54 protein-coding genes and 1 pseudogene (1 of these 55 cut by a window edge) are annotated in these 56,976 nt (G+C 59.5%); 28 read left to right on the forward strand and 27 right to left on the reverse strand.

The window, feature by feature from the left end; genetic code table 11:
- The 7 genes from K290_RS0100260 to K290_RS0100290 all read left to right on the forward strand — a co-directional run.
- Positions 1-239 carry the final stretch of a helix-turn-helix domain-containing protein gene (locus tag K290_RS0100260; RefSeq protein ID WP_037134587.1) on the forward strand. It extends 787 nt beyond the left edge of the window, so the window shows 239 of its 1,026 coding nt (coding positions 788-1,026); its start codon lies off the left edge, out of view; its stop codon occupies positions 237-239.
- Positions 240-490: 251 nt separating this feature from the next.
- Positions 491-1,375 (forward strand): AraC family transcriptional regulator, encoded by an 885-nt coding sequence (locus K290_RS0100265; protein WP_028750013.1) that lies wholly within the window; start codon positions 491-493, stop codon positions 1,373-1,375.
- A gap of 212 nt (positions 1,376-1,587) precedes the next feature.
- A complete protein-coding gene (locus tag K290_RS0100270; protein WP_028750014.1) occupies positions 1,588-2,673 on the forward strand; it encodes an ABC transporter substrate-binding protein in 1,086 nt (361 codons plus the stop codon).
- 92 nt (positions 2,674-2,765) lie between these two features.
- A complete protein-coding gene (locus tag K290_RS0100275) occupies positions 2,766-3,587 on the forward strand; it encodes an ATP-binding cassette domain-containing protein (protein WP_028750015.1) in 822 nt (273 codons plus the stop codon).
- The gene (locus K290_RS0100280) at positions 3,584-4,834 is read left to right on the forward strand and encodes a sugar ABC transporter permease (RefSeq protein WP_028750016.1); all 1,251 of its coding nucleotides are present in this window, start codon (positions 3,584-3,586) and stop codon (positions 4,832-4,834) included. The genes K290_RS0100275 and K290_RS0100280 overlap by 4 nt, the downstream gene beginning before the upstream one ends.
- Before the next feature lie 24 nt (positions 4,835-4,858).
- On the forward strand, positions 4,859-5,587 hold the full coding sequence (locus K290_RS0100285) for an SDR family oxidoreductase (protein WP_028750017.1): 729 nt from the start codon (positions 4,859-4,861) through the stop codon (positions 5,585-5,587).
- Positions 5,588-5,589: 2 nt separating this feature from the next.
- Positions 5,590-7,224, forward strand: coding sequence for an FGGY-family carbohydrate kinase (locus K290_RS0100290; RefSeq protein WP_028750018.1), 1,635 nt, complete (start codon positions 5,590-5,592; stop codon positions 7,222-7,224).
- Between the two features lie 17 nt (positions 7,225-7,241).
- Here the strand turns inward: K290_RS0100290 and K290_RS0100295 are convergent, their stop codons facing one another.
- The 9 genes from K290_RS0100295 to K290_RS0100335 all read right to left on the reverse strand — a co-directional run bounded on the left by K290_RS0100295 (position 7,242) and on the right by K290_RS0100335 (position 16,594).
- Entirely contained in the window at positions 7,242-8,174 is a 933-nt protein-coding gene (locus K290_RS0100295; RefSeq protein WP_028750019.1) for a dihydrodipicolinate synthase family protein, read from the reverse strand.
- A gap of 10 nt (positions 8,175-8,184) precedes the next feature.
- Complete coding sequence (locus K290_RS0100300; protein WP_028750020.1) at positions 8,185-9,138, reverse strand: ABC transporter ATP-binding protein; 954 nt, start codon at positions 9,136-9,138, stop codon at positions 8,185-8,187.
- Complete coding sequence (locus K290_RS0100305) at positions 9,139-10,155, reverse strand: ABC transporter ATP-binding protein (protein ID WP_028750021.1); 1,017 nt, start codon at positions 10,153-10,155, stop codon at positions 9,139-9,141.
- 8 nt (positions 10,156-10,163) lie between these two features.
- Positions 10,164-11,081, reverse strand: a complete 918-nt coding sequence (locus tag K290_RS0100310; protein ID WP_028750022.1) for a dihydrodipicolinate synthase family protein — start codon at positions 11,079-11,081, stop codon at positions 10,164-10,166.
- A gap of 18 nt (positions 11,082-11,099) precedes the next feature.
- Entirely contained in the window at positions 11,100-11,978 is an 879-nt protein-coding gene (locus tag K290_RS0100315) for an ABC transporter permease (RefSeq protein WP_028750023.1), read from the reverse strand.
- 2 nt (positions 11,979-11,980) lie between these two features.
- Complete coding sequence (locus K290_RS0100320; protein WP_028750024.1) at positions 11,981-12,940, reverse strand: ABC transporter permease; 960 nt, start codon at positions 12,938-12,940, stop codon at positions 11,981-11,983.
- Between the two features lie 61 nt (positions 12,941-13,001).
- Positions 13,002-14,585, reverse strand: coding sequence for an ABC transporter substrate-binding protein (locus K290_RS0100325; RefSeq protein ID WP_028750025.1), 1,584 nt, complete (start codon positions 14,583-14,585; stop codon positions 13,002-13,004).
- Complete coding sequence (locus K290_RS0100330; RefSeq protein WP_028750026.1) at positions 14,569-15,312, reverse strand: FadR/GntR family transcriptional regulator; 744 nt, start codon at positions 15,310-15,312, stop codon at positions 14,569-14,571. Before K290_RS0100330 ends, K290_RS0100325 begins: the two co-directional genes overlap by 17 nt.
- 277 nt (positions 15,313-15,589) lie before the next feature.
- Positions 15,590-16,594 (reverse strand): LacI family DNA-binding transcriptional regulator, encoded by a 1,005-nt coding sequence (locus tag K290_RS0100335; RefSeq protein ID WP_028750027.1) that lies wholly within the window; start codon positions 16,592-16,594, stop codon positions 15,590-15,592.
- 218 nt (positions 16,595-16,812) lie between these two features.
- Between K290_RS0100335 and K290_RS0100340 the strand changes: the two genes are divergently transcribed.
- From K290_RS0100340 to K290_RS0100380, 9 genes are all read left to right on the forward strand, one after another.
- A complete protein-coding gene (locus K290_RS0100340; protein ID WP_028750028.1) occupies positions 16,813-17,952 on the forward strand; it encodes a sugar ABC transporter substrate-binding protein in 1,140 nt (379 codons plus the stop codon).
- 80 nt (positions 17,953-18,032) lie between these two features.
- A complete protein-coding gene (locus K290_RS0100345) occupies positions 18,033-19,571 on the forward strand; it encodes a sugar ABC transporter ATP-binding protein (protein ID WP_028750029.1) in 1,539 nt (512 codons plus the stop codon).
- Positions 19,568-20,563 (forward strand): ABC transporter permease, encoded by a 996-nt coding sequence (locus K290_RS0100350; protein WP_028750030.1) that lies wholly within the window; start codon positions 19,568-19,570, stop codon positions 20,561-20,563. Before K290_RS0100345 ends, K290_RS0100350 begins: the two co-directional genes overlap by 4 nt.
- The gene (locus K290_RS0100355) at positions 20,560-21,543 is read left to right on the forward strand and encodes an ABC transporter permease (protein ID WP_028750031.1); all 984 of its coding nucleotides are present in this window, start codon (positions 20,560-20,562) and stop codon (positions 21,541-21,543) included. The genes K290_RS0100350 and K290_RS0100355 overlap by 4 nt, the downstream gene beginning before the upstream one ends.
- Before the next feature lie 101 nt (positions 21,544-21,644).
- Entirely contained in the window at positions 21,645-22,421 is a 777-nt protein-coding gene (gene cobF / locus K290_RS0100360) for a precorrin-6A synthase (deacetylating) (RefSeq protein WP_028750032.1), read from the forward strand.
- 50 nt (positions 22,422-22,471) lie between these two features.
- Positions 22,472-23,908: a precorrin-3B synthase gene (cobG, locus tag K290_RS0100365; RefSeq protein WP_245276440.1), complete on the forward strand. Its 1,437-nt coding sequence runs from the start codon at positions 22,472-22,474 to the stop codon at positions 23,906-23,908.
- A gap of 2 nt (positions 23,909-23,910) precedes the next feature.
- Positions 23,911-24,543, forward strand: a complete 633-nt coding sequence (locus K290_RS0100370; RefSeq protein ID WP_028750034.1) for a precorrin-8X methylmutase — start codon at positions 23,911-23,913, stop codon at positions 24,541-24,543.
- Positions 24,540-25,277: a precorrin-2 C(20)-methyltransferase gene (locus K290_RS0100375; protein ID WP_028750035.1), complete on the forward strand. Its 738-nt coding sequence runs from the start codon at positions 24,540-24,542 to the stop codon at positions 25,275-25,277. Before K290_RS0100370 ends, K290_RS0100375 begins: the two co-directional genes overlap by 4 nt.
- Positions 25,274-26,038 (forward strand): precorrin-3B C(17)-methyltransferase, encoded by a 765-nt coding sequence (locus K290_RS0100380; RefSeq protein ID WP_028750036.1) that lies wholly within the window; start codon positions 25,274-25,276, stop codon positions 26,036-26,038. Before K290_RS0100375 ends, K290_RS0100380 begins: the two co-directional genes overlap by 4 nt.
- Here the strand turns inward: K290_RS0100380 and K290_RS0100385 are convergent.
- Positions 26,002-26,772 carry a cobalt-precorrin-6A reductase gene (locus K290_RS0100385; protein ID WP_028750037.1) on the reverse strand — a complete coding sequence of 257 codons (771 nt, stop codon included), beginning with the start codon at positions 26,770-26,772 and terminating at the stop codon, positions 26,002-26,004. The two genes, K290_RS0100380 and K290_RS0100385, sit on opposite strands and share 37 nt — an antisense overlap.
- On the opposite strand from K290_RS0100385, the gene cbiE reads away from it, so the two are divergent.
- Complete coding sequence (cbiE, locus tag K290_RS0100390; RefSeq protein WP_081670150.1) at positions 26,756-28,003, forward strand: precorrin-6y C5,15-methyltransferase (decarboxylating) subunit CbiE; 1,248 nt, start codon at positions 26,756-26,758, stop codon at positions 28,001-28,003. The two genes, K290_RS0100385 and cbiE, sit on opposite strands and share 17 nt — an antisense overlap.
- Positions 28,004-28,019: 16 nt before the next feature.
- A complete protein-coding gene (cobM, locus tag K290_RS0100395) occupies positions 28,020-28,778 on the forward strand; it encodes a precorrin-4 C(11)-methyltransferase (protein ID WP_028750039.1) in 759 nt (252 codons plus the stop codon).
- 87 nt (positions 28,779-28,865) lie between these two features.
- On the opposite strand, the pseudogene K290_RS33560 reads toward cobM, so the two are convergent.
- The 4 genes and pseudogenes from K290_RS33560 to K290_RS0100420 form a co-directional block, all read right to left on the reverse strand.
- Positions 28,866-29,252: pseudogene (locus tag K290_RS33560) on the reverse strand (type II toxin-antitoxin system VapC family toxin).
- Entirely contained in the window at positions 29,252-29,506 is a 255-nt protein-coding gene (locus K290_RS0100405) for a type II toxin-antitoxin system VapB family antitoxin (RefSeq protein ID WP_028750040.1), read from the reverse strand. The pseudogene K290_RS33560 and the gene K290_RS0100405 overlap by 1 nt, the downstream one beginning before the upstream one ends.
- 61 nt (positions 29,507-29,567) lie before the next feature.
- The gene (locus K290_RS0100410) at positions 29,568-30,380 is read right to left on the reverse strand and encodes a TIM barrel protein (protein WP_028750041.1); all 813 of its coding nucleotides are present in this window, start codon (positions 30,378-30,380) and stop codon (positions 29,568-29,570) included.
- Between the two features lie 266 nt (positions 30,381-30,646).
- The gene (locus K290_RS0100420; protein ID WP_028750042.1) at positions 30,647-31,675 is read right to left on the reverse strand and encodes a LacI family DNA-binding transcriptional regulator; all 1,029 of its coding nucleotides are present in this window, start codon (positions 31,673-31,675) and stop codon (positions 30,647-30,649) included.
- Between the two features lie 156 nt (positions 31,676-31,831).
- Between K290_RS0100420 and K290_RS0100430 the strand changes: the two genes are divergently transcribed.
- The 4 genes from K290_RS0100430 (at position 31,832) to K290_RS0100445 (ending at position 34,976) form a co-directional block, all read left to right on the forward strand.
- Entirely contained in the window at positions 31,832-32,917 is a 1,086-nt protein-coding gene (locus K290_RS0100430) for a fatty acid desaturase family protein (protein ID WP_028750043.1), read from the forward strand.
- Between the two features lie 49 nt (positions 32,918-32,966).
- On the forward strand, positions 32,967-33,281 hold the full coding sequence (locus tag K290_RS0100435; protein ID WP_028750044.1) for a MocE family 2Fe-2S type ferredoxin: 315 nt from the start codon (positions 32,967-32,969) through the stop codon (positions 33,279-33,281).
- Positions 33,282-33,405: 124 nt separating this feature from the next.
- Positions 33,406-33,966, forward strand: coding sequence for an NADPH-dependent FMN reductase (locus K290_RS0100440; protein ID WP_028750045.1), 561 nt, complete (start codon positions 33,406-33,408; stop codon positions 33,964-33,966).
- A 122-nt stretch (positions 33,967-34,088) separates the two neighbouring features.
- Positions 34,089-34,976 carry a DMT family transporter gene (locus K290_RS0100445; protein ID WP_051263896.1) on the forward strand — a complete coding sequence of 296 codons (888 nt, stop codon included), beginning with the start codon at positions 34,089-34,091 and terminating at the stop codon, positions 34,974-34,976.
- A gap of 5 nt (positions 34,977-34,981) precedes the next feature.
- Here K290_RS0100445 and K290_RS0100450 read toward each other — a convergent pair whose 3' ends face one another.
- The 8 genes from K290_RS0100450 to K290_RS38215 form a co-directional block, all read right to left on the reverse strand.
- Entirely contained in the window at positions 34,982-37,318 is a 2,337-nt protein-coding gene (locus tag K290_RS0100450; RefSeq protein WP_028750047.1) for a polysaccharide biosynthesis tyrosine autokinase, read from the reverse strand.
- An 84-nt stretch (positions 37,319-37,402) separates the two neighbouring features.
- Positions 37,403-38,308: a UTP--glucose-1-phosphate uridylyltransferase gene (locus tag K290_RS0100455; RefSeq protein WP_028750048.1), complete on the reverse strand. Its 906-nt coding sequence runs from the start codon at positions 38,306-38,308 to the stop codon at positions 37,403-37,405.
- 4 nt (positions 38,309-38,312) lie between these two features.
- Positions 38,313-39,380 (reverse strand): glycosyltransferase family 2 protein, encoded by a 1,068-nt coding sequence (locus K290_RS0100460; RefSeq protein ID WP_028750049.1) that lies wholly within the window; start codon positions 39,378-39,380, stop codon positions 38,313-38,315.
- Positions 39,377-40,318 (reverse strand): glycosyltransferase family 2 protein, encoded by a 942-nt coding sequence (locus tag K290_RS0100465; RefSeq protein ID WP_028750050.1) that lies wholly within the window; start codon positions 40,316-40,318, stop codon positions 39,377-39,379. Before K290_RS0100465 ends, K290_RS0100460 begins: the two co-directional genes overlap by 4 nt.
- Entirely contained in the window at positions 40,315-41,313 is a 999-nt protein-coding gene (locus K290_RS0100470) for a glycosyltransferase family 2 protein (RefSeq protein WP_028750051.1), read from the reverse strand. The genes K290_RS0100465 and K290_RS0100470 overlap by 4 nt, the downstream gene beginning before the upstream one ends.
- On the reverse strand, positions 41,310-42,515 hold the full coding sequence (locus K290_RS0100475) for a glycosyltransferase family protein (RefSeq protein ID WP_028750052.1): 1,206 nt from the start codon (positions 42,513-42,515) through the stop codon (positions 41,310-41,312). The genes K290_RS0100470 and K290_RS0100475 overlap by 4 nt, the downstream gene beginning before the upstream one ends.
- A 107-nt stretch (positions 42,516-42,622) precedes the next feature.
- Positions 42,623-43,426 (reverse strand): endo-1,3-1,4-beta-glycanase ExoK, encoded by an 804-nt coding sequence (exoK, locus tag K290_RS0100480; protein ID WP_028750053.1) that lies wholly within the window; start codon positions 43,424-43,426, stop codon positions 42,623-42,625.
- A 20-nt stretch (positions 43,427-43,446) separates the two neighbouring features.
- A complete protein-coding gene (locus tag K290_RS38215) occupies positions 43,447-43,701 on the reverse strand; it encodes a hypothetical protein (RefSeq protein ID WP_245276441.1) in 255 nt (84 codons plus the stop codon).
- A 792-nt stretch (positions 43,702-44,493) separates the two neighbouring features.
- Here K290_RS38215 and K290_RS0100490 point away from each other — a divergent pair.
- Positions 44,494-45,453, forward strand: coding sequence for a glycosyltransferase family 2 protein (locus K290_RS0100490; RefSeq protein WP_028750055.1), 960 nt, complete (start codon positions 44,494-44,496; stop codon positions 45,451-45,453).
- 90 nt (positions 45,454-45,543) lie between these two features.
- Positions 45,544-46,488 carry a polysaccharide pyruvyl transferase family protein gene (locus tag K290_RS0100495; protein WP_028750056.1) on the forward strand — a complete coding sequence of 315 codons (945 nt, stop codon included), beginning with the start codon at positions 45,544-45,546 and terminating at the stop codon, positions 46,486-46,488.
- A 12-nt stretch (positions 46,489-46,500) separates the two neighbouring features.
- Here K290_RS0100495 and K290_RS0100500 read toward each other — a convergent pair whose 3' ends face one another.
- Positions 46,501-47,511, reverse strand: coding sequence for a glycosyltransferase family 2 protein (locus tag K290_RS0100500; protein ID WP_028750057.1), 1,011 nt, complete (start codon positions 47,509-47,511; stop codon positions 46,501-46,503).
- An 89-nt stretch (positions 47,512-47,600) separates the two neighbouring features.
- Positions 47,601-47,891, reverse strand: a complete 291-nt coding sequence (locus K290_RS0100505) for an exopolysaccharide production repressor protein (protein ID WP_028750058.1) — start codon at positions 47,889-47,891, stop codon at positions 47,601-47,603.
- A 748-nt stretch (positions 47,892-48,639) separates the two neighbouring features.
- On the opposite strand from K290_RS0100505, the gene K290_RS0100510 reads away from it, so the two are divergent.
- From K290_RS0100510 to K290_RS0100525, 4 genes are all read left to right on the forward strand, one after another.
- Positions 48,640-49,320, forward strand: coding sequence for a sugar transferase (locus tag K290_RS0100510; protein WP_028750059.1), 681 nt, complete (start codon positions 48,640-48,642; stop codon positions 49,318-49,320).
- Positions 49,321-49,402: 82 nt separating this feature from the next.
- A complete protein-coding gene (locus K290_RS0100515) occupies positions 49,403-50,677 on the forward strand; it encodes a polysaccharide biosynthesis/export family protein (RefSeq protein ID WP_028750060.1) in 1,275 nt (424 codons plus the stop codon).
- A 9-nt stretch (positions 50,678-50,686) separates the two neighbouring features.
- A complete protein-coding gene (locus tag K290_RS0100520) occupies positions 50,687-51,979 on the forward strand; it encodes an O-antigen ligase family protein (protein ID WP_028750061.1) in 1,293 nt (430 codons plus the stop codon).
- The gene (locus K290_RS0100525; RefSeq protein ID WP_028750062.1) at positions 51,976-52,977 is read left to right on the forward strand and encodes an acyltransferase family protein; all 1,002 of its coding nucleotides are present in this window, start codon (positions 51,976-51,978) and stop codon (positions 52,975-52,977) included. The genes K290_RS0100520 and K290_RS0100525 overlap by 4 nt, the downstream gene beginning before the upstream one ends.
- Before the next feature lie 232 nt (positions 52,978-53,209).
- On the opposite strand, the gene K290_RS0100530 is transcribed toward K290_RS0100525, so the two are convergent.
- The 3 genes from K290_RS0100530 to K290_RS0100540 form a co-directional block, all read right to left on the reverse strand.
- A complete protein-coding gene (locus K290_RS0100530) occupies positions 53,210-54,181 on the reverse strand; it encodes an ABC transporter permease (RefSeq protein WP_028750063.1) in 972 nt (323 codons plus the stop codon).
- Between the two features lie 34 nt (positions 54,182-54,215).
- Positions 54,216-55,766: a sugar ABC transporter ATP-binding protein gene (locus tag K290_RS0100535; protein WP_028750064.1), complete on the reverse strand. Its 1,551-nt coding sequence runs from the start codon at positions 55,764-55,766 to the stop codon at positions 54,216-54,218.
- Positions 55,767-55,880: 114 nt separating this feature from the next.
- Positions 55,881-56,870 (reverse strand): ABC transporter substrate-binding protein, encoded by a 990-nt coding sequence (locus K290_RS0100540; protein ID WP_028750065.1) that lies wholly within the window; start codon positions 56,868-56,870, stop codon positions 55,881-55,883.
- Positions 56,871-56,976 lie beyond the last annotated feature (106 nt).

Below are 56,976 nucleotides of genomic sequence, written 5' to 3' on the forward strand. Positions count from 1 at the left end.
GGCGCATCTCGACTGCCATCAACCGGATCACGGCCAAGAACGTTTCGCAATATGTCAATGATTACCGCATCGCCGAGGCTTGCCGCCTGCTCGCCGAAACGGACCGATCGGTAACCGAGATCATGCTGGAGGCCGGCTTCCAGACCAAATCGAATTTCAATCGCGAGTTCCGCCGTGTCACAGACATGACGCCTGTCGCCTGGCGCGAGAAGTGCGCTTTTTCTGTAAGTCCCGCTTAGCACCCAAGCCTTGTCTGGGGAGACAAAAGCCATAGATCAGCAACTATCCATTGCGAATGGCTGCCTCTGCTCCTGTGCGATCGGACAACAAATCGGCACAGAATTGTCAAAAAAGTATCAGTCCGGCGTTCATGGCGTAGTAGCGGGGATGAAGGTCGGCGCGTAAAGTCGGATCGTTGGAAAAGTACAATGGCCTCTGGGAGGAGGTGCCGGTCGGGAAACACTCGACGGCGGGCAGGCAGGAGGACGACATGAATCCAGATTTGGAAGTGGTCGCGATCGGCAGTGCCGAGTCCTTCAAGGCATGGGAACATGGCTATCCCTACCGCACCGTCCGCTGGCATTTCCATCCCGAATATGAAATCCACCATGTTGTCGCGACGACCGGACAATATTTCGTCGGCGATTTCATTGGCGAATTCGAACCGGGAAACCTTGTGCTCACAGGCCCGAACCTGCCGCACAACTGGGTGAGCGACGTGCCGCCGGGTACCTGTCTGCCGCTGCGCTGTCGGGTCCTTCAGTTCTCCGAGTCCTTTTTTGCCGACGCAAACAGAGTTTTTCCCGAGCTTTCCGGATGCATCGACATCCTTGAGATGAGCCGCCGCGGCGTGCTGTTCACGCCGGAAACGGCAGCGCTCGTCGGGCCGATCCTCGGTGAACTCGTCGAAGCCAAGGGAATTCGCCGCATCGAGCTTTTCATGAATGTGCTGAATGCATTGAGCAGCGCTGAGAATGCCTGCACTCTCTCCAGTACACGTTATCATCCCGATCCTTCAGGATTCATGTCGGCCGGGGTCAACCAGGCATTGGCCTACATCAACACGCATCTGACGGAGCCTTTCAGCGAAGCCGACCTTGCAGAATTGACCGGCCAGAGCCCGAGTGCGTTTTCGCGCAGCTTCCGCCGGCATACCGGCATGGCGCTCGTCCAGTATGTCAATCGGCTGCGGATCAACTTCGCCTGCCATCTGCTGATGAGCAAAGCCGAATTGTCGATAACCGACATCTGCTTTGCTGCCGGCTTCAACAATATCTCGAACTTCAATCGTCGTTTTCTGGATCAGAAGGGCATGGCGCCCTCCCGCTTCAGAACATTGCTGGCACAGAACGTAAGAGCGGTGGAGGCCGCCTAAAAAAGGAGGACCGGGAGGAGAGACCAGACAATCGGGGCAAGATGGAGCGGGCATGAGAATTGCCCGCACGGGAACACTTGTCCGCATGTCAGCCTCAACAAGCATCGCCGCAGGGTCTGCTTTAAAGGCTGCACTACGGAACAGGCGTCGAGCTCAGCACATGAGCTTGAGGCATTATCAAAACAACGATCATTTGGAGCGGAGGAATTCCAATGACCCAATTCGCATTGAAACTGGCAGGCGCTGCAACACTCGCCATCGGCCTTCTCGCTGGCACATCCGCATTCGCACAGTCCGCGAAAGTGACGGACGCGACGGTTGCTTTCCTGATGCCCGACCAGAGCTCGACGCGCTATGAAGAGCATGACTATCCGGGTTTCCAGGCGGAGATGAAGAAGCTTTGCGCCGGCTGCAAGGTGATCTATCAGAACGCAAATGGTGACGCTTCGCGTCAGCAGCAGCAGTTCAACTCCGCGATTTCTCAAGGCGCGAAGGCAATCGTGCTCGATCCGGTCGACTCCACGGCAGCGGCGTCGCTCGTCAAGATGGCGCAGAGTCAAGGCGTAAAGGTCATCGCCTATGACCGTCCGATCCCGTCGGCGGTGGCAGACTACTATGTATCCTTCAACAACGAGGAAATCGGCAAGATGATCGCCAAGTCGCTGGTCGATCATCTGAAGGCGAAAAACGTAAAGGCTGGTGACGGTGGCCTTCTGGAAATCAACGGTTCGCCGACCGATGCGGCAGCCGGCCTGATCAAGAAGGGCATTCATGCCGGTCTCGCCGACGGCGGTTATCCGGTGCTTGCCGAATTCGACACGCCGGAATGGGCACCGCCGAAGGCACAGCAATGGGCAAGCGGCCAGATCACCCGCTTCGGCAAGAAGATCCTGGGCGTTGTTGCCGCCAATGACGGCACCGGCGGCGCAGCCGTTGCAGCCTTTAAGGCGGCCGGTATCGATCCGGTGCCGCCCGTTACCGGCAACGATGCGACGATCGCCGGCCTGCAGCTCATCATTGCCGGCGACCAGTACAATACGATCTCCAAGCCGAGCGAGATCGTTGCTGCGGCAGCGGCAAATGTCGCGATCCAGTTGCTGTCGGGCGAAGCGCCGAAGGCTGATACGAAGCTCTTCGATACGCCGACGCAACTCTTCGTGCCGGCGCTCGTTACCTCGGAGAATCTGAAGGCCGAGATCATCGACAAGCAGGTCAACGGCAAGCCGATCCAGACGGCAGACCAGCTCTGCGGCGATCGCTATGCGGAAGGCTGCAAGAAGCTCGGCATCACGAAGTGACTACCTCCTCCCGCCAGTTGCCCCGGCCGCTCGAGGGCGGCCGGGGAACCGGGAACTTATCCTCCCCATTCATTTAGAAAGGCTCGCGACATATGACTGATGCTTCCGACCAAACAGCCGCCACAGGCGAGTTGGTGCTCAGCCTGCGCGGCGTCTCCAAACATTTCGGCGCGGTGTCGGCGCTGACCGACATCGATCTCGACGTGCATGCGGGCGAAGTCGTCGCTCTCGTCGGAGACAACGGCGCCGGCAAGTCGACGCTCGTCAAGATTCTCGCCGGCGTTCACCAGCCGAGCGCAGGCACGATCACCTTTCGCGGCTCGAAGGTGACGCTGAGCGATCCGAGCACCGCCCTGCATCTGGGCATCGCCACGGTTTTCCAGGATCTGGCGCTGTGTGAAAACCTGGATGTCGTCGCCAATATCTTTCTCGGGCGGGAACTCAGCCCCCTGAAACTTGACGAGACCGCGATGGAGGTCCGCGCCTGGACGCTGCTGAATGAGCTTTCGGCCCGCATTCCAAGTGTCCGCATTCCCATTGCATCGCTCTCCGGCGGGCAGCGACAGACGGTGGCGATCGCGCGGTCGCTGCTTCTTGAGCCGAAACTCATCCTGCTCGATGAACCTACGGCGGCTCTCGGCGTCGCTCAGACGGCCGAAGTTCTGAACCTCATCGAGCGCGTCCGCGACCGCGGGCTCGGGGTCGTCATGATCAGCCACAATATGGAAGACGTCCGGGCCGTGGCGGATCGCATCGTCGTGTTGCGGCTCGGCCGGAATAACGGAATTTTCTATCCCGATGCGTCCAATCAGGACTTGGTCAGTGCCATTACCGGCGCCAGCGAAAATGCAGTTTCGCGCCGCGCCGGGCGCCGTCAGGCGCAGCAGCAAATAGGGCAGGAGGGTCAGATATGACCAGCGACATCAAACAAGCGGGAACGCTCCTCGACCGCAGCGATATTCGCGTCAAGCACGATGCCGGTCTTAGCGGCACGATCCGTTCGTCGATCGACAAGGTGCGCTCGGGCGATCTCGGCTCGCTGCCGGTGGTCGTTGGCCTGATCATCATCTGGACCGTCTTCGGCACCCTCAACCCGACGTTTCTTTCGAGCAACAACCTTGCAAACCTCCTGTTCGACGCATCGACGGTCGGCGTCATTTCGCTCGGAATCGTCTGCGTGCTGATGGTCGGCGAAATCGATCTTTCCGTTGGCTCGATCAGCGGCTTTGCCTCTGCCATGGTCGGCATGCTCTGGGTCAACGAGGGCTGGCCGGTCGCCGTTGCGGTTATCGCCGCACTCCTCGTCGGCGGATTGATCGGATCGCTTTACGCATTGCTTTTCAACCGGCTGGGAATGCCGAGCTTCGTTTCGACGCTGGCAGGCCTACTGGCGGTGCTCGGCATGCAGCTTTATCTGCTTGGCGCCACAGGCTCGATCAACCTGCCCTACGGGTCGGCTATCGTGAATTTCGGCCAGCTCATGGTCATCCCGCGGCCGCTCTCCTATGTCTTTGCACTGCTCCCCGGCATCGTCATGCTGGTTTCGGGCTATCGCGCGGCTCTCCGCCGCCGCGAGGCCAATCTCTCCTCGCGGTCTATCGGCGGCCTCGTGGCGCGCGCCGTTGCGATCACCGTCGCGCTCGAATTCGTCGCCTTTTATCTCAACCAGGATCGCGGCATCCCGTGGATGTTCGCGCTCTTCGTCGCACTGGCCATCGTGATGAACTATGCGCTGACGCGGACCCAATGGGGCCGCTCGATGGCAGCGGTCGGCGGCAACCGTGAAGCGGCGCGCCGTGCGGGCATCAACGTTCGGCGCATCTACACGAGCGCCTTTGTTCTCTGTGCAATGTTTGCAGCACTCGGCGGCGTGCTCGCGGCGGCGCGTCTCGCATCGGCGAGCCAACAGGCTGGCACGGGCGATGTCAATCTGAATGCGATCGCCGCCGCCGTCATCGGTGGAACGAGCCTCTTCGGTGGCCGCGGCAGCGCGTATTCGGCGCTGCTCGGCATCATCGTCATCCAGTCGATCGCGAGCGGGCTGACGATGCTCGATCTGTCCTCGGCCCTTCGCTACATGATCACCGGCGCAGTCCTCGCCATTGCCGTCATCGTCGACTCCCTGGCACGCCGGTCGCGAGTTTCGCATGGCCGGGCCTGATACAACGACCAAGTAAGGAATGATATGAGACAGGAACTTTTTGGAAAGGTTGCAGCGATTACCGGGGCCGCCTCGGGGATCGGTCTTGAATGCGCCAAATCACTATTGCAGGAGGGCGTCAGCGTCGCCCTCGTCGACAGAGCCGAGGAATCTCTAAGGAACCTGTGTTCCGAACTTGGTCCGAAGGCTTTTCCGCTGGTTATCGATTTGACCGATCCCGCCAGCGTCGCGACGATGATGCCGCAGATACTGGAAAGATTCGGAAAGCTCGACATCTTTCACGCCAATGCCGGCTCTTACATCGGCGGTGAGGTCGTCGACGGGGATCCAGACGCCTGGGACCGGATGCTGAACCTGAACATCAATGCGGCGTTTAGATCGGTCCGGGCGGTGTTGCCCCACATGGTGGAGAGGAAGACCGGCGATATCATCGTCACCAGTTCCATCGCCGGCCTGGTTCCAGTCGTTTGGGAGCCGATCTACACGGCTTCCAAGCATGCGGTGCAGGCTTTCGTCCACACGGTGCGACGGCAGGTCTCAAAACATGGCATTCGCGTTGGCGCGGTTGCGCCAGGCCCGGTGGTGACGGCGCTAATCAGCGACTGGCCGAAAGCAAAGCTTGACGAAACGATCGCGGCGGGCGGATTGATGGAGGCGACGGAGGTGGCGGAAGCGGTGTTGTTCATGCTGTCCAGACCGCGCAATGTCACGATCCGTGATCTCGTCATCCTGCCGAACAGCACGGACCTCTGAAGATGACGCAATATTTCATCGGTGTCGACGTCGGTACAGGCAGCGCCCGGGCGGGTGTCTTCACTGAGAATGGCAATCTGCTGGCTTCGGCAAAACGCCCCATCAGGATCTGGCACGAGGCCGGCAGCATCGTCGAGCAATCCAGCGAACAGATTTGGAAAGCGGTTTGCGGCAGCGTCAAGGAAGCCATCGCGTCGGCCGGAATCACGGCCACGTCCATCGCTGGAGTGGGTTTCGACGCGACCTGTTCTCTCGTCGTCGTCAAAGCTGACGGTGCGCCGGTGGCCGTCGGTCCGTGCGGAGATCCGGATCGCAATATCATCGTCTGGATGGATCATCGCGCTGCCGGCGAGGCGGCTGAAATCAACAGCGGCAATCACGGAGTTCTGCGTTACGTCGGAGGCAGTATTTCGCCCGAGATGGAAACGCCGAAGCTTCTGTGGCTGAAGCGCAACCTGCCGCGATCCTTTGGCGCTGCCGATCACTTCTTCGACCTTGCGGATTATCTGACCTGGCGTGCGACCGGCTCACTGAGCCGGTCGGTCTGCACGGTCACCTGCAAGTGGACATATCTTGCCCATGAGAAACGCTGGGATGCGGCGTATTTCAAGGCTGTCGGCCTGGAAGAGCTGGCGGCGGAAGGCTTTTCGAGAATCGGCACGGACATCGTCGAGCCGGGTACGGCACTGGCGAACGGCCTGACCGAGGCGGCCGCCCTCGATCTGGGATTGCCGATCGGAACCTCGGTCGGAGCGGCGCTGATCGATGCCCACGCAGGTGGCGTCGGCACGCTCGGAGGGGATGGTGCGGATAGTGGATCGAAAGTGCAAAGCAGGCTTGCCTATGTCTTCGGCACATCGGCCTGCTCGATGGCCTCGAGCGACAATCCCATTTTTGTCGGGGGTGTGTGGGGACCATATTACTCGGCAATGATACCGGGGCTGTGGCTGACGGAAGGCGGTCAGTCGGCCGCTGGAGCCGCGATCGATCATCTGGTTACGATGCATCCCGCATCTGCCGAAGCCCGCGCGAAAGCAGAGATGGAGGGTGTCTCTCTCGTCGCATGGCTTGACCGTAAGGCCACTGAATTGTCTCCCGACTTGACGCGCGCGGTCGAGCTTGCAAGGTCGATCCATGTTGTTCCGGAATTTCTCGGAAACAGGTCACCGCATGCCGATCCTGATGCCCGCGCAGTCATCGCCGGCATCGGACTTGAGATCGAGATCGCCGATCTGATTTCGCTCTATATCGCGGGTCTCTGCGGTATCGGCTATGGCCTCAGGCAGTTATTGGAAACGTTGTCACGAGACGGCATCGAGATCGGCACGATCGTTGCGAGCGGCGGGGCTGCACAAAGCAATCTCGTGCGGCAGCTATTGGCCGATGCAACGAATGCCCCGGTCGCGATCGCCAATACCGATGAGCCGGTATTGTTGGGCGCGGCGATGCTCGGGGCCGTTGCGGCAGGACGATATCATTCACTACTGGAAGCGATGAAGGCAATGTCGAGCCTCTCGGCAACCTTCTCTCCCGCCGGTGGCACTATCGGATCGCTGCATGAGCGGCGTTACCGCGCTTTCGAGCTGCTGCAGTCCGCTGACCGGGAAATCCGTCGGTTCGCGGCCGTGGGTGGGTGAGGGAGCACTGGGCCCGATTAAGCAAAAAGTTCGCTGAGTTCCGTTCGCGCGATGTCCCGGAGCCGGACCGCCTCGCTCATGTCGATCGAGCGGTAAGGCCAGCGCAGGCGGGTGCCGACAGGTCCCCAGTTGCCGATGGCGCAGAGGAGTTTGTCGAGCGCGGCGTTCGAGTAACCAAACCGCTGGCGATACGGAACGATGTGCGTTTCCATGAATTCGCAAATCCGGCGCTCCAAAGCGAGTGCGGCATCAATATCTTCCCGCATCGATGCGGTCCACATCTGCGCGCCTCGGGGGCTCAGACAGCAGACGTTGGAAAAGGATCCCGCCGCAACGTCCTCCTTAATGCCGGTTGCAAAATGATGACCTGGAACAAAGATTGAGAGCGCCGAAAGATGCTGGCGTGCTTCCGCATACCATTGCTTGTTGCCGTCAGCCACCTTCGCACCGATCACGCCTGGCGCCGCCGCGCAAATTCTGCCCAGTTCTTCCGGCGTCAGGACACGTTTGGCGTGCGGCGGATTGTAGAGGATCAGCGGGATGCCGTTTGCGGCATCGACGGTCCGTTTCAGAAAATCGATCGCTTCCTCGTCCGTCACAGGCCACCAGTCGGGCAGGATGACCTGGATTGCCAACGGTTTTAAGAGCGCCGAACGGCGAACCCGCTCCAGCATGATGCGGGCATCCGGTTGGCATGCGCCGATGACGAAGTTTATGCCGGCCGCTGCGCACTGTTCGGCCAACATCGATTGAATGCGGTCGAACTCGTCTTCCGTTTGGCTATGAAATTCCCCCGCCGTGCCGTTCGAATAGATGCCGTGGACACCGGCCGCGATCAGGATGTCGATCTCCTCGCCAAGCTTTGCGAATTCGATATCGTCGTCCGCCCCGATCGGCAGGAGAAGAGTTGCCCAATTGCCGGCGATGGCATGCCGCTTATTTGCTGTCACTTTACGTCTCTCAGTTCAGATCATCGCGAATGCAGGCTTTGAAGCGGCCCGGTTCGATCTCTCTCAGCTCCGGAACCGCCTTCCCGCAGGCGTCCAATGCATGCGGACAGCGCGTTCGGAAGACGCAGCCGCTCGGCGGATTGGCCGGGCTCGGTATGTCGCCTCTGAGAATCTGGCGGTCGCTCCGAACATTGGGATCGATCGACGGAATCGCCGACAGCAGCGCACGCGTATAGGGGTGCTGCGGCGTCGCGTAGAGATCGGCACTCGGCGCGATTTCCATGATGCGGCCGAGATAGAGCACGATCACCCGATCGCAGATATATTCGACGACGGCCAGATCGTGCGAAATGAAGAGCATGGTCAGGCCGAGGCGCATCTGCAAGTCGCGCAGCAGATTGATGATCTGCGCCTGGATCGAGACGTCGAGTGCGGAGACAGGCTCGTCGGCCACGACGAATTCGGGCGACAAGGTCAAGGCGCGGGCGATGCCGATACGCTGGCGTTGGCCGCCCGAAAATTCGTGTGCATAGCGGTTGATCGCGTCGGCGGGCAGATCGACCTGGGCGAGGGCGGAACGCGCCCGCTCCAGCCTCTCCTTGCCGGTTCCGATACGCTGGATCTTCAGCCCTTCCGTCAGGATCTCGCCGATCGTCATGCGCGGCGAGAGGCTGGCGAAGGGATCCTGAAAAATATACTGCATCCGCGGTCGGGTTCGTCTGAGAGCAGAGGCGGAAAGCGTTGTTAGTTCCACGCCATCGAAGCGGACGCTGCCTGCCGAGGGCTCCACGAGGCGCAAGACCGAGCGTCCGATTGTGGTTTTTCCGCTGCCGGATTCCCCGACAAGTCCGACGACCTCGCCCTTGCCTATATCGAAAGAGATGCCCTGAAGAATGTTCAGCTTGGCACCTCGAGACGTATAGTGTTTCTCAAGATCGCGAACGGACAGCAATGGCGCGCTCATCTATATCTCCCGCCATCTTATGCAGCGGCTGCGGTGCTGCGGATTGACCTCTTCGAGCGCCGGAACGGCTGCGCGGCAGGCATCGATCGCGAATTTGCAGCGCGGGGAAAATGCGCAACCTGCCGGCATGTTCATCAGGCTCGGGACCACGCCTGGGATGGCGGCGAGCTTTTCGCCGGCCTGTTTCATGCGCGCGGCATCGCCGAGACGCGGCATGGAGGCGAGGAGGCCCATCGTATAGGGGTGGTGCGGATTGCTGAAGACCTCGCAGACCGGTCCCTCTTCGACGATGCGCCCCGCATACATAACCGCAACGCGATGGGCGATCTCGGCAACGACGCCGAGATTATGCGTGATAAACAGCATGGCCATGCCGCGCTCGCGCTGCAGCCTGAGGAACAGATCGAGAATTTGCGCCTGGATTGTCACATCGAGGGCCGTTGTCGGTTCATCGGCAATCAGCAATGTCGGATCGCAGGCGAGAGCCATGGCGATCGTTGCCCTCTGGCGCATGCCGCCCGACAGCTCATGCGGATATTGGCCGGCGCGCTGCTTCGCATCCGGAATGCCGACGCTTTCGAGGAGCCGGACCGCCGCATTCGCCGCCGCTTTCCGATCCGCTCCGCGATGGATGCGGATCGGTTCCGATATCTGGTCGCCGATCGTGAAGACGGGATTGAGGCTCGACATCGGCTCCTGAAACACCATGCCGATATCATCGCCCCTGATCCGGCGCATCTCTTCGTCATCGAGAGAGACCAGATTGCGGACGGCTCCGTTCTTGCTCTTCAGGCGGATGCTGCCCGCGGCGATCTTCCCGATGTTGTGGGTGAGCAAACGCATGACGGAAAGGCTGGTCACCGACTTGCCGGAGCCGGATTCGCCGACGAGCGCCAGGGTCTCGCCGCCGGCAACGGTCAGATCGATATCATTGACGGCCGTGATCTCGCTGCCGCGAACGCGGAAGATCGTTCGCAGGCCCCTGATGTCGAGAATGGGATCGGCGGTCAGCTCCATTACGCGCCTCAGTTCAGCAGGCCGGTTGCGCGCAGGATGTCATCGATCCGCACCGTTTCGGCCTCGTTCAGCGCCGCGCGCGGCCGCGGCATGACGGCGGTATCGATGATCCCGAGGCTGCGCATGGCGGCCTTGAACGCGCCGATGCCCGATGCGCCGCCGCTGACGCGGCCCTGGGCGACCCAAACAATTTCGAAGAGCCGGCAAAGGCGCTCCTGCTCCTTTTTCGCCGCCGCCCAATCGCCGCGCTGGGCCGCATCCCAGAGGCGCACGTAGCCGTGCGGATCGACGTTGGCGATGCCCGGAACAACGCCGTGCGCGCCCATCAGCAAGGCATTGTCGACGACGATCTCAGAGCCGGTCATCAGAAAGACGTCCTTACGTTCTGCTAGATCGAGCAGCGCATAGCGGAAATTGCCGTCATCGCCGCTCGAATCCTTCAGGCCGATGATGGTGCCTTCCTTGGCGAGCGTCACGACGGTCTGCCGGTGAAGCTTCACATGAACGCAGACGGGAATGTCGTAGGCGACTACCGGAACGTCCACCGCATCTTTGATATAGCGGAAATGATCGATGATCTCGGATTGGCTGGTAACCGTGTAAAAGGGTGCCGTTACAACCACCGCGTCGGCGCCCGCGGCTCTCGCGACTTTCGAATGCGCGATAACGCGATCGGTCGTCGGATCGATAGCGCCGACGATCAGCGGTACGCGGCCGTTTACCACCTTGGCCGAATGTTCGATGATCTCGCGCCGCGTCTTGTCGTCATGAAAGACCACCTCGCTCGTCGAGCCGAGCACGAACACGCCATGGCAGCCGGCATCGATCAGATGTTCGAGAACACGGGTGTACGACGGATAGTCGACAGTGAGATCCGGATTGAGCGGGGTTATGACGGGGGGAACGACACCCTTGAATTTGGTCATTTTGCTTTCTTTCGATTGTCAGTTCAGTTCGGCACGAGGGTCGAAGGCATCTCTGAGGCCATCGCCGATGAAGTTGATTGCAAGCACGGCAAGGATCAGCGCTCCGCCGGGGAAGAGCCATTGCCAGGGATATTGTTCGAGAACGGCGGTCGAGCGGGCGGCATTGAGCATGTTGCCCCAGCTTGCCGCAGGCGGGGCAATACCGAGACCGAGGAAGGACAGGCCGGCCTCCAGCAGGATGGCATTGGCGATCTGCAGCGTCGCGTAGACCACGAGAATGTCGATCGCGTTCGGCAGGCCGTGGCGAAACAGCAGATGCCCGATGCCGGCGCCCATGCCGCGCGAGGCCATGACGAAGTCACGCTCGCGCAGTTCGAGAAGCCGAGAACGAACCATACGGGCAAGAAGCGGCCAGGAGAGCAGGGAGATGACAAGCACCGTCGGCCAGATGCCAGTGCCGGCGATCGATGCGAGCACCAGCAGGAAGATGACGGGCGGCAGAGTCATCACCAGATCGACGAAGCGCATCGAGACGGCATCGGCCCATCGCCCTGCCAGCGCGGAGATGGCGCCGAAAAGGAAGCCGATGATCGCCGAGAGGACAGTTGATGCGGCAGCGACGAGCAGCGAAATCCGCCCGCCTTCCAGAACACGGGCGAAGACGTCGCGGCCGACGCCGTCGGTTCCGAACCAGTGCGTAGCCGTCGGGCCGCTGTTCATGGCGAGCAGATCGATATCGTTCGGCTGGAACGTCCACCACAGCGGATAGGACAAGATCAGCAACAGCATCGGTACGGCGACGCAAATGCCGGCGACGGCGGCGCGGTTGAGCAGAAAGCGTTCGAATGCGCGGGCAAGCGGCCCAGGGCTGCGGCGGGAGGTGGAGCGAGAAAACATCGTCAACCTACCTTGATGCGCGGATCGACCACCGCATAGGTGATGTCGGTCAGGAGATTAACGACGATGACGCAGATGCCGATGATGAGCGTCGCCCCCATGATCACCGGGTAGTCGCGCGTCTCCACGGCATTGACGAGAAGCAGACCCATGCCCGGCCAGTTGAAGACGCTCTCGATGAAGATGGCGCCGCCGATCGCAAGCCCGATGGTCGAACCGACGAGGGTGACGATGGGAAGGAGGGCATTGCGAAGCGCATGCTTGGTGACGACCCAGAACTCCTTCACGCCTTTGGCGCGGGCCGTACGCACATAATCCTGGTTGAGAACCTCGAGCAGAGAAGCGCGCATATATCGCGTGATCAATGCCGCCTGGGCGATGGACAACAGCGCGGCGGGCAGGATCAGGTGATGAATGAGATCACCGATCGAAAATTCCTCGCCCGGCGTCAGCATGCCGCCGGAGGGCATCCAATGCAGGCGAACGGAGAAGATATAGAGTCCGATAAGGGCGCTGAGGAATGCGGGGCTGGAAATTCCGGCGAGCGCGAACACCGAGAAGGATAGATCGGCGAGCGAATTGCGGCGAACGGCGCTGAAAACGCCGACGGCGATGCCGGCAATAATGGCAATCACCAGCGCCGAACCCATGAGGAGCAAGGTCGGTCCGATCCGCGACAGTACGAGACCGAGAACCGGCTGGTCGAGACGCTTAATCGAATAGCCGAGATTGCCCGTGAGCGCGTTCTCCAGCCATCCGAAATATTGCAGCGGCAAGGGCTGGTCGAGGCCCAAGCTCCTGCGCAGATTGGCAAGGTCGGCCGGCGACATGGGGACGTTCGGATCGATATAGGCATCGATCGGATCGCCGGGCGTCAGGCGCAAGAGCAGGAAGATCAGCATGCTCAGGGCGATGAGCATGCCTATCCCTATCATCAGGCGTCGAAGGCTGTATCGAAGCATCGCAAATCCGTCCTGTCAGGGTGGCCGAAGCCACCCTCAAGGCTTCCTGGAAGCGAACGCCTTATTCGGCGATCGACCATTTCTGCGGGTCGGCCTGATAAGGCCCGCCGCCTGGCGCCGGCGTCCAGACGAAATCCTTCATCTTGGACGAGACGATGCCGTAGCGCTTTGCCACCCAGAGCGTTGCCCAGGGCAGTTCCGTATTCATGACCTTGCAGACGTCCTGGTAGCGGCCGTCGCGCTTGGAGCTGTCTGTCTCGGCAAGTGCGGCGTTGAGCGCCGCGCTCAGATCCGGCATGCGCGCCCGAACGACGTTCGCTCCGGCCGGCGGGATCTGGCTTTCATTCAGCCCGACATTGATGCTTCCGGCATCGGGTCCGTTCTGAAGCCCAGCATAGACCATCTGGAACTGTGCGACATCCGGCTTCGAATTGAGCACGATGCTGTTATAGGTCGGCGCATCGACTGCGCGCGGCACGACGTTGATGCCCACCTGGGCGAGCATGGCTTGGACGGCAGCCAGAACGTTGGTCGCAAGCGGCGTCGTGTAATAGGTCAGCAGCGTGATCGGCTTGCTGCCGTTGATCTGGTCCCATCCCGCTTCCGTCAGCAACTGCTTGGCCTTTGCAGGGTCGTAAGCGTAGTCGTCCATGCCCTTCGGTATCAATTGCTCGGCGACATAGGCGCAATTGGCAGGCTTGGCCGCGCCGCCATAAAGGCTCTTGATGATGGCATCGCGATTGAGTGCGTACATCACCGCCTTGCGGACGCGCACATCCTTCCAGATCGGGGATTCCTGGTTGAAGCCGAGATAGTTGACGACGAAGGAATCGCCTTCGATAACCTTGAAGTTCTTGTCGTCCTTGAAGGTCGGCACGTCGTTGGAGTCGACATAGGTGAACTGGATTTCGCCGGATCTCAGAGCCGCGATCGCCGCAGCCGGATTGGCAAAATAGCGGTTGATGACGCGTTCGAGCGCAGGCTTGCCGCCGCGATATTCGGTGTTGGCCGCGAGCTCGACATATTGATCGGACACGTATTTCGTGAACTTGAACGGTCCCGTGCCGATCGGCGTGGTCGACCACCATGTGCTCTTCGCCAACTGATCGGCCGGTATCGAGGACAGGGCATGCTCCGGCAGCATCATGACCTTGGTCATGGTGTCGAGAAGGCTGCCGGTCGGCGCGCTGAGCTTGATGATGACCGTGTGCTCGTCCGGTGTCTCGACGGATGCGATGCTCTGCAGCCTGGCGGCGAGCACCGAGCCGGTCTTGGCGTTCATTGCAAGGCCGATGGTGAATTTGGCGTCCTTGGCCGCAAATGCCTGGCCATCATGCCATTTGGCATCCGCCAGTTTGAACGTGTAGGTCTTCTGATCCGGGCTCACCTCGTAGGAGCTCGCGAGCTCGCCGACGACTTTCTGCAGCTTCTCGTCATAGATGACGAGCGGTTCGTAGTAGATGCTGAGCCAGGTAAATCCGGCGGTTGCAGCAAGCGGATTGAAATTGCCCTGGAAGCCGCCCGGGCCGACATCGAAGCCACCGGAAAGGGTCGCCGCCTGCGTCTGGCCGACAAAGGCCGGAATTGCGGTCGTCGACAGCATGGCGGCAAGCGCGATGACGGATAAGCTAAACGGTCCTCTCATGTGTTCCTCCCACATTTGAACTTGTTTTGTTATTGGCAATCACCCGGGCAATGCCGTCGTAGTGGCGATCCAGGCGCCTGCGCGCCTCCTCCAGATCTTTTGCTTCCACCGCATCCACGATCGCGGCGTGATCACGCCAGGTCGCCATCGGGTCGAGGTTCTCCAGGTTGACGAAATCGGACGCCTTGTAGAAAGCGAGCCAGAAGACATCGATCAGTCGCACCAGTGTTTCATTGTGTTGGCAGCGAAAGAGCAGCCGGTGAAAGAGCTGATCGTCTTCGGCGAAGGTTTCTCCGCGCTCGGCATGGACGCGCATCCTGTTGACCGTGCCGCGCAGTTCGGCGATGTCATCCTCGCCGATCATCTCTATCGTCTTGCCGATCAATCCCACTTCCAGCGTCCGGCGGATCTCAAGGACCTCCTCGATCTGCCGCAGCGCGCCGCCGAGCCCATAGGCAAGATTGTCGAGCAGCGGCTCGAAGGAAAAAGCCTTCACGAAAATGCCGACTCCGCGCCTCGTCTCCAGCACGCCAAGCGATTCCAGCGCCTTTATCCCCTCGCGCAGGGAATTCCGGCTGACGCCGAGCTGTGTCGCCAGCTCTCCCTCCGCGCGCAGAAGCGTGCCAGGCGCCAGACCGTTTTCATCGATATAGGCCCGCAAACTCTCCTGAACCGAAACGTGCAGCAGGGGAGCGCGGTTCAGGGGCTTCATCGATTTCAAGGCCATCTCCGGCGTCTTTCCAACATGTCAATCAAGGCGAAAGCTAACATATCCACTTGTAGGATATATGTCAAATAAACAGACCGATTGATACAGTGAGAACCTTCGCCGTCGGCTAGATCAACGCCCTGGGGCGAACTCTTTTTGGGTCTGACAATGACAATAAACAGGGGCGCCGATAACCCGGTGGGCCGCGTCCTTCGGCTGAGGCGATAGTCTTCTGCTATGCCGCTTGGATTTCCGGATCGATGACTGCTGCGCTGTCCGTGGCGCAAAATGATCTTCAGGCGCTGGTGCTCTCGCGGGCCAAAAGTTCAAACCCAAGATCCGTCTGCTCAGTATTAGGCTTGGCGGCGGCTTCCAGCGCCGCAAGAACCTTCTCCGCGGCCAGTTTTCCGGTTTCGTAGCGGCGTGTTGCGATGGAGGAGAGCGACGGGGAAACGCAAGCCGCAAATTCGAGATCGTGAAAACCGATGATCGATATGTCGTCGGGCACGCGTAGGCCCCGCTTTCGGCATTCCTGCATCGCGCCGAGAGCGAGATTGTCATCGGTGCAGAATATGGCTTCGGGAACATTGCCGCGTTCATGTGCCGTGGCAAAGAGTTCCGATCCGAGTGCCACCGAACTGTGCCGCGGCTTCTGAGCGATGATTTCCAAGCTTGGCATGTCGGCTTCTCGCATCGCTTTGTGATAGCCGTCGAAGCGCGACTGGGCGCGATGGTCGAGATTGCCGGTAAGGAACGCAATCCGACGAAAGCCGCGCGCGATGAGATGGCGGGTTGCCGTGTAACCGGCATGTTCCTGGGACATGCCGATGTTGAGATTTATCGGCTCCTCGGAAAGTTCGAAGGTTTCGACGACCGGCAGGTTTGCCTGAATAAGAAGCTGCCTGGAAAGCGCCGTGTGGTGAATGCCGGCGATGATGATCGCTTCGACCCTTTGCCCCAGCAGCGCTTTGATCGCATTTTCTTCCTCGTTTTCGGAATAGCGGCTGTTGACGACCAATACCTGAAAACCGGCGTCGATCAGAACCTCGTGCAGCGCAAAAAGATATTCGGCAAAGATCACGTTATAGAGGGTCGGGACGATCACGCCGATCGTGTGGGTACGCGACGAGGCAAGCCTGCTCGCTGCGACATTCGGTACATAACCGAGTTCGTTTACCGCCGCATGGACGCGCAGGCGCAATCCCTCCGACACCGCCCCGGGCTTCCTTAGAACGCGGGATACGGTGATGGGGCTGACGCCAGCTAGGTTTGCCACATCATCCAAGGTTATTCGGCGCATCAAGTATCGTTCACATGTTGTTGAATTCGAATTCTCCAGAATAAGAATATCTATAAATACTTCATAGTTGACAGCGCTAGCAATTAGAATTTGACAGCGCTGTCAACCATGTTACGCTTCCAAAAGTTCGGGAAAGGATGGGATGGAGCCTTTCCGGAATCAATCATGCCGATCAAAAAAGAAGGGGCGATGCAATTCGCCCGAGGAGGAGGACTTCTATGCTGAAAGCTATCAAAGTAAGATCCGCTCGGATCGCCGTGTTTTCCGTACCGTTCATTGCGCTGCTGAGTGGCGTAGCCTATGCAGAACCAAAAGTCGTATCCGGCCCTGCGGGCGATCCGAAATGCATGACACCCTGGGCAGCCGATACGCAGTTTCTGCAATTCCCGAAAAAAGAAGGTCCCTATCGGATCGCGCTTGCCAACGGCTATATCGCCAATACCTGGCGCATTCAGATGGTGCAGACGGCCAAGGCCTATGCCGCGCAACCCGATGTTGCATCTAAGCTGAAGGAATTCAAAGTCGTGTCGACGGGAGAAGATGTTCCCGCACAGATATCGGCAATCAACAATTTCATCGATGCCGGCTATGATGCGATCGTCGTGGATGCACAGAACCCGACCGCATTCGGCCCCGTCATCAAACGCGCCAAGCAGGCCGGTGTCATCCTGGTTGCTTTCGACAACACCCTCGATACCAAGGACGCCATCAACGTCAATGTCGACCAAAAGGGTCTCGGTGTCATCTGGGCCGATTGGCTTGTGAAACACATGCCCAATGGCGGCAAGGTTCTCGAGGTGCGAGGGGTAGCCGGTACCTCCGTCGATACCGATCGGCACAACGGCATCAAGGAGACGCTGGATGCGTCCGGCAAGAAGTTCAATGTAACGGAAGTTGTCGGCAAATGGGACGACGGCGTTGCGCAGAAGGCGACTGCCGACGCGATCGCGACCAACGGTCCCTTCGACGGTATCACCGCGCAGGGTGGCGATACCGGTGTAGTACAAGCGATGATGGATGCCAAGCATCCCTTCGTGCCTTTCGGCGGCGAGACGGAAAATGGCTTTCGCAAGCTTTGCGCAGCGCATTCGGGTGACGGCCTGAAATGTGCGTCCGCGGGTACCGGACCCGCCCAAGTCGCAGTTGCTATCAAAACCGCGATCGCCGCTCTGGAAGGTCAGGTCATACCGCAGGCCGTAAAGCTCCCGACAGCTCTCGTCGAAGATCCGAATTTCAAGGAAGGCCAGGATTATTATCCCAAGCAGTCCGATAATTTCTTCGTCGGCAACTCCTTCCCAACCTGCGGCATCAATTTCACCGCTCAGGAGATCATGGGTCAGACTAAGGAAAATCAATAATTGCCTTTGATTCCGACGCTTGACTGCGGACCATCGTGTCCGCAGTCTCGTTCTTGCGGCACCCGATGGGAGGTTGGGGCGTGAGTTTATCCGAACCGTTTTTCCGGATGGAAGGCATATCCAAGCGCTATGGCGGTGTCGTTGCGCTGAAAGAAGCCAATATCGCCATTCGACCGGGAGCCATACACGCCGTTCTCGGTGAGAATGGCGCAGGCAAATCGACCCTCATCAAGATCATGGCAGGTGTCGTCGCCGCGGATGAAGGCCGTATGGTGTTCGACGGCAAAGAAGTGTCCTTCGCCACGCCTGCCGCGGCCAATAATGCGGGTATCGTCTGCGTGTTCCAGGAATTGTCGCTCGTTCCGGATCTGTCCGTGGCCGACAATGTCGTCATCAGCAATCCGCCATTGCGGTTCGGCATGATTGATCGTCGCAGGCAGAGGCAGATTGCTGAAGAGGCACTGGCACGTGCCGGCGCTTCCGATATCCACCCGTCTTCTCTCGTCAAGGATCTGCCGCTCTCCCGCCGCCAGATGGTCGAGATTGCCAAGGCGCTTGCTCGTAAGCCGCGGATCATGATCCTCGACGAAGCAACGTCGGCGTTGACCCAACCCGATGTCGAAAAGGTGTTCAGCGTGCTGAAGCGGCTGCGCTCCGAGGGCATGGCGCTTATCTACATTTCGCATCGTATGCACGAGATTGCCCAACTGGCGGATGAGTGCACCGTCTTTCGCAACGGGCGCAGCATCGAATCCTATCCGGCCGGTACAAAGAGCGACCAGCAGGTGATCGAGCTGATGATCGGGCGTGAATATACGAGCGTCTTTCCGCCTAAACACGCAGCCGAGAATGGGCTTGCTCCAATCCTCTCGTGCCGGAATCTTTCCTGGGGCGATCGGCTCTCCGCTATAAGCTTCGATGTCCGGCCCGGCGAAATCGTCGGGCTCGGCGGACTGGATGGACAGGGGCAGCGGGAGCTGCTGCTGGCGCTGTTCGGTGTGCTGCGCGACGTCCGGGGCGATGTGCAGATTTCTGGCCGAAGCGTGACAATGAAAAGTCCAAAACAGGCAAAATCCGCGGAAACATCGATCGCGCTTATCCCGGAGGATCGCAAGACTGAAGGGCTGATGCTGCCCATGACTGTGCGTGAGAATCTGTCGATTGCAGCGCTCGACAGCGTGTCCAGCAGGGGTGTGATCGACCGCGCCGCCGAGGCCGGCCGGATTGACGAACTCCTCAAGCTACTGGCGATCAAGGCCGCGACGATCGACATGCCGGTCGGAGCGCTTTCCGGCGGCAATCAGCAGAAGGTTGTCATTGCCAAGTGGCTGATGAACCGGCCGAAGATCGTTTTGCTGAACGACCCGACGCGAGGCATCGATGTCGGTACCAAGCAGGAGATCTACGTCTTGCTCCGCAAGCTCGCGGAAGCCGGCGTCGCGCTCATCTTCTATTCCACCGACTATGACGAACTGATCGGCTGCTGCGATCGGGTGCTGGTGATGTACGACGGCAGCATCGTCCGGGTGCTGGATGGCACTGATATCAATGAACGCGAATTGATTGGCAGTGCGCTCAACATTGGTGCACATCTGACGGAACAGAAGGTCGGCCAATGAAAGAGATACCACACGGCGAATGGCGCTTCTGGTATGCGCAACACAAGGGGACGCTGCTCGCCGCGGCGCTCTTCCTCGTTATGTTCGTGATCTATGTCTCGAACCACCCGGCCGGATTTACCCCCAATGTCGTGCAGACCGCATCGAACAAGGCGGCGTTGCTTGCCTTCGTGGCGATGGCGCAATGTTTTGTGGTTATCACGGCCGGCATCGACCTTTCTGTCGGCATGATCCTCATTCTCTGCAATTGCCTCGCCTCATGGCTTGTCGTCGGAACGCCATTTGAGACCGCTTTGGGCGTTGCTGCCGTTCTTTTGACGGGGCTCGCCTGTGGCATGCTGAACGGCCTGGTGATCATCTTCGGACGATTGCAGCCGATCGTGACAACGATCGCGACAAGCGCCATCTTCTTTGGATTGGCGCTGGTATTGCGTCCGACGCCGGGCGGTGCGGTGAATGAGACGTTGGCGGATGCCTTTACCTCAAAGCTGTTCGGTGTGATTCCCGCAAGCCTAGTCGTGCTTGCGGCCACCCTCCTGATCGTCTGGATCCCGTTCAGCCGGTCGATCTGGGGCCGTGCCGCCTATGCGGCAGGATCGGCGGAGAACGCCGCCTACATGTCCGGCATGCCGATCAAGCGTGCGAAGTTCGCAGCCTATGCACTGGCGGGATTGATGTCGGCGATCGGCGGGCTCTACCTGACCTTCTTTTCCTATACCGGCGAAGCGGCGTTTGCGAGCGGCAATGCATACACGCTTTATTCGATTGCTGCTGTGGTGCTTGGCGGCGTTTCACTGGCCGGTGGAAAAGGTGGCGCGGTCGGTGCCGTCTTCGGCGCACTGGCTTTCCGAACGATCGGCGATCTGCTGTTCGTCTTTGATCTCGATCCTCTCTGGCAACCCCTGTTCCAGGGCGTGGTACTCATGCTGGCGATCAGCATCGGCTGCATGGGTCTGGCGCGGGTTCGCAACCGTCTGGAGTGGTTTCAATGAGCGAGGATGCATCCCTCATGCAGCGATCTCGCATACCCGCGCGTTTGCGCCGCGTCGACCCGGCGGTGGCAATCGCCTTCGGTTGCATCCTGCTGCTGTTGCTCGGCGGCTCCATTTACTCGTCGAATTTCCTGTCGCCGGACTATCTGTTGCAACAGTTGAAGGTCGCATCGTTTCTCGGGGTCATCGCAACCGGCATGATGATGGTCATTCTTATCGGGCAGATCGACCTCTCCGTTCCCTGGGTGGTCGCCGCCGGAGCGATGATGGCTTGCGCAGCAACGGCCTATGGCAGTGTCGGATCTTTTTTCGCCATTCCGTTCGGGATTCTGTGCGGCGCGGTGATCGGCGGGGTCAACGGCATTGCGGTTGCCTATCTGCGCATTCCGTCGATGATCATCACGCTTGCGACGAATGCGGTCGTGCAGGGGCTGATGGTCGTCTATACCGGCGGTTTCGCGCCTCAGGATGCGGCATCGCCGGCGATGCGTTTTCTCGCGACCGGCTATGTGATACCTCCGATTCCAAATGGGGTGCTTGTCTGGCTGGTCGTCGGCCTTCTCGCCGTTTTCCTGCTTGTGAGAACGACGTTCGGCCGTTCGCTATATGCGATCGGAAACCGGGAGAGAGCCGCCTACATGTCGGGGATCGACACGCGCCGCATCACTTTGCTGGCATTCGTGATGTCCGGCGGGCTCAGCGCCCTGGGCGGAGTACTTCTGGCCGGCTACGCCTCCAAGGCGTCGCAATCGATGGGGGATGCTTATCTCTTGCCGTCGATTGCGGCTGTCGTCCTCGGGGGTACGCACGTGCTCGGCGGCAAGGGATCGTATCTCGGAACCGTCGCCGGCGTGATCCTGATTACCCTTCTACAATCCATCCTCTCCGTCATGCAAATCGAAGAAGCCGGACGGCAGCTCATCTATGGTGTCGTCATTATCTGCATGCTGCTGCTCTATGGGCGCCAAAAGCTGAGTTAGAAATGGATGACTGCAAGCCTACCGCGGCCAACTTGCTTGCCTACCACACTTGAAATGCCCTTCCGCTTCCGGCAAACAGCCGGAAGAACGAGGGCGAGGAAATGCGACACATCTATCTTGTCGGCATCGGGACGGGTAATCCCGAGCACTTGACTGTGCAGGCGATCAATACGCTGAACAAAGCGGACGTCATTTTCATTCCCAGCAAAGGTGTGGCCAAAGCCGAGCTTGCCGATGTGCGGAAAGACATCTGCCAGCGATACGTTACGAACAAGGCCATCCGCTTTGTCGACTATGCCGTGCCGGTGCGCCAGACGGCAGATCGCAGCTACGTCCAAAGCGTCGATGACTGGCACGCCGAGATTTCGTCGACCTACGAACGGCTGTTTCAGGAACATATCAGCGAAGACGGAAGCGCTGCCTTCCTCGTCTGGGGCGATCCCAGCCTCTATGACAGCACGATACGCATCATCGAGCGGGTCAAGGCGCGGGATCGCGTTGCCCTCGGCTATAGCGTCGTCCCCGGAATCACCAGCATCCAGGCCTTGACGGCGAGCCATCGCATTCCGCTCAATCTTGTCGGAAAGCCCGTGCAGATCACCACGGGCCGCCGACTGGCCGAGAGTTTTCCGGGTATGGTCGAGACGGCCGTCGTCATGCTCGACGGCGAACAGGCTTTCAGCAAGATCGATGATCCCGATGCGTATATTTATTGGGGCGCCTATCTAGGCACCGAGGATGAGATCACCATCGCCGGTCGGCTTGCCGATGTGTCGGACCGTATTATGGCGACCCGGGCGGAAGCGCGGGCGAGGCACGGCTGGATCATGGACATCTATCTTCTGCGCAAAGGCTCGGATTTCGACGATCAGGCATGAGGTATTCCGCCGCCAAATTGTTTGCCCGCTGATGAGGATTATGTAAGGACATGTCCTTCGGGAAGGTTAGTCTTATGGCGATGGCCGACAGGCAGATAATCGAAGAGCACGATATTTCCTTGCGCGGGGATGTCGATGCGGCTGCCTGCGTTTCGAACGTACCATCGATGGCGCGCGGCGCCTGTCCGTCCCTTAGCGCCCCGATGATCACCGGCGACGGACTGCTCGTGCGGCTGCATCCGACGACGCCGGGCCTGACGATTGGGCAATTCCGGTCACTTGCCCAAGCGGCCGAGAGGCATGGCAACGGACTGATCGAAATCACGGCACGCGGCAATCTCCAACTGCGCGGCATGACGGCGCAAAGCATGCCCGGCCTCGCGGCGGATACCGCTGATGCCGGTATAATTCCTGAAACAGGCGTCACGATCGAGGTTCCGCCGCTCAGCGGATTGGACCCGGCGGAGATCACTGATGCCCGCAACTTAGCTGCTCTGCTTCGCCAACAGATCGCAGCGCTCGATCCGCAGCTGGAGCTGGCACCCAAGCTGACCATTGTCATCGACGGCGGCGGGCGGCTAAACCTCGATGCGATTACCGCGGATATTCGCTTGAAGGCGGCAAGAACCGCCGGCAATTTAACGACCTGGGTTCTCGCAATCGGCGGTACCGCACAAACGGCAAAGGTTCTAGCTTCCTTGTCTGCCGAACAATCCATATCGGCTGTCATCGAGCTGCTGAAAGCGCTGGCTGTTTTCGGACCACGTGCACGCGGCCGTGATCTCGATGTGGGCAGCCTGCGAACCCATTATCAGTCGCCGGACGTCAGCGCACTCGATATAGCTGACCAGTACGTTTCGCCGATCGGCATCCACCCTCTCGGCGGCGATCGTCTCTCGCTCGGCCTGCGCCCGTCTTTCGGGCAAATTCATGCGAGAGACATTCTCAATTTCCTCGCTATCGCCGAAGATGCCGGAGCACACGAAATCCGCAGCGCGCCGGAGCATGCGATGCTGGTGCTGGGTCTCGGTTTCGAGGCGGCAAAGGCCGTTCAGTCGGCCGCAGCCGATTACGGTTTTCGGACGCGTGCGGATGACCCGTCAAATCACGTGGACGTCTGCGCCGGGGCAGGGGCTTGCGCTTCCGCTTTCTACGCGACGAAAGCCGCAGCCGCTGATCTTCTCGATCTGGCTCCCGAGCTGCTCGATGGCTCGCTCACGATCCATCTCTCCGGCTGTCGTAAAGGCTGCGCCCATCCGGCCAATAGCGCCATCACCATCGTCGGTGCGCCAATGGGCTATGGGGTTGTCGTAAATGGGTCCGCATCGAGCGAGCCTGTGGCCTACATCGGAAAAGAAGAGCTAAAATTCGCCCTGGCTGAGATCAACAGCCTAGTGCGGAACAACAAAGTTGCTGGCGAATCGACGAAGGAGTGTCTTACACGGCTCGGCACCGACGCGATCGTGACAGCGCTACGACAGGGGTAGGAATGCCTGACTATGACTATATCCGCGAGGGGAACGCGATTTACGAGCGCTCCTTCGCCATCATCCGCAGCGAGGCCGATCTGTCGCGCTTTTCCGATGCCGAGGCCGATGTAGCCGTACGCATGATCCATGCCTGCGGCCTCATCGAAGCATCAGAGCATTTCGTCTTCTCTCCCGATTTCGTCGCGGCCGCCCGCGCGGCGCTTATGAACGGCGCGCCGATCTTCTGCGATGCCGAAATGGTCGCCCACGGCGTTACGCGCGCGCGCCTGCCGGCGGCCAACGAGGTGATTTGCACGCTGCATGATCCGCGCACCGCAGAACTGGCGAAAACGACCGGCAACACCCGCTCGGCAGCCGCGATGCATCTCTGGGGCGATCGTCTGGCGGGCGCTGTCGTTGCCATCGGCAATGCGCCGACGGCATTGTTCCATCTCCTCGAAATGCTGCGCGACGGCGCGCCCAAACCTGCCGCCATCATCGGCATGCCCGTCGGATTCGTGGGCGCCGCCGAATCCAAGGACGCGTTGGCGGAACATTCCTATGGCGTTCCTTATGCCATCGTTCGTGGCCGTCTTGGCGGCAGCGCCATCACCGCCGCGGCGATCAACGCACTGGCGAGGTCGGGCCTATGAGCGCGCAATCTACCGGCCGGCTGATCGGCGTCGGCACCGGGCCTGGCGATCCGGAACTGCTGACCATCAAGGCAGTCAAGGCACTGGAGAAGGCCGAAGTCGTCGCCTATTTCGCCAAGCAGGGCAAAAACGGCAATGGTCGCGGCGTCGTTGGGGATGTGCTCAGAACCGACGTGACGCTGTTGCCGCTCTACTATCCCGTGACGACGGAGATCGACAAGAACGAGGCGGATTACAAGCGCCAGATTACCGATTTCTATGATGCCTCCGCAGAGATGGTCGCCGCCTATCTGAAGGATGGCAAGACGGTCGCCGTGCTCAGCGAAGGCGATCCGCTGTTCTACGGATCCTATATGCATCTGCACGTGCGGCTTGCCGATCGTTACCCGACGGAGGTCATTCCGGGGGTCACGGCCATGTCCGGCTGCTGGTCGTTGGCCGGCCTGCCGATGGTGCAGGGAGACGATGTTCTTTCCGTACTCCCGGGCACCATGGCGGAAGCCGAACTTGCCCGCCGCCTCGGCGACACCGAGGCGGCCGTGATCATGAAGGTCGGCCGCAATTTGCCTAAAATTCGGCGCGCTCTCGAAGCTGCTGGCCGCCTTGACGAGGCGATCTATGTGGAGCGCGGCACAATGGCGAACGGCGCGATGACGCCACTCGCGGAGAGAGGGGACGCCGAAGCGCCCTATTTTTCGCTGATCCTCGTTCCCGGCTGGAAAGACAAGCCATGAGCGGTCGTCTCTATGTCATCGGCACCGGTCCCGGCAATCCGGCGCAGATGACCCCGGAAGCGCTGGCTGCCGTGGCCGACGCGACCGAATTTTTCGGCTATGGCCCCTATCTCGATCGCCTGTCGCTGCGGCCGGATCAGATCCGCCAGGCCTCCGACAACCGCGAAGAGCTGGATCGCGCTAAGACGGCGCTGGAGCGTGCTGTCGCCGGCGTCAATGTCTGCGTCGTCTCCGGCGGCGATCCCGGCGTTTTTGCGATGGCGGCGGCAGTGTGCGAGGCGATCGACAATGGACCGAGCGAATGGCGTGATGTCGATCTCGTCGTCGCGCCGGGTATCACCGCCATGCTTGCTGTCGCGGCTCGCATCGGCGCGCCCTTAGGACATGATTTCTGCGCCATCTCGCTGTCGGACAATCTAAAGCCTTGGGATGTCATAGAAAACAGGCTGCGTTTGGTTGCGGAAGCGGGGCTTGTGATCGCCCTCTATAATCCCATCAGCAAGGCGCGCCCCTGGCAGCTTGGCAAGGCTTTCGAAATCCTGCGCGATGTCCTGCCCGCCGAGGTTCCCGTTATTTTCGGCCGTGCTGCGGGCCGGCCGGATGAGCGCATGGCAGTCGCAAGGCTCGCCGAAGCGGAAGCGTCGAGCGCCGATATGGCGACCTGCGTCATCATCGGTTCGGCCGAGACGCGCGTCATTGCTCGGGAAACAAAACCCGATTTGGTCTATACGCCACGCTTCATCAAGGACGCGGCAAGATGATCGATCCGACGCAGCGCATCCCCCATAATCTCGACCACCGGCATATCGGCGGCGGGTGCGCGCTCGATCATGATCACTTCGATGCCGAGTTGCCGCGCCGCTTCGATCTTTGCGTAGGTCGCACTGCCGCCGCTGTTCTTCGTCACAATCACGTCGATACGATATTGCCGCAGCATGGCCAATTCGTCTTCCAGCCGGAACGGACCTTTGGCATGGATATAGGTGACGCTGGGCACCGTCAGCGGCGGCTCCACCGGGTCGACGCTGCGTACCCAATAATGGTGGATGGGCGCCGCATTGGCCTGATGCGCTTCCTGTCGGCCGATCGCCAGAAAAACGTGGCAAGGCGAGGGGCCGAGCGCCGCAATGGCTTGCGAAACACTTCGTACCGAGCGCCAGCGATCGCCCTCGGCAGGCAGCCAGGCTTGCCGGCGAAGTGCGAAGGCGGAAATGCCGCTCAGGGCCGCGGCCTCCGCGGCATTGGCGGAAATGCGGGCGGCGAAGGGATGGGTGGCGTCGATCAGCAGATCGATCGCCTCGTCCGTCAAATAGCGTGCAAGGCCCTCTGCGCCGCCGAATCCGCCGCTACGCACCGGAACCGGCTGCGCGGCCGGATCGGCGGTTCTGCCCGCCAGCGACAGCACGACGTCGAGATCGGCGCGCGACGCCAGCGCCGCCGCCAATTGACGGGATTCCGTCGTACCACCCAAGATCAGAATGCGGGTTTTGCCCATGTCTGAGATGCCTTCCGCTCAACGCTGGCTCACTCTTATCGGCATCGGCGAAGACGGTCCAGCGGGGCTTGGCGACGATGCCAAACGGTTGATTGGCGCGGCGCCTGTCGTCTTCGGCGGCACGCGGCATATCGAGCTGATGCAGGCTCTGATCAAGGGCGAAGCGCATAGCTGGCCGAGCCCCTTCGAAAAATCCATCGAAGCCGTGCTGGCTCGCCGGGGCATGCCGACCGTCGTCCTGGCGTCCGGCGATCCTTTCTACTATGGGGTGGGTGCAACGCTTTCGCGGCATATTCCTGCATCCGAGATGACTGTGATTCCGGCTCCCTCTTCCTTCAGTCTTGCCGCATCACGCCTTGGCTGGCCGCTGCAGGACGTGACCGTTCTTTCTCTGCATGGCCGGCCGCTGGATCTTGTTCGCCCGCATCTTCACCCAGGCCGGAAAATTTTGGCCCTTACTTCGGATGCCCAGGGTCCCGCCGGTCTGGCGCGCCTGTTGCAGGAGACGGGGTTCGGACGATCGACACTGACCGTTCTCGAAGCGCTGGGCGGGCCACATGAACGAGTTTCGGCACAGCAGGCCGCCGATTTCGCGCTCTCCGGTATCAATGATCTGAATGTTTGCGGCATTGGTGTCGCCACGGCGACGGATGCGCGTATTCTGCCGCTCAGCGCCGGGCTGGACGACAGCCTGTTCGAGCACGACGGCCAGATCACCAAGCGGGAAATCCGGGCCTTGACCCTGTCGGCGCTGGCGCCACGTCATGGTGAATTGCTGTGGGATATTGGCGCCGGCTCCGGCTCCATCGGCGTCGAATGGATGCTGGCCCACCCTTCGATGCGGGCCATCGCCATCGAATCCTCCAGCGAGCGCGCTGCCCGCATCCGCCGCAATGCGGCAAATTTCGGTGTTCCAGGGCTCACCGTCGTCGAAGGACAGGCGCCGCAAGCACTTGCCGGTCTGCCGGCACCGGACGCGATCTTTGTCGGCGGCGGTGGTAGCGATGCGGGGGTCATGGACGCGGCCATTGCCGGACTGAAGACAGGCGGACGATTGGTCGCCAATGCGGTGACGACCGAAATGGAGGCTGTTCTGCTTGCCGAACATGCCCGGCGTGGCGGCTCGCTGATCCGTATCGATATTGCCCGTGCGGCACCCGTCGGCACAATGACCGGCTGGCGGCCGGCGATGCCGGTGACGCAATGGTCTTGGGTCAAACCATCAGAATGAAAAACGAGGTAGCGGAATGACGGTGCATTTCATCGGAGCGGGGCCGGGGGCTGCGGACCTGATTACCGTGCGTGGCAGGGACCTGATCGGCAAATGTCCGGTCTGCCTCTATGCTGGCTCGATCGTCTCGCCGGAACTCCTGCAATATTGCCCGCCCGGCGCCCGAATCATCGATACCGCGCCGATGTCGCTTGATGAGATCGAGGCCGCATATTTAAAGGCCGCCGCATCCGGCGAGGATGTCGCCCGCTTGCATTCCGGCGACCTCTCCGTCTGGAGCGCCGTCGCCGAGCAGATTCGCCGCCTGGAAAAACATGGCATCCCTTATACGCTGACCCCCGGCGTTCCTTCCTTTGCAGCGGCGGCGTCCGCCCTCGGGCGCGAGCTGACAATACCTGCAGTCGCGCAAAGCCTTGTGCTTACCCGCGTCTCCGGCCGCGCCTCGCCGATGCCGAATAATGAAAGCCTGGAAAAGTTCGGCGCCACGGGCGCCACGCTCGCCATCCATCTTGCGATCCATGCGCTCGGACAAGTGGTCGAGGAATTGACGCCGCTTTATGGTGCGGATTGCCCGGTCGCAATCGTCGTCAAGGCCTCCTGGCCGGATGAGCGCATTCTCCAGGCTACGCTCGGCACGATCGAGGCAAAGGTGGCGGCCGAGCCGATCGAGCGCACAGCATTGATCTTCGTCGGCCCGTCGCTCGCCGCCAGCGATTTCCGCGAAAGCTCGCTCTACGATCCCGCTTATCAGCGCCGCTTCCGGGGTAGGGAATAATAGCGCGCGCCTACAAATATGAAGGGCGAGATATTCCTGCCGCGTGACCACGACGGAGCATATGTCCGCGAACAAGACGCTCATCGCTTAGGCGGCAAGAATGTCCGTCTGAGAGAAATCGTTACCTTTAAATAGCAGGGGCTCGCTACGGATGGCTGCGAGCGCATAGGAAAAGCAGTCGCCAAAATTTAGAGCAGCCGGATGGCGTCCGTTGCCATAGCGGCGCCACGCGCGTCTTGCGGTGTCGGCGAGTTCGGCATCGACCGGTATAATATCGGCATCGATCTGAACGAGAAACATATCCAGTCGTTACCGGCAGCATCGCCAAGCCCGTGCTTCAATGACCATTGAAGCCTCAAATACATTGGCGGCCGATACCAGTCTTACTGGATCGGCCGCAATTCGATTGATGAATTCATCTGCCTCCGCTTCGTTAAGCAAAATGGCAAGGATCGCGGACGTATCGATCACCATCAACGCGGCAGCCCGTTCTCATCATAGCCGAGAATTTCGTCGGCGCCGCGATTGTCTAAAACGGGGAGAGCCTGAATACGGGCCTGAATCGCCTCGATATTCCGCAGCAGATTCTCTTTTCGCTTGCGGCTACCAATACGCTGCAGGCGTTCCTCCAGCGCATGTCGCATCGCTGTCGCAACATTCTCGCCAGTCTTTTCAGCGAGTTCATGAGCGAGCTTTTCCGTCACGGGGTCTTTGATGCTGAGAGCCATTGCGGATACCTATGCATCTGATCATAGGATTTCTACCGAATATGGCTCTCTCTTTCAATTCTCAAACTTTGCTTCTCAGAAAGTTCATGCTTTCCTTCAACGCCTCCACAGGTTTCTTCAGCGCATGCACCTCCGGTGCAAAGGGCTCGAAGGAGAAGGGGCCGGCATAACCCGCTGACAGCAGCGCCCGCATCTGTCCGGCATTGTCGAGACGGTCGTTGGCATCGACCAGAACGCGATGCGGATCGCGCATATCGGAAACCGACACCGCGGCATCGCTGACACCGGAGATATGGACCAAGCCCGTGAGATCAGGGAAAGTCGCTGCCTCGCCGGCGAGATGATGATGGAAGGTGTCGTGAACAAGCCGGAAGGTCGTTTGCGCTCCGAGCTTTTCGATCGCAGCGGCTGCTTCGGTCTTCGACCGTAACGAGCAGATCTCGAAGCCAAGAGGTTCCACGAGGCCAATAATCCCGGCGGCATCCAGCATCGGCTTCAGCGCCGTCAAGGCCGTTACGAGGTTTTGCTTGCGCACCTCAGGCTCGCGGCCGCTGCCGTCATTGACGGGGACGAGCACCAGCGCTTTTGCACCGCAATCTCGCGCATAGCCGATAAGTTCTGCCGCCTCCTTGGCACGCGCCTCGTTCCACTCGTTGAAACGCTGCAGCGCGTTGATCGAAATGATCGTCAGCCCATAACGCGCCGCGAGTTCCTTGACCGCCGTTGCCGGCGTGCCGTCCAGGATCGCATTGCCGGCCAAATCGTTGCGGATTTCGACACTATCGATGCCGAGGCTTTTCGCTGCGGCAAAGAATGATTCCAGGCTCAGGGCCGGGGTGCACATGTGATTGAGCGCGAAACGAATGGAACTCATGGCAGGGCATTCCTCCTCTTGGCGGCCGGACCAACAGAATGCCGACCGGCCGTGCATATTTGCGAATGACTAGCGAGAATCACGCAGCCATTCCACAGGCAAGCGCCGGCTTCTTCCCTCATCCATGATAGAAATATCGCCCATGGTGATGGGATTCCATCATCGCTAAAGCTCGTCGCCATCTTTCAGATTCGCTCCGACGCTTTCGCTCCTTGTTTGTGCATGTCGTTTTCGCAAAACCGCCACACGCTTTCGCGCGACATGCATTAAATGTTCTCCGAAACAAAAATGTCGAAGGGTAGGAAGGATTGCCCCGGCATTGCCGCTTCGCCGCGTTCGATGGCATCGATCATCAAGCCGAGCAGCTCCTTGCAGAGCGAAGGAAGAGGGGTGCCGATGACCATGGTGACGACATCGTCGGCGAGTGCGGCCTTCGATTCCGGTGTCAGTTCATTGACGACGACGGTCAGCTTGCCGGCAAGCCCTTCTTCGCGAATGGCGGAAATCGCCCCTTCCATGCCGCCGCCACAGACATAAAAGCCGATAAGGTCGGGATGTTTTTGTAAAAGGTTGAGCGTCGCCTCGTGGGTGATTTCGGCCGTGTCGAGATTGATCAGCGTATCCAGCACCTCGAAATCAGGGGCGTTCTCGCGAAAATAGGAGCGAAAGCCGATCTCGCGCAGTTCATGACCGTGAAAGCGATGGCTTCCGACGAAACAGGCGACCTTGCCTTGACGGTGGGCGGATCTGGCGATCGTCCAGGCAGCGGTGCGCCCGACCTTGCGGTTATCGACGCCGACATAGGTTTCCCGCACGCTCGTCGCGAAATCTGACAACAGCGAAAAGACCGGTATGCCTTTTTCCTTCAGCTCCTCCACCGCTGCCGTCACCGCGGGATAATCGGGCGCGACCAGAGCGATCGCCTGGTTCCGCGCCGCCATGGCTTTCAGTTTCTCGACGATCGCCGTCGGTGTCGACGCTGCGACGAAATCGATCTGCGGATGGACGCGCGCGTTTGCGACCGTCTGCGCTGCTGCGCCGATCTCCCGAGCAAACGACTGATAGAAGGGTTGGGCGGGCTTCTGCAGCAGGAATCCCAATCGGTATTGCGGCAGATCTTCGAAGACACGCTGCCGCAGCAGACCCACCGCATGATAGCCGATCGATTGCGCTGCTTCGTAGACACGCTTCGCCGTCTCCTCCCGGACGCGATGACGTCCGTTCAGCACGCGATCAATGGTTGCGACGCTGACGCCGGAGGCTTTGGCGAGATCGGAGATGGTGGGACGGCGCATGGTGGGTCCTGAGGTATTCCATCATCAATGAGATGGGGGATTGATGGAATATGATAGATTCCATCATCGCCGCATTGAGGCAAGCGAAAACTCGACCTATCCTCTTGCTCATCAGATGCGGCGCGCCCTTGCGCATCGCGGGAGGCAGGAACAGCAATGACCGAGACCATCAAGCGCGATTATAGCCTGCTCGGCCCGAGCGGCCGGCAGGCGGTCGAAACCGGGCTGGCGGCGGCGGAGTGGTATCATACCGACATTCCCCGCAAGGAGATGAAGGCGCTGATGCAGCGCTCCGACAAGGCTGCCATCCGCGACACGGTCATCTGGCTCGGCAGCATGGCGGTCCTTGCCGGCTTCGGCATTGCCTTCTGGGGCTCCTGGCTTTGCGTCCCCTTCTTCCTGGCGTATGGCGTGCTTTACGGCTCGGCCTCCGACAGCCGCTGGCATGAATGCGGCCACGGCACGGCGTTTAAGACCCGCTGGATGAACGATGCAGTCTACCAGATCGCCTGCTTCATGATCATGCGCAATCCGGTGACCTGGCGCTGGAGCCATACCCGCCACCACACCGACACCGTCATCGTCGGCCGCGATCCGGAGATCGCCGTCATGCGGCCGCCGGATCTGTTGCGGCTGGTCCTGAACTTCTTCGGTATCATCGATGTCTTTTATGCGCTGCTCGACATGATCCGCAATGCGTTCGGCATCGTCAGCGCCGCTGAAAAGACCTTCATTCCCGAACAGGAACAGCCGAAGGCGATCCGCATCGCCCGCATCTGGCTGGCGATCTATGTCGCCGCCATCGCGACAGCCTTTGCCATGGGCTCGCTCCTGCCGCTGGTGCTGATCGGCCTGCCGCGGCTCTACGGCGCCTGGCATCATGTTTTGACCGGCCTTTTGCAGCATGGGGGGCTCGCCGACAATGTCATCGACCACCGGCTGAACAGCCGCACGGTGCTGATGAACCCGGTGAGCCGCTTCATCTATTGGAACATGAACTACCATGTCGAGCACCACATGTTCCCGATGGTGCCCTATCATGCGCTGCCGAAGCTGCATGCGATGATCAAACATGATCTGCCGCAGGCGAACCCCTCGATCTGGTCGGGCTACCGCGAAATGATCCCGGCCTTCCTGCGGCAGTTGCGCCACGAGGATTATTTTCTGAAGCGCGACTTGCCGAAGACGGCGAGGCCCTATCGCGAGGAATTCCACGCGACGCTGGCCGAGGCAGCACAATGACCGGCAAGCAAGAACAGCAGCCAGGAACGACACATACAGGGAGGCAGGAATGAGCGGCAACTGGATCAAGGTCTGTGCGGCGGATGCGATCGACGAGGAGGATGTCATGCGCTTCGACCATGGCGGCAGAACCTTTGCGATCTATCGCAGTCCGGACGACGACTATTTTGCCACCGATGGTCTCTGCACCCACGAGCAGGTCCATCTCGCCGACGGGCTGGTGATGGACAACATCATCGAATGTCCCAAGCACAACGGCCGCTTCGACTACCGCACCGGCGAAGCCAAGGGCGCCCCCGTCTGCATCAATCTCAAAACCTATCCGGTCAAGCTCGAAAACGGCACCGTGTTTATCGCGGTGTGAGGGGCGGCGATATTCGTCTTGCCAAAATGCTTCCTGCCGAGTGAACAGCGCTCAGACGATCATCAGCCCTTGACGGATCGCACCGAACCATAAATTTCTCCCCATCCAGCTTAAGGGGAACGCGATGAAAATTCTGGGCATATCGGGTAGCCTTCGCAAGGGTTCTTTCAACACGGCACTGCTGCACGCCGCCGTCGAGCTGGCGCCGCCAGGTGTCGAAATCGTCGCCAGGACGGTCCATGGCATTCCGCTTTACGACGGCGATCTCGAAGCGGCCGAAGGCGTTCCGGAGAAAGTGAGCGAGCTTAAGGAGCTTGCCGCAGCTTCCGATGGCTTGATCCTGTTCACGCCGGAATACAACAACTCGCTTCCCGGCGTCTTCAAGAACGCGATCGACTGGATGAGCCGGCCGTCCAGCGATATTCTCCGTATCTTTCGGGCAAAACCCGTCGCCGTTCTCGGCGCCTCACCCGGCAATTTCGGCACGATCCTCAGCCAGAATGCTTGGCTGCCCGTATTGCGCACACTTGGCGCCGATCCCTGGTTCGGCGGGCGGCTGATGGTTTCGCGCGCCGGCAGCGTTTTCGATGCGGAAGGCAAAGTCGTCGATGAGAAAGTCAAGCAGAACCTTGCTGCTTTCATCGAGGGTTTCGCCGCATTCGTGGAAAGCACGCAAAAGAGCTGATCGACACATTTCGTGTAGTGAGGCATGCACGGAACTATGATTGAAAGATCGCACAGCCTATCGTAATCGGCAGTGCCGCGTCGGCGCTTCCGGGCCGCATGCCATCTTTCCTTCGAGCCGAAATGAAATCCAATACCGCCGGTTATGTCTTCACGCTATTGGCGATCAGCATATTCGCCATACAGGACGGGATCTCCAAACATCTGGTCAGTGCCTATCCGCCGCTCTTCGTGGCGATGATCCGTTATTGGGCCTTCATGCTGTTTGCCGTCGCAATGGCATCCCGCTCTCCGGGCGGATTGCGTGCCGCCATCCGCACCAAACGGCCGCGGCTGCAGGTCGCGCGTGGACTGCTGCTCGCCTCGCAGATCGTCGTCGCCATTTCATCCTTCGTCATTGTCGGCCTTGCCCGTTCGCAGGCAATCTTCTCATCCGGGCCTTTGATGGTGGCATTGCTGTCCGTACCGATCCTTGGCGAAAAGGTGGGGTGGCGCCGCTGGCTGGCAATCTGCATCGGCTTTCTCGGCGTTCTGCTGATCCTGAAGCCGGAAAGCGGCTTTTTCGACGTTCGTTTCCTGGTGCCGCTTGCCGGTGCCCTGTTGTTTTCGTTTTATGTCGTCATCACCCGCTATGTCAGCCGCGACGATTCCGCCATGACGAGCTTCTTTTACACCGGCGTCGTCGGTGCTGTTGCCATGAGCTGTATCGGACCATTCTTCTGGACGCCGGTTGCGCCGTATGACTGGGCTTTCCTGGGCGTGCTCTGCCTTACCGGCATGTCGAGCCACTATTTCCTCATTCGCGCCTATGATCTTCTCGACGCGGTGGTGATTCAGCCGCTCACCTATCTGCAGCTCGTCTTCTCGGCGATCATCGGCGTATCGATCTTCGGCGAGACCCTCAATGCCAATATGGTCATTGGTGCCGTCATCGTCGTGGCTGCGGGCATCTTCACGATTTGGCGCGAACACGTCCTGGCACGCACTGGTGCCAGGACGTCGAAAACATAGGGAACTTAAGCGTCGATCTCCGCCTTCGGCCGTTCCTCGGTGTAGTAGCTGGTGTATTTCTGCCGATAGCGCTCCGTGCCGCCGAAGTCGCTGTAGCGCGAGAGTTCCGACATGTCGGTCTTGTTGAGGATGACGCCGAGAACGCGCGAATTGATCTGCGGCTCCTGTTCCAAGAGGTCCCTGACGAGATTGGTCGGCGTCGCGCCCCATTCTGCAACAAACAGAAACGCATCCACCTGCGGCGCGAATGCCTTGGCATCGATGACCGGTGCCAGCGGCGCAAGATCGACGACGATGTAATCGAACATCTTCCGCGCGCTTTCCATCAGGTTCAGCATGCCCTGCGAAGACAAAAGCTCGCTGGTGTGCAGCAGATGATCGCGCAGCACCACCGGCAGAATGGCAAGTTTCGTGCGCGGATCGACCCTGACGGCGCTTGCCCAAGGAACTTCGCCGAGAGCCGCCTCGATGAGGCCCGTCTGGAGCGGCGATTTCAGCATCCGGCTCAAACCCGGATTGCGCAAGTCGGCGTCGATCAGCAGCGTGCGCTTGCCGCTGCTTGCGAGCAGGGCTGCAAAATTGGCTGCGGTTGTCGACTTGCCTTCGCCAGGAAGCGCCGAGATGACACCGATCACCCGGTCGGCGCGTCCCTGCAGCATGACATCGCTGGCAAGCTTGGCATTACGTAGGGTTTCGGCGAATATCGAGCGCGGCGCCTCGACCGAGACACGCATGATCCGCTCGAAAGCCACGCCGTTTTCGGCTTCTTCGGCCATTGCTGGCCCTGCCTTTTGTCGGCGGCTCTTTTTCTTCTTGTCGAATGTCTGTTGGCCGAGGAGCGGCAGATAACCCAGGAACTTAAGCCCGAGCGCCGCACGCACATCGCTTTCCACCCGGAAGTAGCGATCGCGGAATTCCTGAAGTGCGGCAAAGGCGCCACCGGCCATCAAGCCCAGCACGATCGAAAGTGCCATGACGAGCGTCTTTTTTGGGCTCGACGGCGCGGTCGGAACGCCGGCGGCGGAGATAACGCGCGCCTTGGCGATGGGGAAGGAGCGCTGCTGCGATGCCTCCTCATAGCGGCTGAGATAGGATTCGTAGAGCGTCTTCAGGGCTGTCGCTTTCTGATTAAGCTCATTCAATCGCACGAGAGATTTATTGGCTTCGGAATTCTTGCCAACCACGCCTTCTATGCTATTGCGTAGCGACACGGCACGCGACTGTGCAACGTCGAACTCATTCTTGTAGCTCGCCGTCAGTTGCTGGAGCTCCTGATAAATTTGCCGCGTAATGTCTTCGCGTTCTGCCCGCAGCGCGACGGCTTGGGGATGATTGGCGCCAAAATTCTGCGTGACGTCCTGCTCGCGCTTCTGCACATTGAGATAGCGCGTCTTCAGATCCTGCAGCACGCTGTTGTCGGTCTGGCTGGACGAGATCGTCGCGTTTTTCACCGCATTGTCCGGTCCCTGGTCGATGATCGACTTATATTGATAGTAGCGTGCCGAGGCGCTGGCCGTGTCGGCCTGGGCGATGATTAGCTGTTTGTTCAGGTCGGAAATCTGCTGCTCCGACATCAGTTCGCCGCCGGTCGAGGTCAAACCGTTGTCGGCCTTATATTTTTCCACGTCCAGCGAAGCCTGTTGCGAACGCTCGCGCAGATCGTTCAGCCGCTCCTGCAGCCAGACGGATGCCCGCTCGGTCGCATCGAAATTGGCGTTGAGCTGATCCGTCAAATAGGCATTGGCATAGGCGGCCGTGACCTTGGCAGCCAATTGCGGATCGGTTGAGTCGAACGACACGGCGACGACGGAACTGCGGGTGACGCGCTCCACCTTCAGATCGCTCTGCAATGCTGCGGCGATTTGCTGACGTTGCGCTTCTCGCGCCTGATCAGGCGTCAGCGGCGGATTTGCCGGTTTGAAGGCGCTGACGATCAGCTTTACGCCAGACTTGACCAGAGCTAACGGCGACTGCGGCGGGTTGAGGATCTCGTCATTGTTGACAAGGCCGGCCGCATCGACGACGCGTAACGCCATCTCGTTGGATTTCAGGATTTCGACGGCGCTGGCGATTTCCATATCGGCTTGCTGACTGCTCGCCGGCGGCGGCTGATCCTCCGCATATTTCGTCATATTTTCATCGAGCAGTATCTGCGTCATCGACGTATAGCTCGAAGGCGCGGTCAACAGATATGCGACCGCCAGTACGACGAAGATGGCTACGCCGGCAATAATGGTGCGGATGCGACGGGTGATGACCGCCATCAGCCGGTCTAGGTCAATGAAACCATCCTGCTCCTCCGTTGGAAGAGCGCTGTGGACGGTGAAATTCTTCTGATGCATGGCGACCACCTTGTCGGAGAAGCCTGAATGAATGACGGCTCTGGCCTGCGGCCATCGAGACCGCAGGCGAAAGTATGAAGCGGCTTAAGCTGCGGTCATCTGCGCTTCGTGCGAGAGAACCAGGTTTCGGATCGAGTCGTAGACAAGACCGCCGATATCCGTGCGTGCCAGTGCGAAAGCGACGTTCGCCTCGATGAAGCCCTGCTTCGATCCGCAATCGAAAGTCCGTCCGCTATAGGCCTGGGCATGGAAGTCCTGCGTTTCAGACAGGCGCAGCATGCCGTCGGTCAGTTGGATCTCGTTGCCGGCGCCGCGCTCCTGCCGGGCCAGAATGTCGAAGATCTCCGGCTGAAGAATATAGCGCCCATTGAGGTAAAAGTTAGAAGGCGCCTCAGACGGATGTGGTTTCTCAACCATTTTGGTTACGCTGAAGCCATGTCGTACCGGCGCGCCCCGGCCGATGATGCCGTATTTCGACGTCTCTTCCGGTGCACATTCCTCGACTGCGACGATATTGCCGCCGACTTCGTCGTACAGCTCCATCAGCCCGGCCATGCAGCCGCGCAGGCCGTGGCAGACCATATCGGGCAGCAGCAGCGCGAACGGCTCATTGCCGATCAGGTCGCGCGCGCACCATACGGCATGGCCGAGGCCGAGCGGCGATTGCTGGCGGGTGAAGCTGATCGAGCCGGCCCGCGGCAGAAGGCGTTCCAGTTCGGTGACCTGCTTTGTCTTGCCTGCCCTATGCAGCGAAGAGATAAGCTCCGGCGTGTCGTCGAAATGATCTTCGATGGCCGACTTGTTGCGGCTTGTGACGAAAACGATGTGCTCGATGCCGGCCTCGATGGCCTCATCGACCGCGTATTGCACTACCGGACGATCGACGATCGTCAGCATTTCCTTGGGCATCGCCTTGGTGGCCGGCAGGAAACGGGTTCCGTTGCCGGCAACCGGAATGATCGCTTTTCTCACAGGATGCTTAGGGTCCATTGCTCTATCCTTTGTTAGAGTGAGGGCCTGCGCCCAAACTAGGGAGGGAGGGGGAGATTTGAGGCGTCGCAGCCACTTCGCCGCCTGCCGGCAGAACGGTTGCCGGCAGGACGCTTGCCTCACCGCTGCCGCTAAGAGCAGCGGCAAGGCGACGAAGGCGGGCTGCGATCGGCATGCGCAAATGACGGACTGCGCGTGGGTTGCGGCAGGCGATTTTCAGGGCGTTCGGCAGGGCGCCGTCTTTGATGCTTTCGACAAGCATCAGGAAGGACAGTGTTTCTTTCAGGTTCCGCGTGCGCCGCCGTTGAGCGGCTAGAGCCGCGGCACCGAAAGGATGTTCAGCAAAAAACTTCCGGTCGGCGGCGATCATCGCCTCGACGTCCTGCCGCTTCAGCACCCGCGAGATTGAGCCCTCGCGAATGTAGTAGAGGTAACCAGCCGTGGGTTCGACGGCGCAGACGCCGCCGATGGCCAATGCGGAAGCGAGAAAAATATAGTCTTCGCCGATCCTGAGGCTCTCATCGAAGCGCAGGTGGTGTTTTTCGAGGAACGCCCGCTCGAAGACGGGTTTCATGTAACCGAAGTTATGCTCCGAGCGGAAAATCATGTTCGACATGATGAATTTCGCAAGCGTCAGAACCGGCAGGCGCGCGAGCACGGTTTCCGGAAACATCGTGCCCGCGGCCTCATCCTGTCCTCTGATGATATCGAGGTTGTCGACCACGATCTGCGCTTCGGCCTTTTCGGCCCGTGCAATCAGCCGCGCCATACGATCCGGGCGCAGCGCATCGTCGGAATCGAGCACGGCGACCCAACGGCCGCGAGCGGCGTCCAGGCCGGCATTGCGTGCGGCAGCGGGACCGCCGTTGCGGGGCATGGCAACCAGTCTTACGCGCGGATCGGTGTGATTGCCGGCAATCATCGGCGTGCTGTCGGTGGAACAGTCGTCGACGACGATGACCTCCATGCTGACGGCACCCTGCGCCAGCGCGCTGTCTATGGCGCGCTCGAGCGTGTCCTCGGCATTGTAGGCTGCGATGACGAAACTGACATCAGGGATGAAATCCGTCATTGCGGTGCTTTCTCCAAATTTCCGTATTGTTCGATTTCTCGAACACCGAACAGGCCGCTAACCACACCGGCGTGCATGATGCCGCGCAGGCCATAGCGATGACGCTGCACGGGCAGAGCGGCAAAAAGTGCAGCGGCGGCAAAGCAATAGCCGGATTTGGCGGCGGCCAGCGCGATTGCCGTCCATCGGCCAGGACCCGCCGATGTCTCCAGTAGTATCCGTCCATGCGTCTGACCCATGCGAAAACGCCGCTTGGTGAGCCAGGCGAGCGTCGCCCGTCCGTTGGGCACGGGTTCGTAGACTAGGGCGTCCTTGGCAAAGGCAATTCGCCCGCCTGCCTTATGCATGTGGGTGAAGAATTCGGTATCCTCGCCACCACTGCGTCCCAGCGCGAGGTCGAAGCGACGGCCGGCAAGCGACGGCGCGTTGCGTCGGAGCAGCGCATTGCAGGTATAGCCCGTACGGATATCGCCGGAGACCCACACCGGCGATGTCGAATGGAAGTCGCCGCGTCGCATCCAGCCTGGCGCGATGTTCGGATAGACGGCGCGCACCGGGCCGAGAACGGCGTCGGCGCCCGTCGTGTCCGCCATTACCAGCAATTCCGAGAGCCAGTCCTCCGATGCTGTTTCGTCGTCATCGATAAAAGCGACGAAATCGCCGGTAGCATGGTCGAGACAGGCATTGCGAGCGATCGAAATGTTCGATGCAGGGCAGTGTACATAAGCGATCTCGAAGGGCACCGCCGAACGCATGGCTTCAACCCGATCGCGCGCACTCGGCGTTACGTCGTTATCCGCAACGATGATGCGAACGAGAGTGCCCGCAGGCACTGTCAAAACCGCCAGCGACAACAGTGTCTGGTCCAATTCGACACGACGATAGGTGCAGACGGCGATATCGATAATCACGGGTCGGCGCTCTCGGTTCCCTGTCATGATATCACCCTGCGTCCGCGGAAGCTAAGGACTTCCATCCAGAAGCCCATCGACCACGCAAAATGCATGACCATAGCCGAGATGGCGGCAAGCGGTCCGTATGGGTTCTTTTCTCCAAGAGCGATCCAGAAGCCGTAGGCGACGCAGGCGAAAGCCCAAAGGCTGATGGGAACGACCGCGATCCAATTGAGGATCGCCAGAAAGGCGCCGATGAAGATCGGAACGACGGCCAACGGCAGCATCTGGCGGACGCTGGGTACGCTGCGATGCTTAAGAATATTGCGCGCCCGGCCGCGGCCGTAGCCGAGATACTGTCGGAAGAGCGTCGGAATGCTGGAACGCGGATAATAGGTCATGGCCGTCTTGTCGGTGAGCCAAATGCGATAGCTGGCTTTGCGCAGGCGATAGTCGAGTTCCGCATCCTCGTTATGGCTGAAGGCTTCGTCGTAGCCGCCGACGGCGCGGAAGGCAGCGATGCGCATCAGCGCGTGATGGCCGTGATCGGCCCAATGCCCCTTGGCGCCTTCGCGATGCTTCGAGCCGCCATTGCCGAGCTTTGAATTCTGCGCCACTGCCGTTGCCTTCTGGAAGGCGCTGAAGCCCATGGTGCGCATGGCGACGACGACGGAATCCGCGCCGGTCGCATCGGCCTCTTGCACCAGTATCTGGCAGTAATCCCGGGGATAGTCGCCATGGGCGTCGATGCGGATGAGATAGTCGTAGTCATCGCCCAACGTTTCGACCGCAAGATTGATCGCAGCACTTTGCAGCCGCTTCGGATTGTCGAGCAGGAGAATGCGCGGATCGGCCGCGGCGATCTCCCTTACAATATCGCGGGTTCTATCCGTGCTGCCGCCATCGGCAACCACGATGCGGGCATCAAGTTCGTCCAGAGCACGGCCGAGCTTCGCAAGCAGCGGCTCGATATGCTTCCCCTCATTGAGGCATGGGATAACGATCAAGCAACGCATATCCATGGGAATTCCGGTCTTCATTGCAATCCACCTCTATTGCGATGCAGTTGTGGGAGGGTCTGTAATTCGGCCGTTTGCTGGCCGGCGTCCGTAAGGGAGGCCAGCCGCTCTACCAGTCCTCGGCATTCGGCGCGGTCGGTCATCCATTGCCTACGGTCCTGCGCGGCCAAGGCGTTGAAGGCGGCGAGGTAGCGTTCACTGTTCATATCGCCCAGGAGAGCGACCAAGTTTGCGGCGTTCGCCTTTTCGAGCGTCAGCCCGGTTTTCCGGTTTGCCAAAAACCGTGCAGTCTCGGTACCGTCCACGGCGATCGGCACGGCGCCGTGCAGTCCGCCTTCATAGAGACGGTTCGGCAATAGCCAACTGGAATTCAGTCCCTCTTCGAAAAAGTCGATCGCCCAGGAAAATTGCACTTCGCCGTAGATCGCCGCGAGGTCCTCGGGATTCTTGTAGGGGCCGTCGAAGCGCATGAAAGGCGCATCGCGCACGAACCCGTCAAAATCGTTGAATTCCGAATGAGCCGGCCGGCCACGCAAGATGATCTCGAACCGACCTTCCATCCGCCGCGAAAAATTAGCAAGCAATTCCAGTGACTTGCGGCAGCGAAGCGCACCGAACCAGCCGATTTTCCAGGGCTCTCCGCTGCTCGGCAAGCGGGGTACGGCGATCTCCGCCCTGATGCCATCGATCGCCAGGACCTTATTCTCGAGAAGGACGATCGGCAGGTCGAGACCGGAACGAGAGCGGAAATAATGCTCGACGAAGGCCGGTGAACTGGTCAGCAGCAGCGCCGCATCCGTGCCGAAATGACGCTCCGCACTGCGAAGAGCGCCGCCAAAGACATCCTTGCGCAGCAGCAGCCGGTGAATATCGAGGCATTCATAGACAACGGGCATATCGCCGCCGAGGATGGACTTGGCGCGGTTGGCCACGGCCAGCATTTCGAGATTGCGGCCGATGACCACGTCCGGCTTTTCGACCGAGCGCAGCAAGCTGCGCAGTTGCAGAGCCGACTTGGCAACGGCGGCGATACGCTGCGCGAAATGGGAGTCGCGCGTCCGGCCGAGTTCGATCGGCTCGACGCCGTCAATGGCAGCCAGCGTATTGTCATCGCGCCGAAAGCCCGCCAGCGTCACCTTCGCCCCACCGGCCTGCAGCATCAGCACCCGCCTGCGGATGGCGGGATCGGCGAGATCGTGGACGAAATAAAGAATATGCAGCATGAAAACTTTCGCTTTCGTGCCTGGCCGGAAGCCGGGCGCCTCGTTTCGGTCGTGTTGCATCGGATTCATTGCCCCGGCCGCGGAATCCGCTTCGCAGCCGGAATGTTTCAGTTGAGCTTGCAGGCGATCGATTCCGGGAATTGGCACTTGTCGCCCGCCGCCGTGAAGGCAACGCGATCGATCTGCATGGTTGCGGGGCCGCCGCCATAGGCGAACTTGCCCATCCAGTCGTTCAGCGTGTCCGTGCCCCAGAGGCTGAAGAAGATCTTTTGGGCATGTGTCGGCACTTTCGAGGGGTCGGTGACCTCCCGGACGAGCTGGCCGTTCACGTAATAGCGCAACCGGTCTTTTTCCCAGACGAAGGCGTAATCGTTGAAGCCTTGATCGGCACCACCGGCGACCGGGACATATTTCTCATTGCCGCCTTTGGCGCTGACATATTGATTGACCTGAACCTGGGCCGGGTTTTTGCCAAGTACTTCGAAATCAATCTCGTCGTGCGGTTTCTTGTCGGTCGGACCGATATAGGTGAAGAAAGCCGAATTGAGGCCGGAGCCTGTGGCGGTGCGATAACGCGCTTCGTACGTGCCGTAGCCGTAGGTCTTAGTCGTTTGAATCTCGCCGCAAGCGTAGTCGCGGGCACCCGTCTTAGCCTGGGTGAATTTAAGCTGCAGCATGCCGTTCTCAACACCGATCTGCTTCTTGGACCATGTGCAGTTCTGGTGCGGGCCGTTGTTCCAGCCATCCGAAATGTACCAACGCGCGCTGTCGATTTTGTCGAAGTTGTCGACGAAAGACGTTCCGCTCGGCTGGGGCTCCTGAGCGAAAACCGCGCAGGGAATAAGGCCGCTGCTCAAAACGGCGCCGGAAACGAGGCTGAGTCTTAGCGCATGAAAGATCGGTTTCGTCATGTGTCACCTTTACTCGTTCACTAGGAGGTCACTCGCCGGCCACCGGCGGCCAGGATTTCAACGCTCGGCCGCGTGGGGCTGCCGGTCAGCAGATCGTAAAAGGAGGGCGGGACGCCGGAAATGGCGCTCGGGCGGAGAAGGCGAAAGCCAAACAGGCTGTCGCGCAGGAAGATCCGAAACCAGTCAAAGAGGCCGTAGGCGCCGTTGAATGGGCTGGAATCCGTATCAAACGGGATATGTACAAACATGGTGCCCGGGATGAGCACAATGCGCATGCGATTGATCCGCGAAGACACGTTGGCAGTCACATTCACGATAGCTGTCACCCCTTTTCAGACCGCTCCCCCCTTGCAGCCGTTCTAACCAGAGCAGACTAGAGCCCGCAGACGTAAGCTAGGGCGATCTCGGGAAAGGAAATATGGCGGTGCAGCAAAAAACTGGGGTGCGCGACCCGGTAGACCCGTTGTCGCGCTATGAAAATTGGTGGGAAAACATCTAACTCGATTGGATTAGAACCCACATAGGTATTTGGTATTAAATGGATTTAAGAATGGTATCATATTCTGAAGGTGACATGGAATTACACGCTGCGGCGGCACCAAATTTTTTTCCACCGGCCGAGGATTTTTTTGCGTTGCCGCGGAATCCGGGGTCAATCATGATCAAAATGGGGCAATGATACAAGCTTATTGAGAAAAGACGAATAAAATAGCTCTCCTTTAGGTGGAATTTTGCTTTGAACACTGTGCGTAAGGGACGAGTTCCACGACTTGCGCGTTAGCGCCCCCGTGCCCAGCCTGAGCGGCGTTCGGCAGCGAACGCCAAAAGGGCAATTGCTCGTCGGCCGCTGAAAAGCGCACCATCAATCCCGACGAAGGCAACGCCATCTTTGATAAAACACACTATTCGACATTGTTCGTAATCGAACGGGCGCTAACTGTGGGGCCATGGCGACATTCTGTCTCCCGGGACCGGCTGAAAATCGGCGATGGAGAGGTCGAAAAATGCGTGGCCGCGCTCCTGCGAAGGGGTTGCAAATTCTTTGTTGAAACCACAAGGGCGAGAAAATGGCGTCAATTACGATAGTTATTCCTTTCTACCAGCGACAGAAAGGCATTCTGCAGCGTGCATTGACGTCCATATCCAAGCAAGTATTTCAGGATTTCGATATTGTCATCGTCGACGACGAATCGCCGCTGCCGGCGGAAAGCGAGCTGCAATCGCTTAGCGCTGAAGATCGGGCGCGAATTAGGGTGATCCGTCAGGCCAATGCAGGACCGGGCGGCGCCCGCAATACCGGCCTCGACAACGTGCCGGCTTCAAGCCGCTTCGTCGCTTTCCTCGATTCCGACGACGAATGGGCGCCGCTACATCTCAGCAATGCCTTCGAGGCGCTGACGCGCCATGACGCCGATTGCTATTGGGACTCGATCGAAGGCGGTGAGGGGTTTTCCTATCATTTCGGCATAGCGGAGCTCGTTAAATCGGCAGATGCCACGCGTCTTTCCGCCCGCCCTTCGCTGATCGAAGTTCCCGATGTCGCCAGCGTCATGCTGAAAGACTGGGCCTTCTTGCATCTATCCTGCATGGTGATCGGACGGCCGCTGTTCGAAAAAATTCGTTTCGAGGCCAAACTGCGGCTGGCGGCCGAGGACGTGCTGTTCTTCTGCGATTGCATTCTGGCTGCCAAGCGCGTGTTGCTCTGCGAAGACGCCGGTGCCTTGCGTGGGGAGGGAATGAATATTTTTCATAGCATCGACAGCGCCTCGCCGGAGTTTCTGCGGCAGCAGTTCAACACTTGGACGGCGCTCGACACGCTGGAGCAGCGGTTTTTGCAGCGACCCCAAGACATTGCGTCAATTCGTTCCTATAAAAATCGCGCCCGAAAACAGGCGATATGGAGCCAAGTAGGGCAGCTACGCCGGCGACAATTGCCGCAATTTGGGCTGCTGATGAGGTGGGCATGGCGCGATCCTGCGATATTGCAGAGTGCGGTGCAGCTTGCCGTGAGCAAATTTACGCCCTAGCTTTCGCACCTGCAGCAAAGCTGACATGCCGCACATTCCTAAAGAGCCAACGCGTGTTCGGCTACTACCTAAATCACCAAGGAGACCTGTATGAAGCCGTTCCACTGGGAATCCACCCATGGCAATTTTGGTGACGATCTCAATCTCTGGCTCTGGGATTTCTTGCTCCCGGGCTTGCGCGACGTGCATAGAGAAACGCTGCTCGTCGGGGTTGGCACCGTCCTCAACACCCTGATCCTACCGCTCGACGGTCATAAGCTCGTGATCGGCAGCGGCTTCGGCTACGGCTCGCTACCGGAGATGGGCGACAAGACCAAGTGGGATATCCGCAGCGTGCGCGGCCCGCTGACGGCGGAAAAAGTCGGCCTGCCGCAGGACATGGGCATCATCGATCCGGCAGTAATGGTAACTGAAATGCCGGAATTCAAAAACCTGCCGAAAACCAATCGCCGAACTTTCGTTCCGCATTGGGAGTCGGCGGCAGCCGGGCTCTGGCCGGAGATCTGCAAGACCGTTGGGCTGTCGTATCTCGACCCGCGCGGCGAGGCAAAGGCCGTCATCCGCGAGATCGCAACGTCCGAGCTGATCGTCGCGGAGTCCATGCATGGCGCGATCCTTGCCGACGCCTTCCGCGTACCGTGGATTGCTGTCAGTACATCACGCGCGATCAACAACTTCAAGTGGAACGACTGGGCCCGCTCTCTCGGTGTAACCTATGCGCCAAAACAGATTCCGGTTTCCACCCGGGCAGAAGCTATCGCCAAGGGTGCCCGGTTCTGGGGCGTTGGCTTCGAACGTGACGAGCAGGCTGTCGAAGAGCTGGCGAGGGACGGACATGGAGAAACGGCGGTACTCGCCGATCCCCAGCAGACCCGCCTCAGGGCAATGGCGAAACAGGCGCTTGCCGTACCCTCGGCGCTGGCGCTGTGGCAGGCGAGCAAGGCGAAACCGCAACTGAGCGCCGACGCCGCACTTGCCAATCGCAAGCAACGCCTTTTCGATGTTCTCGAAGGCGTCCGCCGCGATTATTTCTGATATCGAGCGAATTTATTCAGGAGCGGCCTGCAGCAGATAGCGCAGGCCGTTCGCTCCAGAATGCGCAATCGGTACCCCGCCGCCCTTGCGAAAACGTTCCGTTTTGTCGGCAAGAATGCCACCGGCAATGGCCGGAATGGCTGCAGGCTTGCCCAATGCATAGGAGGCCGCCGCCGCCAGGCCCGATTTCCCTTTGATATCGAGAAAGCGACGCAGCTCATAGCGGCCGCGAACATGCTGCTCATGGCGGCGGATGGCGGCTGCGTCAGCCGGGGAGAGGCCGCCGTCGGCAAGGATTGCCCGGTCGGCTTCATAAAGCCTGTGCAGATCTTCGGTGCGATGCTGGCCACTGAGCGAATTGCTGCGCACCACGGCGCCATAACCGCAGCTATGAATGACCTTATAGCGCGCGCTCCTAGCCAAGGCCCGTACGTAGAGATCGTAATCCTCTCCCAGACGGAGGGCTTCGTTATAACGCAAGCCTTGAGCGTCCAGGAACGACCGGCGCATCAGCGGCTTCAGAAAACCGATCTCGCCGCGTCGCACTCCCGGTTTGGAAATATTACCTTCGACAAAGGCGACCAGATCCAGGAAGCGCGGTTTTGGATCGAAACGATCGACCATTGTAAGAGCATCGGAAACTGAATCGGCGTTGACGAAAGCGATATTGTCAGCGACGAAATCCCAATTGTCGCTTTCGAGCAAAGGTTTGAATCGCCCTGGAAAAAAGAAATCATCGGCATCGAGGATGCTGATCAGGGGGGCACGCGACATCTCGATCGCATGATTGCGTGCTGCGGCCGGGCCGCGGTTTTCGTCGAACTCATGGATGATAAGACGCCCACTGCCGTCGTCGGCGAGTCTGGCGGAAGCGGAGGTGCCGTCTATCGAGCCGTCGTCGATTACGACGACTTCAGCGACCTCTGGCTCGCAAAGGGCGGAAGCAACGGCAAGGCCAATGGTGTCGCTGGCATTCTTCGCGGCAATAATCACGCAGACATTGTTTTCGGCACTGTCAGTCACTTCAGCCTCCATGAATTCTGCCGGAGACTTAGGACGGCGTCAGCCATCGACAACCATGCCAGTGCCAAAAGATGTGCCTGGCAGAGACCTTAAGGATTGAAGGGCTCGGAACGATTGAGATTTGAAGCGGGCAGGCCGGTGACCTTATCGTCATCGCGCAACGGCACTGCAGCCGAGTCTTGATTCAGCGACGCCTCTCGCGCGCTCCGTTCTTTCCAGACCAGGAAGAGGACACCGATAAAATAACCGATCTGCAGTAGCACTGCACAAATCGCTGTTTCGATGAAAGTGGTCGAAACTGATTGTGTAAGAAAATAGGTGGCAATGGCAAATACAGCCAAGGTGCCGACCATGCTGATGAAAACGCGAGGCGCATACATGACGTCACCTCCGGCGCATAGTCATCAGGAAAAGAGCGATCAAGGTCTTACCTCCCTAAATAGACCCCACAAGTCAAATATATTTAATGAATCCTTGAGATTCAACCAAATGACGGGTGGTCCATTACGATTACGGAACGAATACGACTTTAACGCATCACCCGTTAAAACTACTCCTCCATAATACGTGCAATTGCAGTCGATTTCGCCGTTCTTTTTCCATATTTCCCGCATAGATTGCCAGGCGGCGATTTGTGCAATCTAAGTGAGCATGCCTCCTCATCGTACAGGTCTCGAATTGAGCCAAATCAATCAACTTTTATTACACAGTCTGGCTATCGCCATCGCCACTATGTGCATTGCAGTATGGTGCTGCAATGCAATATTTTTCACGTAAAATCAAGTTTGCGCATAAACGTTCAAGAGTGCGCACGGCCAATTTTCAAAAAGAGCGAATGAATAAACCCGCTATATGGCCGTTAACATTCTCTCCGATCCCGATCCGCAACGTAATTAACGCTTTTTCCAGCCGTTTATACAATACATTCTTTAGTACAATTATTATATAAGAAATATCTAAACTGACGAAAACTACCGCCCTGGGGGTAAAACCCGGCAGTGGTTTCGCACCGCCACAAAAATTTGGCTTAAAAAATCATAATCGCCACCTACACTCCCCACTGCAAAGCCCTAACTAGGCGCCCGAGACATTTCCGACCAATTCGCCAACATGAATGGAGTCATCTCTATGAAGTCTGCGACGAGATCGGCCACATCGGCTTTTTTCAGCGCTCCGGAAAGCGACGTCTTTCCCCCGACAGGTGGATTCCTTAAGAGGACGTTCGACGTAACCGCCGCATTGACGGCGCTGATTTTCATCAGCCCCATCTTCCTTATGCTTATGCTTTTGGTAAAGCTATCGGATCGGGGGCCCGTTTTTTACGGCCATCGCCGCATTGGACACAACGGCAAGACCTTCCGTTGCCTGAAGTTCCGTACCATGGTCGTCGATGGCGACAGGGTTCTGAAGGCCTATCTGCAGGCCAACCCCCGAGCAATGGACGAGTGGCGTGCAACACGCAAACTGCAGGATGATCCGCGGGTCACCCTTGTCGGCGCGGTGCTTCGCAAACTCAGCCTCGACGAGTTGCCGCAGCTCATCAATATCATTCGCGGTGAAATGAGCGTCGTCGGGCCGCGTCCCGTCGTCGAAGACGAGCTGGAACTCTACGAAAACGCAGCGATCTACTACCTCCAATCCCGCCCTGGCCTGACAGGCCTCTGGCAGGTCAGCGGTCGCAACGACGTGTCCTATGCCAGCCGGGTCGCTTTCGACACGCACTACGTCAAGAACTGGTCGCTCAGCAGCGACGTTGTCATCATCGCCAAAACCATTCCTGCGGTCTGCCTGTCGCGTGGCAGCTACTGATGGCGAACGCAGATACCGCAGGGAGATGCCTGCGGTTTCCCCGCAATGCGGGGCTGCACTCTAATAACAGGGAAGATCCTGCATGATTGAAATTCAGTCTCCTGGTAAGTCCGTTGGCGCGGCCGCACCTCTTCGTTGCGCAGCTCTTGTTGCGCTCAGCCTGTGCATGCCGCTGGGTAGTGCCTATGCCGATAATCTTCCTGGATACCACTTGGGAGTCATGGACAAGCTGCACATTCGCGTTGCCGAATGGCAGACTGCGGAGGGCTCCGTCCGCGACTGGGCGACTATCTCTGGCGATTACACTGTCGGTCCTTCCGGGGCAGTTTCCATTCCCTTCATCGGTGATATGCCGGCAAGCGGCAAGACGACGGACGAAATTGCCGAAGCGATCGGCATCGGGCTGCAGAAACAATTCGGCCTGCGCGACCGACCCTCGGCTTCCGTGGAGCTTTCGCAATTTCGGCCCATCTATCTCACCGGCGAGGTTCAGAACCCCGGACAATTCCCTTTTGTGCCCAACCTCACCGTTCTCAAGGCAGTCAGCCTCGGCGGCGGCCTGCGGCGTGCCGATGCCGGCCAGCGCTTTGCCCGTGACTACATCAATGCCAAGGGCGATGCCGTCGTTCTGATGGCAGAGCGCGGGCGTCTGCTGATGCGCAAGGCGCGTCTGCTGGCAGAACTCGCAAGTAAAGATCAGATCGATGTTCCACCGGAGCTGCAGAAATTGCCGCAATCGGCCGACCTGCTGGCAAGCGAAGAGGCTCTGATGAAAACGCGGAGCCAGCGCTTGAAAACGCAGTTACAAGCCCTGGCGGATCTGAAAGTATTGCTTCAAAGCGAGGTGGAGGCGCTGGCGAAGAAGACCGACACGCTAAGCCACCAGCTTGATCTTGCCAAGGCGGACCGCGACAAGGTCGAGAGTCTGGCCGAAAGAGGGTTGGAACTTGCATCCCGCAGGATCTCGGCCGAGCAGCGCGCCTCCGACGTGGAGACCAATCTGCTGGATACCGACACGGCATCGCTGAACGCCAAGCAGAGCATCAGCAAAGCCGACCAGGATGAAAATACGCTGCGCAACGATTGGCAGAACTCTCTCGCGCAGGACTTGCAGGACACCGATACCCAGTTGGAAACCCTGCAGCTCAAGCTTTCCACCAGCCAGGCCCTGATGCAGGAAGCGGTCGCGCAATCGGCCGATGCCAGCAACCTTGATCCTAGCGGGCAGAGCGTCAACATCGCCTACACCATCGTCCGCGATGACAACGGTCAGACGAAGGAAATTCCGGCTCAAGAGAACACCCAGGTCCTGCCGGGCGACCTCATCAAGGTCAGCAGCGCGCTTGCCATGCGTTAAGGAGGGTCGATGCAGTTCGCGAAATCGACCTTCATTCGTCCAGGGAGCAACGCCACCTACGGGACGGTGGCCGTTGCGCTCTCGTTTTTCGTCTTCGCTTATTCCTCCCTCTTCGGGCAGGTCTCTATCCTTGCCTATTATGGCCTCTGGTTTCCGCTGGTGCTGATCGGCTATCGCAGCACGCTTGGGAACTACCAAAAGCAGCTCTGGCTTTTCGCCTTCGGAGTCTTTGCCTGCCTCTCAATCTTCTGGTCGGCCGCGCCGTCGGTTACGGCGCGCGCGGCGATCCAGTACATGACGCATATCATCTGCGCGTTGATCGCCATGCGCACGATCGACATTCGCACGCTCACGCGTGGCGCAATTGCCGGTACGGGGATCGTGCTGCTCTATTCGATCCTATTCGGCTATTACGCCTATGACCCGCTCGACAGCACCTATAGTTTCGTCGGCGCCTTCGATTCAAAGAACCAGCTCGGCTTCTACGCCTCGCTCGGCATATATTTCGCCTTTGCCGCCGTCTTCATCCTCGGCGAACGCCGCATCTGGATGGTGGGTGGTGGCATTGCCGGTCTGCTATCCGCCTACTGCCTGCTCGCCTCGCAATCGGCGACGTCGGTTTTGACCACAGGGTTGATCGTCGCGCTCGCCATCGGCATGCGGGGTATCCTGTTCCTGTCGCCTCGGCAGCGGAAGAGGCTGTTTGTTGTCTTGGCCATAACCGGTCTGGCGGTCATTGTCGCCGGCGTCAATTTCGGCGGCGTCGATCTTGTGCTCGGAGCCTTCGGCAAGGACTCGACACTGACAGGCCGCACCTATCTATGGCAACAGGGCATCGAAGCCGCCGCGCAGCATCCTCTCTTCGGCGTCGGCTATCAGGGCTATTGGGTACAGGGTTTTTCGGAGCCGGAGCGCTTGTGGGACGAATTTTATATCGCCTCGCGCACCGGTTTCCATTTCCACAACACTTTCATCGAAACAACCGTGGAGACCGGCCTGATCGGCGTCTCGCTGCTCGTCGCGATCCTGCTCACCGGCTTGGTCGGCCATCTCAAGCGGTTTTTGACCGACATTAGAAATGATGAATCCTATGTGCTGGTCGGCATTGCGACGCTGCTTCTCACCCGCGCCTTCGTCGAGATTGACATTCTCAATCCCTATCAGATCGGCTCTTTCCTGTTTTATTACACGGCCGGCAAGCTGACGATGAAAACGCGAGCGCCAAAGCCCGTTCCGCTTGCTCCCGAAGATCGAATGGAGTTTGTGCCATCGATGAACTGGGAGTCGCGGATCAGCAGATGAAGACTCTTTATGGCATTCAATATCTGCGCGGTTTTGCCGCTCTCGCAGTAGTCCTGTTCCACGCCGCAGAGCGCGCCGGCAGCCATTTCCGCATCGGAGCGGCCGGCGTCGACGTCTTTTTCGTCATTAGCGGTTTCATCATGTGGACCATGAGCGAGCGCCGTCCGGTGACGCCGATGCGCTTCTTACTCGATCGCCTGCAGCGCATCGCGCCGTCTTACTGGATCGTCACCAGCATCATGGTTGCGGGTGCGCTCGCGGGCCTGTTTCCGAGCATGAAGCTGACGGTGGCGCATATTTTCGGCTCGCTGTTTTTCTTTCCCGTGCGCTCGCCGAGCAATGGCGAGATCTGGCCGGTTCTCGTGCAGGGCTGGACGTTGAATTTCGAAATGTTCTTCTACGTCATCTTCGCAGCGGCCCTGCTGTTGCCACGCCGTCTGCAGCTTGCGAGCATGGCCGGCATCTTCCTTGCCTTCGTCATCGCCGGCAACATCTTCCATCCGCAATCCTCTCTGCTGCTCACCTATACGCAGCCGATCATCCTCGAGTTCGTGGCCGGCGCTGTTCTCGGCCGGCTGTGGCTGGCGGGGAGGATACCGGGTGCCGGCCTCGGCCTTGCCCTGGTCGTTGCCGCCTTGTCGGGTTTTGCCGCCGTCGAGCTTATCGGCCTCGACTTCAACGAAGTGGCCTGCGGACCGCTCGCCGTGACACTGGTGCTTGGCATAGTATCGCTGGAACGAAGCGGAAAGCTGCCGAATATTCCGCTGCTCACCTATCTCGGCAACAGCTCCTATTCGATCTATCTTTGGCACACGCTGGCGATTTCGGTGGTCATAAAAGCGGTGGCATCCACGCAGATGCCCTCGGACGTCGCAACATTCCTCAGCGTCATCTCGGGCACTTTGCTGGGTGTCTGCGCTTACGAAGCGGTTGAAAAGCCGCTGCGTAACCTGTTGAGGAGCTTGAGCTGGCAAAGGTCACGTCCGTCGCCGGCGTGACCGCCTGCATCGGCGCGGCTTATTCGTTTATTGGCTGCACGAACAACGGGTCTCTTCGAGAGCCGCCTGCAATCTTCGCCGTGCCTCAGCTTTTACATCTGCCATAGATTTGTGCGCGCTCGGGCCACTGGCCAATCCTTCATTGACGAGGTCCTGCAGTTCTTCTGTTGTGTAACCAAAAGCGGATGGCGTGCCTTTAGCATGCCATCCGCGAGATCGTCGTCGAATACCTTTAGAGGCGCCGGCGGCGCAATTGATCGAAATAGACGATCACGATGATCAATACGCCGGTGATGATGCGCTGCCAGAAGGAATTCAGGTTCAGCAGGTTGGCGCCGTTGTTGATGGTGGCGAGGATGAAGGCGCCGATGAGCGGGCCGTAGACGGAGCCTACCGCCCCGAAGAGGCTGGTGCCGCCGATGACCGAGGAGGCGATCGCCTGCAATTCCCAGCCGTCCGCCTGCGTTGCGTTGCCGATGGCGATGCGCGCGGCGAGCAGGATACCGACGAAGGCGGCGCACGTGCCCGACAGAATATAGGCGAGATAGATCATCCAGGTAACGTTGACGCCGGAGAGACGCGCAGCTTCACGGTTCGAACCGACGGCGAAGAGATAGCGGCCCCAGCGGCTGAGATGCAGGAAAATGAAAGCCGGTATCGCCACCAGGATGACCATCCAAAAGAGGCTCGGAATCCCCAAGAAATCAGCGACGGCGAAGTTGGTGAAATCGTCGTTGACTATGTTGATCGTCGAGCCGTTGGTAATAAGCAGGCCGATGCCGCGCAAGGATGTCAGCGTCGCCAGCGTGATGATGAACGGGGGCAAACCCATGCGCACGATGCCGAAGCCATGGAATGCGCCGATCAGCACGCCGAAGGCCAAGGTAATCAGAATAGCGGCCCAAATTGGAAATCCGGCTTGCAACAGCCAGGCAATGATAACGGTGCAGAAGCCGACGATGGCGCCGACGGACAGATCGATGCCCGCCGTGATGATGACGAAGGTCTGACCGAGAGCCAGGATCGCCGTCATCGAGCCCTGTCGCATCAGGTTGGTGATGTTGAGCGGGGTCCAGAATTTGTCGGTCCAAAAGCCCAGGACGATCCAAAGAGCAAGTAGAAGAAGGATCAGCGTCAAGCTGAAGAGGATGTTCATCTTGCGCCGCGGTGCAACGGTTGGGCCTTCTGTGGTGTTTACGGCCATTGTTGTTCTCCCTCTTTCTTCTCTTATGTGTCGTTCAGACGCCGATCGCCTCGCCGAGGACTTCCTCATGCGTGGCAGCGTGAAAATCATGGCTGGCGACGAGCTGGCCGCGGCGGAAAACATGGAGCCGGTCGGCGAGCTCGTAGACTTCAGGCAGATAGGACGAGATGACGATGATGCCCGCGCCGCCCCGCAAGAGCTTGGCGAACAACCGGTAGATCTCCGCCTTGGTACCGACGTCGACGCCGACGGTCGGCTCATCGAAGATAAAAAGCTTGGCGCCATGGCTCAGCCATTTGCCAATGACGACCTTCTGCTGATTGCCGCCGGACATGGCCGAAACGAGAACCCGCCGGCTCGGCGTCTTGATGCTGAGATCGCGAATCTGCTTATCGGCATTGGCCGCTTCGCCGCTATTGTTGATGATCGGCCCCTGGCTCAGCCGCTTGAACACCGGCAGGTTGATGTTGAGGCCGATGGGCAGATTGAGGCAGAGCCCCTGGTCGCGGCGACTTTCCGGCGCCAGCGCAATGCCGAGTGCCATGGCGTCCCGCTCGCTGCGGATATTGACCTTCCGGCCCTGCCAGTAAATCTCGCCTGCCGATAGCGGCTGACGGCCATAAAGCCCGAGCGCGAATTCGCTGCGGCCGGCGCCGATCAATCCGTAGAGGCCGACGATTTCGCCGGCTCGCACGCTCAGCGAGACATTTTCGAAGCCGGGACCGGAGAGGCCACGGGCTTCCAAGATGGTCTCCCCAATCGGGATTTCTTCCTTGTGATAAATCTGCTCGATCGAGCGGTTGATCATCAGCTTGATCAACTCGTCCTCATTGGTTTCACCGATCGTGCGCGTGCCGACATGGGTTCCGTCGCGCAGGACCGAGACGCGGTCCGCCAGTTCGAAGACCTCTTCCATGCGATGGCTGATATAGACGATGGTAACGCCCTCGCTCTGCAAGCGGCGGATCAGCTTGAAGAGCTGGGCCGATTCCTTACGGGTAAGGTAGGCCGTCGGCTCATCGAAGATCAGGAATTGCGTGCCCCGCATCGCAGCGCGGGCGGTGGCGACGAGCTGTTGCTGGCCGATGGTGAGCGAACTCAGCAGCGCGGCTGCGGGAAGGCCGAAGCCGAGATCGTCAAGCACGGTCTGCGCCAGCTTCTCCATCTGCTTCTTGCGCATCAACCCCAGGCGATTGACCTCGTCGCCGAGAAAAAGATTGGCTGCAACACTCAGATGCGGGCAGAGCACGACCTCCTGATGCACGGCATTGATGCCGCGGGCGATCGCTTCATTGGGATTGGAAAGCCCGACCGGATGACCGCACCAGAATATTTCGCCCGCCGTCCTGGTGATGACGCCGGTCAGGAGCTTGATAAGGGTCGACTTGCCGGCGCCGTTTTCGCCGACAATGGCGTGGATTTCTCCCGCCAGGAAGGTGATCGTCGCGGGTTTCAGCGCCTCGACATAGCCATAGCGCTTCTGCAGCCCCCTGAGTTCGAGAATAGGCGAACCCGCCGGAACGCGGCTTGCTTCCGTCCGGATATTGTCATCGTGTCGATGACTGATCTCTTCGAGGTTCGTCATGGGGTCTCCTCCTTAGGCGAGCATGCGGCGCTCCGTTCGTTTCCGCGCAAGCGGCTAAACGAAGCCGGAATGAAAACAGGCCGCGCCCGGTCTCCCAGGCGCGGCCTCAATGCATTACTTGACCTTCGGATTGATCAAGGCGTCGATCTTCGGATCGCTCATATTCGCCTTGGTGACGAGATTGGCGCCGGTATCGACGTTGGCCGGGACCTTCTCCTTCTTGGAGGCGGCGAGCGCGGTCTTGATGCCGTCATAACCCATGCGATAGGGATCCTGCACCACGAGGCCGGCAAGAACGCCGGACTTCAGGAAGCCGACGGTCTTGTCGTCATTGTCGAAGCCGATGACCTTGATCTTGTCGCCGAGCTTGTTTTCGGCAATCGCCTGGCCAACGCCCTGCGCCATGATCAGGTTGGAGGCAAAGACGCCGACAAGCTTCGGATTGGCCGTGATCAGGTCGGTCATGATGTTGAGGCCGGTCGTGGCCTGACCATCGGCATATTTGTCAGCAACGACCTTCAGGCCTGGATACTTGCTCTTGACCTCATCCAGGAAGCCCTGACGGCGCTGGTCAAGCGAGCCGACGCCCGGCAGACTGGTGATGATGGCGACTTCGCCTTCTTCCTTGCCGGTCATCCCCTTGATCGCAGCGGCAAGACCGTCGGCGGCGATGCGTCCGCCGGCCGTATTATCTGTCGTCAGGAAGGAGACGAAGGACTTGGAATCGGCAGCCGAGTCGATGCCGACGACCGGCACGGATTTGGCGGCTTCATCCACGGGCTTGCCGAGCGCCTTGAATTCGGTCGGCGCGATCACGACGGCGGCCGGTTTGCCGGCAACGGCGTTTTCGAGAATGCTGATCTGGCCGTTGATATCGGATTCCGATTGCGCGCCGAGTTCCGGCACGTTGACGCCAAGATCCTTGCCCGCCTTGCGAGCGCCGGCAAGAACGATCTGCCAGTAGAAGGATGTCGTGTCCTTGACGATGATCGGAATGGTCACATCGGCAGCAAAGGACTGCACCGGCATGGCGACTGCGATGATGGCCGCGCCGGCAAGACCGGCAAAAGTGCGGCGGGACAGAAGGGATTTGGCGATTTTCATTGATTTCTCCTCTCAACGCGCTCTGCTCCTGCACACCGGCCGTTGAACGCTTGCGGCACGGTATCGTGAGCACCTGACGGGCTCACGCATCGCGAGATGTTTGTTG

The sequence above is a fragment of the Rhizobium leucaenae USDA 9039 genome (assembly GCF_000426285.1).
Taxonomy (GTDB): Bacteria; Pseudomonadota; Alphaproteobacteria; order Rhizobiales; family Rhizobiaceae; genus Rhizobium; species Rhizobium leucaenae.

Bases quoted from the DNA above. Each gene is read 5' to 3' on its own strand.
- K290_RS0100290 (WP_028750018.1), top strand. From the start codon at position 5,590: ATGACGCAATATTTCATCGGTGTCGACGTCGGTACAGGCAGCGCCCGG.
- K290_RS0100350 (WP_028750030.1), top strand. From the start codon at position 19,568: ATGAAAGAGATACCACACGGCGAATGGCGCTTCTGGTATGCGCAACAC.
- K290_RS0100525 (WP_028750062.1), top strand. From the start codon at position 51,976: ATGAAGACTCTTTATGGCATTCAATATCTGCGCGGTTTTGCCGCTCTC.
- cobG (WP_245276440.1), top strand. From the start codon at position 22,472: ATGTCCTTCGGGAAGGTTAGTCTTATGGCGATGGCCGACAGGCAGATA.
- K290_RS0100340 (WP_028750028.1), top strand. From the start codon at position 16,813: ATGCTGAAAGCTATCAAAGTAAGATCCGCTCGGATCGCCGTGTTTTCC.
- K290_RS0100380 (WP_028750036.1), top strand. From the start codon at position 25,274: ATGAGCGGTCGTCTCTATGTCATCGGCACCGGTCCCGGCAATCCGGCG.
- K290_RS0100515 (WP_028750060.1), top strand. From the start codon at position 49,403: ATGATTGAAATTCAGTCTCCTGGTAAGTCCGTTGGCGCGGCCGCACCT.
- K290_RS0100310 (WP_028750022.1), bottom strand. From the start codon at position 11,081: ATGACCAAATTCAAGGGTGTCGTTCCCCCCGTCATAACCCCGCTCAAT.
- K290_RS0100265 (WP_028750013.1), top strand. From the start codon at position 491: ATGAATCCAGATTTGGAAGTGGTCGCGATCGGCAGTGCCGAGTCCTTC.
- K290_RS0100355 (WP_028750031.1), top strand. From the start codon at position 20,560: ATGAGCGAGGATGCATCCCTCATGCAGCGATCTCGCATACCCGCGCGT.
- K290_RS0100370 (WP_028750034.1), top strand. From the start codon at position 23,911: ATGCCTGACTATGACTATATCCGCGAGGGGAACGCGATTTACGAGCGC.
- exoK (WP_028750053.1), bottom strand. From the start codon at position 43,426: ATGACGAAACCGATCTTTCATGCGCTAAGACTCAGCCTCGTTTCCGGC.
- K290_RS38215 (WP_245276441.1), bottom strand. From the start codon at position 43,701: ATGCGCATTGTGCTCATCCCGGGCACCATGTTTGTACATATCCCGTTT.
- K290_RS0100405 (WP_028750040.1), bottom strand. From the start codon at position 29,506: ATGGCTCTCAGCATCAAAGACCCCGTGACGGAAAAGCTCGCTCATGAA.
- cobF (WP_028750032.1), top strand. From the start codon at position 21,645: ATGCGACACATCTATCTTGTCGGCATCGGGACGGGTAATCCCGAGCAC.
- K290_RS0100375 (WP_028750035.1), top strand. From the start codon at position 24,540: ATGAGCGCGCAATCTACCGGCCGGCTGATCGGCGTCGGCACCGGGCCT.
- K290_RS0100495 (WP_028750056.1), top strand. From the start codon at position 45,544: ATGAAGCCGTTCCACTGGGAATCCACCCATGGCAATTTTGGTGACGAT.
- K290_RS0100275 (WP_028750015.1), top strand. From the start codon at position 2,766: ATGACTGATGCTTCCGACCAAACAGCCGCCACAGGCGAGTTGGTGCTC.
- K290_RS0100455 (WP_028750048.1), bottom strand. From the start codon at position 38,308: ATGGACCCTAAGCATCCTGTGAGAAAAGCGATCATTCCGGTTGCCGGC.
- cobM (WP_028750039.1), top strand. From the start codon at position 28,020: ATGACGGTGCATTTCATCGGAGCGGGGCCGGGGGCTGCGGACCTGATT.
- K290_RS0100285 (WP_028750017.1), top strand. From the start codon at position 4,859: ATGAGACAGGAACTTTTTGGAAAGGTTGCAGCGATTACCGGGGCCGCC.
- K290_RS0100490 (WP_028750055.1), top strand. From the start codon at position 44,494: ATGGCGTCAATTACGATAGTTATTCCTTTCTACCAGCGACAGAAAGGC.
- cbiE (WP_081670150.1), top strand. From the start codon at position 26,756: ATGCGGGTTTTGCCCATGTCTGAGATGCCTTCCGCTCAACGCTGGCTC.
- K290_RS0100325 (WP_028750025.1), bottom strand. From the start codon at position 14,585: ATGAGAGGACCGTTTAGCTTATCCGTCATCGCGCTTGCCGCCATGCTG.
- K290_RS0100270 (WP_028750014.1), top strand. From the start codon at position 1,588: ATGACCCAATTCGCATTGAAACTGGCAGGCGCTGCAACACTCGCCATC.
- K290_RS0100280 (WP_028750016.1), top strand. From the start codon at position 3,584: ATGACCAGCGACATCAAACAAGCGGGAACGCTCCTCGACCGCAGCGAT.
- K290_RS0100435 (WP_028750044.1), top strand. From the start codon at position 32,967: ATGAGCGGCAACTGGATCAAGGTCTGTGCGGCGGATGCGATCGACGAG.
- K290_RS0100440 (WP_028750045.1), top strand. From the start codon at position 33,406: ATGAAAATTCTGGGCATATCGGGTAGCCTTCGCAAGGGTTCTTTCAAC.
- K290_RS0100420 (WP_028750042.1), bottom strand. From the start codon at position 31,675: ATGCGCCGTCCCACCATCTCCGATCTCGCCAAAGCCTCCGGCGTCAGC.
- K290_RS0100410 (WP_028750041.1), bottom strand. From the start codon at position 30,380: ATGAGTTCCATTCGTTTCGCGCTCAATCACATGTGCACCCCGGCCCTG.
- K290_RS0100300 (WP_028750020.1), bottom strand. From the start codon at position 9,138: ATGAGCGCGCCATTGCTGTCCGTTCGCGATCTTGAGAAACACTATACG.
- K290_RS0100315 (WP_028750023.1), bottom strand. From the start codon at position 11,978: ATGTTTTCTCGCTCCACCTCCCGCCGCAGCCCTGGGCCGCTTGCCCGC.
- K290_RS0100460 (WP_028750049.1), bottom strand. From the start codon at position 39,380: ATGACGGATTTCATCCCTGATGTCAGTTTCGTCATCGCAGCCTACAAT.
- K290_RS0100510 (WP_028750059.1), top strand. From the start codon at position 48,640: ATGAAGTCTGCGACGAGATCGGCCACATCGGCTTTTTTCAGCGCTCCG.
- K290_RS0100505 (WP_028750058.1), bottom strand. From the start codon at position 47,891: ATGTATGCGCCTCGCGTTTTCATCAGCATGGTCGGCACCTTGGCTGTA.
- K290_RS0100335 (WP_028750027.1), bottom strand. From the start codon at position 16,594: ATGCGCCGAATAACCTTGGATGATGTGGCAAACCTAGCTGGCGTCAGC.
- K290_RS0100465 (WP_028750050.1), bottom strand. From the start codon at position 40,318: ATGACAGGGAACCGAGAGCGCCGACCCGTGATTATCGATATCGCCGTC.
- K290_RS0100450 (WP_028750047.1), bottom strand. From the start codon at position 37,318: ATGCATCAGAAGAATTTCACCGTCCACAGCGCTCTTCCAACGGAGGAG.
- K290_RS0100305 (WP_028750021.1), bottom strand. From the start codon at position 10,155: ATGGAGCTGACCGCCGATCCCATTCTCGACATCAGGGGCCTGCGAACG.
- K290_RS0100535 (WP_028750064.1), bottom strand. From the start codon at position 55,766: ATGACGAACCTCGAAGAGATCAGTCATCGACACGATGACAATATCCGG.
- K290_RS0100430 (WP_028750043.1), top strand. From the start codon at position 31,832: ATGACCGAGACCATCAAGCGCGATTATAGCCTGCTCGGCCCGAGCGGC.
- K290_RS0100320 (WP_028750024.1), bottom strand. From the start codon at position 12,940: ATGCTTCGATACAGCCTTCGACGCCTGATGATAGGGATAGGCATGCTC.
- K290_RS0100445 (WP_051263896.1), top strand. From the start codon at position 34,089: ATGAAATCCAATACCGCCGGTTATGTCTTCACGCTATTGGCGATCAGC.
- K290_RS0100385 (WP_028750037.1), bottom strand. From the start codon at position 26,772: ATGGGCAAAACCCGCATTCTGATCTTGGGTGGTACGACGGAATCCCGT.
- K290_RS0100540 (WP_028750065.1), bottom strand. From the start codon at position 56,870: ATGAAAATCGCCAAATCCCTTCTGTCCCGCCGCACTTTTGCCGGTCTT.
- K290_RS0100330 (WP_028750026.1), bottom strand. From the start codon at position 15,312: ATGGCCTTGAAATCGATGAAGCCCCTGAACCGCGCTCCCCTGCTGCAC.
- K290_RS0100475 (WP_028750052.1), bottom strand. From the start codon at position 42,515: ATGCTGCATATTCTTTATTTCGTCCACGATCTCGCCGATCCCGCCATC.
- K290_RS0100520 (WP_028750061.1), top strand. From the start codon at position 50,687: ATGCAGTTCGCGAAATCGACCTTCATTCGTCCAGGGAGCAACGCCACC.
- K290_RS0100530 (WP_028750063.1), bottom strand. From the start codon at position 54,181: ATGGCCGTAAACACCACAGAAGGCCCAACCGTTGCACCGCGGCGCAAG.
- K290_RS0100470 (WP_028750051.1), bottom strand. From the start codon at position 41,313: ATGAAGACCGGAATTCCCATGGATATGCGTTGCTTGATCGTTATCCCA.